This window comes from Streptomyces sp. Edi2 (genome assembly GCF_040253635.1).
Taxonomy (GTDB): Bacteria; Actinomycetota; Actinomycetes; order Streptomycetales; family Streptomycetaceae; genus Streptomyces.
Genome location: NZ_JBEJGX010000003.1, coordinates 115,344 through 172,259 on the forward strand (window position 1 = coordinate 115,344; position 56,916 = coordinate 172,259).

49 protein-coding genes and 1 pseudogene (1 of these 50 cut by a window edge) are annotated in these 56,916 nt (G+C 70.0%); 22 read left to right on the top strand and 28 right to left on the bottom strand.

Annotated elements, in window-relative coordinates:
* The first annotated feature begins 429 nt into the window (after positions 1 to 429).
* Both ABR737_RS03995 and ABR737_RS04000 read left to right on the top strand, forming a co-directional pair.
* Entirely contained in the window at positions 430 to 753 is a 324-nt protein-coding gene (locus ABR737_RS03995) for a hypothetical protein (protein ID WP_350248791.1), read from the top strand.
* A gap of 428 nt (positions 754 to 1,181) precedes the next feature.
* A complete protein-coding gene (locus tag ABR737_RS04000; protein ID WP_350248792.1) occupies positions 1,182 to 2,246 on the top strand; it encodes an NAD(+)/NADH kinase in 1,065 nt (354 codons plus the stop codon).
* A 179-nt stretch (positions 2,247 to 2,425) separates the two neighbouring features.
* Here ABR737_RS04000 and ABR737_RS04005 read toward each other — a convergent pair whose 3' ends face one another.
* Complete coding sequence (locus ABR737_RS04005; protein WP_350248793.1) at positions 2,426 to 2,797, bottom strand: transcriptional regulator; 372 nt, start codon at positions 2,795 to 2,797, stop codon at positions 2,426 to 2,428.
* Positions 2,784 to 3,305: a hypothetical protein gene (locus tag ABR737_RS04010; protein ID WP_350248794.1), complete on the bottom strand. Its 522-nt coding sequence runs from the start codon at positions 3,303 to 3,305 to the stop codon at positions 2,784 to 2,786. Before ABR737_RS04010 ends, ABR737_RS04005 begins: the two co-directional genes overlap by 14 nt.
* A 296-nt stretch (positions 3,306 to 3,601) precedes the next feature.
* Here ABR737_RS04010 and ABR737_RS04015 point away from each other — a divergent pair, with 296 nt between their 5' ends.
* Positions 3,602 to 4,297, top strand: a complete 696-nt coding sequence (locus tag ABR737_RS04015) for a DUF4328 domain-containing protein (RefSeq protein WP_350248795.1) — start codon at positions 3,602 to 3,604, stop codon at positions 4,295 to 4,297.
* A 328-nt stretch (positions 4,298 to 4,625) separates the two neighbouring features.
* On the opposite strand, the gene ABR737_RS04020 is transcribed toward ABR737_RS04015, so the two are convergent.
* Positions 4,626 to 5,759, bottom strand: coding sequence for a PP2C family protein-serine/threonine phosphatase (locus ABR737_RS04020; RefSeq protein ID WP_350248796.1), 1,134 nt, complete (start codon positions 5,757 to 5,759; stop codon positions 4,626 to 4,628).
* A gap of 312 nt (positions 5,760 to 6,071) precedes the next feature.
* On the opposite strand from ABR737_RS04020, the gene ABR737_RS04025 reads away from it, so the two are divergent.
* Positions 6,072 to 6,797: a class I SAM-dependent methyltransferase gene (locus ABR737_RS04025; protein ID WP_350248797.1), complete on the top strand. Its 726-nt coding sequence runs from the start codon at positions 6,072 to 6,074 to the stop codon at positions 6,795 to 6,797.
* 128 nt (positions 6,798 to 6,925) lie between these two features.
* Here the strand turns inward: ABR737_RS04025 and ABR737_RS04030 are convergent, their stop codons facing one another.
* Positions 6,926 to 7,459, bottom strand: coding sequence for a GNAT family N-acetyltransferase (locus ABR737_RS04030; protein WP_350248798.1), 534 nt, complete (start codon positions 7,457 to 7,459; stop codon positions 6,926 to 6,928).
* A gap of 16 nt (positions 7,460 to 7,475) precedes the next feature.
* A complete protein-coding gene (locus tag ABR737_RS04035) occupies positions 7,476 to 8,684 on the bottom strand; it encodes an FAD-dependent oxidoreductase (protein WP_350248799.1) in 1,209 nt (402 codons plus the stop codon).
* A gap of 390 nt (positions 8,685 to 9,074) precedes the next feature.
* On the opposite strand from ABR737_RS04035, the gene ABR737_RS04040 reads away from it, so the two are divergent.
* The gene (locus ABR737_RS04040; RefSeq protein ID WP_350248800.1) at positions 9,075 to 9,680 is read left to right on the top strand and encodes a TetR/AcrR family transcriptional regulator; all 606 of its coding nucleotides are present in this window, start codon (positions 9,075 to 9,077) and stop codon (positions 9,678 to 9,680) included.
* A gap of 102 nt (positions 9,681 to 9,782) precedes the next feature.
* On the opposite strand, the gene ABR737_RS04045 is transcribed toward ABR737_RS04040, so the two are convergent.
* The 3 genes from ABR737_RS04045 to ABR737_RS04055 all read right to left on the bottom strand — a co-directional run bounded on the left by ABR737_RS04045 (position 9,783) and on the right by ABR737_RS04055 (position 12,771).
* Positions 9,783 to 10,544: a MerR family transcriptional regulator gene (locus ABR737_RS04045; RefSeq protein WP_350248801.1), complete on the bottom strand. Its 762-nt coding sequence runs from the start codon at positions 10,542 to 10,544 to the stop codon at positions 9,783 to 9,785.
* 328 nt (positions 10,545 to 10,872) lie between these two features.
* Positions 10,873 to 11,301 carry an STAS domain-containing protein gene (locus ABR737_RS04050; RefSeq protein ID WP_350248802.1) on the bottom strand — a complete coding sequence of 143 codons (429 nt, stop codon included), beginning with the start codon at positions 11,299 to 11,301 and terminating at the stop codon, positions 10,873 to 10,875.
* Positions 11,302 to 11,637: 336 nt separating this feature from the next.
* Positions 11,638 to 12,771: a glutathione-independent formaldehyde dehydrogenase gene (locus tag ABR737_RS04055; RefSeq protein WP_350248803.1), complete on the bottom strand. Its 1,134-nt coding sequence runs from the start codon at positions 12,769 to 12,771 to the stop codon at positions 11,638 to 11,640.
* Between the two features lie 185 nt (positions 12,772 to 12,956).
* Here ABR737_RS04055 and ABR737_RS04060 point away from each other — a divergent pair, with 185 nt between their 5' ends.
* Both ABR737_RS04060 and ABR737_RS04065 read left to right on the top strand, forming a co-directional pair.
* Complete coding sequence (locus tag ABR737_RS04060; RefSeq protein ID WP_350248804.1) at positions 12,957 to 13,148, top strand: hypothetical protein; 192 nt, start codon at positions 12,957 to 12,959, stop codon at positions 13,146 to 13,148.
* A gap of 136 nt (positions 13,149 to 13,284) precedes the next feature.
* The gene (locus ABR737_RS04065; protein ID WP_350248805.1) at positions 13,285 to 13,515 is read left to right on the top strand and encodes a DUF6480 family protein; all 231 of its coding nucleotides are present in this window, start codon (positions 13,285 to 13,287) and stop codon (positions 13,513 to 13,515) included.
* A gap of 78 nt (positions 13,516 to 13,593) precedes the next feature.
* On the opposite strand, the gene ABR737_RS04070 is transcribed toward ABR737_RS04065, so the two are convergent.
* The 5 genes from ABR737_RS04070 to ABR737_RS04090 form a co-directional block, all read right to left on the bottom strand.
* Entirely contained in the window at positions 13,594 to 14,250 is a 657-nt protein-coding gene (locus ABR737_RS04070) for a class I SAM-dependent methyltransferase (protein ID WP_350248806.1), read from the bottom strand.
* A 184-nt stretch (positions 14,251 to 14,434) separates the two neighbouring features.
* The gene (locus tag ABR737_RS04075; protein WP_350248807.1) at positions 14,435 to 16,186 is read right to left on the bottom strand and encodes a beta strand repeat-containing protein; all 1,752 of its coding nucleotides are present in this window, start codon (positions 16,184 to 16,186) and stop codon (positions 14,435 to 14,437) included.
* Positions 16,187 to 16,338: 152 nt separating this feature from the next.
* A complete protein-coding gene (locus ABR737_RS04080) occupies positions 16,339 to 17,130 on the bottom strand; it encodes a choice-of-anchor Z repeating domain-containing protein (protein ID WP_350248808.1) in 792 nt (263 codons plus the stop codon).
* Between the two features lie 942 nt (positions 17,131 to 18,072).
* Positions 18,073 to 19,452, bottom strand: a complete 1,380-nt coding sequence (locus ABR737_RS04085; protein ID WP_350248809.1) for an IPT/TIG domain-containing protein — start codon at positions 19,450 to 19,452, stop codon at positions 18,073 to 18,075.
* Positions 19,453 to 19,744: 292 nt separating this feature from the next.
* Positions 19,745 to 20,260: a hypothetical protein gene (locus ABR737_RS04090; RefSeq protein ID WP_350248810.1), complete on the bottom strand. Its 516-nt coding sequence runs from the start codon at positions 20,258 to 20,260 to the stop codon at positions 19,745 to 19,747.
* Between the two features lie 565 nt (positions 20,261 to 20,825).
* On the opposite strand from ABR737_RS04090, the gene ABR737_RS04095 reads away from it, so the two are divergent.
* From ABR737_RS04095 to ABR737_RS04115, 5 genes and pseudogenes are all read left to right on the top strand, one after another.
* Entirely contained in the window at positions 20,826 to 21,248 is a 423-nt protein-coding gene (locus ABR737_RS04095; protein WP_350248811.1) for a RidA family protein, read from the top strand.
* Positions 21,249 to 21,691: 443 nt separating this feature from the next.
* Complete coding sequence (locus ABR737_RS04100) at positions 21,692 to 23,242, top strand: M4 family metallopeptidase (RefSeq protein WP_502964467.1); 1,551 nt, start codon at positions 21,692 to 21,694, stop codon at positions 23,240 to 23,242.
* Positions 23,243 to 23,440: 198 nt separating this feature from the next.
* Positions 23,441 to 23,797, top strand: coding sequence for a DUF6153 family protein (locus ABR737_RS04105; protein WP_350248813.1), 357 nt, complete (start codon positions 23,441 to 23,443; stop codon positions 23,795 to 23,797).
* 86 nt (positions 23,798 to 23,883) lie between these two features.
* Positions 23,884 to 24,537 carry a DUF305 domain-containing protein gene (locus tag ABR737_RS04110; protein WP_350248814.1) on the top strand — a complete coding sequence of 218 codons (654 nt, stop codon included), beginning with the start codon at positions 23,884 to 23,886 and terminating at the stop codon, positions 24,535 to 24,537.
* A gap of 271 nt (positions 24,538 to 24,808) precedes the next feature.
* Positions 24,809 to 25,147: pseudogene (locus tag ABR737_RS04115) on the top strand (HAD-IA family hydrolase); the annotation flags it as partial.
* 139 nt (positions 25,148 to 25,286) lie between these two features.
* On the opposite strand, the gene ABR737_RS04120 reads toward ABR737_RS04115, so the two are convergent.
* Positions 25,287 to 25,763: a tautomerase family protein gene (locus ABR737_RS04120; protein WP_350248815.1), complete on the bottom strand. Its 477-nt coding sequence runs from the start codon at positions 25,761 to 25,763 to the stop codon at positions 25,287 to 25,289.
* Positions 25,764 to 25,881: 118 nt separating this feature from the next.
* Here ABR737_RS04120 and ABR737_RS04125 point away from each other — a divergent pair, with 118 nt between their 5' ends.
* A complete protein-coding gene (locus tag ABR737_RS04125; RefSeq protein WP_350248816.1) occupies positions 25,882 to 26,889 on the top strand; it encodes a LysR family transcriptional regulator in 1,008 nt (335 codons plus the stop codon).
* A gap of 36 nt (positions 26,890 to 26,925) precedes the next feature.
* On the opposite strand, the gene ABR737_RS04130 is transcribed toward ABR737_RS04125, so the two are convergent.
* Entirely contained in the window at positions 26,926 to 27,897 is a 972-nt protein-coding gene (locus ABR737_RS04130) for an Lrp/AsnC family transcriptional regulator (RefSeq protein WP_350248817.1), read from the bottom strand.
* A gap of 121 nt (positions 27,898 to 28,018) precedes the next feature.
* Here ABR737_RS04130 and ABR737_RS04135 point away from each other — a divergent pair, with 121 nt between their 5' ends.
* The gene (locus tag ABR737_RS04135; RefSeq protein WP_350248818.1) at positions 28,019 to 29,560 is read left to right on the top strand and encodes an MFS transporter; all 1,542 of its coding nucleotides are present in this window, start codon (positions 28,019 to 28,021) and stop codon (positions 29,558 to 29,560) included.
* A 9-nt stretch (positions 29,561 to 29,569) separates the two neighbouring features.
* Here ABR737_RS04135 and ABR737_RS04140 read toward each other — a convergent pair whose 3' ends face one another.
* A complete protein-coding gene (locus ABR737_RS04140) occupies positions 29,570 to 29,863 on the bottom strand; it encodes a hypothetical protein (protein ID WP_350248819.1) in 294 nt (97 codons plus the stop codon).
* 313 nt (positions 29,864 to 30,176) lie between these two features.
* On the opposite strand from ABR737_RS04140, the gene ABR737_RS04145 reads away from it, so the two are divergent.
* The 3 genes from ABR737_RS04145 to ABR737_RS04155 all read left to right on the top strand — a co-directional run bounded on the left by ABR737_RS04145 (position 30,177) and on the right by ABR737_RS04155 (position 35,040).
* Positions 30,177 to 31,403 carry a cytochrome P450 gene (locus ABR737_RS04145; RefSeq protein ID WP_350248820.1) on the top strand — a complete coding sequence of 409 codons (1,227 nt, stop codon included), beginning with the start codon at positions 30,177 to 30,179 and terminating at the stop codon, positions 31,401 to 31,403.
* 154 nt (positions 31,404 to 31,557) lie between these two features.
* Complete coding sequence (locus tag ABR737_RS04150; RefSeq protein ID WP_350248821.1) at positions 31,558 to 34,713, top strand: AfsR/SARP family transcriptional regulator; 3,156 nt, start codon at positions 31,558 to 31,560, stop codon at positions 34,711 to 34,713.
* Between the two features lie 33 nt (positions 34,714 to 34,746).
* Positions 34,747 to 35,040, top strand: coding sequence for an NUDIX hydrolase (locus tag ABR737_RS04155; protein WP_350248822.1), 294 nt, complete (start codon positions 34,747 to 34,749; stop codon positions 35,038 to 35,040).
* Here the strand turns inward: ABR737_RS04155 and ABR737_RS04160 are convergent.
* Positions 35,037 to 36,275 (bottom strand): aromatic acid exporter family protein, encoded by a 1,239-nt coding sequence (locus ABR737_RS04160; protein ID WP_350248823.1) that lies wholly within the window; start codon positions 36,273 to 36,275, stop codon positions 35,037 to 35,039. The genes ABR737_RS04155 and ABR737_RS04160 overlap by 4 nt on opposite strands.
* Before the next feature lie 164 nt (positions 36,276 to 36,439).
* Positions 36,440 to 36,925 (bottom strand): peroxiredoxin, encoded by a 486-nt coding sequence (locus ABR737_RS04165; protein WP_350248824.1) that lies wholly within the window; start codon positions 36,923 to 36,925, stop codon positions 36,440 to 36,442.
* 473 nt (positions 36,926 to 37,398) lie between these two features.
* Here ABR737_RS04165 and ABR737_RS04170 point away from each other — a divergent pair, with 473 nt between their 5' ends.
* The gene (locus ABR737_RS04170; RefSeq protein ID WP_350248825.1) at positions 37,399 to 37,716 is read left to right on the top strand and encodes a UBP-type zinc finger domain-containing protein; all 318 of its coding nucleotides are present in this window, start codon (positions 37,399 to 37,401) and stop codon (positions 37,714 to 37,716) included.
* A 49-nt stretch (positions 37,717 to 37,765) separates the two neighbouring features.
* On the opposite strand, the gene bla is transcribed toward ABR737_RS04170, so the two are convergent.
* Both bla and ABR737_RS04180 read right to left on the bottom strand, forming a co-directional pair.
* Complete coding sequence (gene bla / locus ABR737_RS04175) at positions 37,766 to 38,674, bottom strand: class A beta-lactamase (protein ID WP_350248826.1); 909 nt, start codon at positions 38,672 to 38,674, stop codon at positions 37,766 to 37,768.
* A 297-nt stretch (positions 38,675 to 38,971) separates the two neighbouring features.
* Positions 38,972 to 39,562, bottom strand: a complete 591-nt coding sequence (locus ABR737_RS04180; protein WP_350248827.1) for a helix-turn-helix domain-containing protein — start codon at positions 39,560 to 39,562, stop codon at positions 38,972 to 38,974.
* Between the two features lie 209 nt (positions 39,563 to 39,771).
* Here ABR737_RS04180 and ABR737_RS04185 point away from each other — a divergent pair, with 209 nt between their 5' ends.
* On the top strand, positions 39,772 to 40,932 hold the full coding sequence (locus tag ABR737_RS04185; RefSeq protein WP_350248828.1) for an alanine racemase: 1,161 nt from the start codon (positions 39,772 to 39,774) through the stop codon (positions 40,930 to 40,932).
* A 123-nt stretch (positions 40,933 to 41,055) separates the two neighbouring features.
* Here the strand turns inward: ABR737_RS04185 and ABR737_RS04190 are convergent, their stop codons facing one another.
* The 3 genes from ABR737_RS04190 to ABR737_RS04200 form a co-directional block, all read right to left on the bottom strand.
* A complete protein-coding gene (locus ABR737_RS04190; protein WP_502964275.1) occupies positions 41,056 to 42,087 on the bottom strand; it encodes a chitinase in 1,032 nt (343 codons plus the stop codon).
* 455 nt (positions 42,088 to 42,542) lie between these two features.
* On the bottom strand, positions 42,543 to 43,262 hold the full coding sequence (locus ABR737_RS04195; RefSeq protein WP_350248829.1) for an HAD family hydrolase: 720 nt from the start codon (positions 43,260 to 43,262) through the stop codon (positions 42,543 to 42,545).
* Between the two features lie 229 nt (positions 43,263 to 43,491).
* Entirely contained in the window at positions 43,492 to 44,412 is a 921-nt protein-coding gene (locus ABR737_RS04200; protein ID WP_350248830.1) for a ScbA/BarX family gamma-butyrolactone biosynthesis protein, read from the bottom strand.
* A gap of 99 nt (positions 44,413 to 44,511) precedes the next feature.
* Between ABR737_RS04200 and ABR737_RS04205 the strand changes: the two genes are divergently transcribed.
* Both ABR737_RS04205 and ABR737_RS04210 read left to right on the top strand, forming a co-directional pair.
* Positions 44,512 to 45,183, top strand: coding sequence for a ScbR family autoregulator-binding transcription factor (locus tag ABR737_RS04205; RefSeq protein ID WP_502964276.1), 672 nt, complete (start codon positions 44,512 to 44,514; stop codon positions 45,181 to 45,183).
* A gap of 187 nt (positions 45,184 to 45,370) precedes the next feature.
* On the top strand, positions 45,371 to 45,916 hold the full coding sequence (locus tag ABR737_RS04210; protein WP_350248831.1) for an LppU/SCO3897 family protein: 546 nt from the start codon (positions 45,371 to 45,373) through the stop codon (positions 45,914 to 45,916).
* A 134-nt stretch (positions 45,917 to 46,050) separates the two neighbouring features.
* Here ABR737_RS04210 and ABR737_RS04215 read toward each other — a convergent pair whose 3' ends face one another.
* The gene (locus tag ABR737_RS04215) at positions 46,051 to 52,038 is read right to left on the bottom strand and encodes a WD40 domain-containing protein (protein ID WP_350248832.1); all 5,988 of its coding nucleotides are present in this window, start codon (positions 52,036 to 52,038) and stop codon (positions 46,051 to 46,053) included.
* A gap of 56 nt (positions 52,039 to 52,094) precedes the next feature.
* Here ABR737_RS04215 and ABR737_RS04220 point away from each other — a divergent pair, with 56 nt between their 5' ends.
* Positions 52,095 to 53,285, top strand: coding sequence for an SLC13 family permease (locus ABR737_RS04220; RefSeq protein WP_350248833.1), 1,191 nt, complete (start codon positions 52,095 to 52,097; stop codon positions 53,283 to 53,285).
* A gap of 53 nt (positions 53,286 to 53,338) precedes the next feature.
* Here ABR737_RS04220 and ABR737_RS04225 read toward each other — a convergent pair whose 3' ends face one another.
* From ABR737_RS04225 to ggt, 4 genes are all read right to left on the bottom strand, one after another.
* The gene (locus ABR737_RS04225) at positions 53,339 to 54,283 is read right to left on the bottom strand and encodes an inositol monophosphatase family protein (protein WP_350248834.1); all 945 of its coding nucleotides are present in this window, start codon (positions 54,281 to 54,283) and stop codon (positions 53,339 to 53,341) included.
* Positions 54,264 to 54,917, bottom strand: a complete 654-nt coding sequence (locus ABR737_RS04230; RefSeq protein ID WP_350248835.1) for a hypothetical protein — start codon at positions 54,915 to 54,917, stop codon at positions 54,264 to 54,266. The genes ABR737_RS04225 and ABR737_RS04230 overlap by 20 nt, the downstream gene beginning before the upstream one ends.
* Before the next feature lie 295 nt (positions 54,918 to 55,212).
* Positions 55,213 to 56,133: a hypothetical protein gene (locus tag ABR737_RS04235; RefSeq protein ID WP_350248836.1), complete on the bottom strand. Its 921-nt coding sequence runs from the start codon at positions 56,131 to 56,133 to the stop codon at positions 55,213 to 55,215.
* Positions 56,134 to 56,455: 322 nt separating this feature from the next.
* A protein-coding gene (gene ggt / locus ABR737_RS04240; protein WP_350248837.1) for a gamma-glutamyltransferase crosses the window boundary here: on the bottom strand, positions 56,456 to 56,916 show its final stretch. Its footprint extends 1,384 nt past the window's final position; only the last 461 of its 1,845 coding nucleotides appear in the window; its start codon lies beyond the right edge, outside the window — the gene reads right to left on this strand; it ends in the stop codon at positions 56,456 to 56,458.

Below are 56,916 nucleotides of genomic sequence, written 5' to 3' on the forward strand. Positions count from 1 at the left end.
GCGACCTGACGGAGCGCCGGAACAGCACCCGCACCTGGGCCTTGCTGCCCCGATAGCTCTGGCCGCCAAGGCCGCCACGGGCATCCCGGCCACCCCGGCCACCCCGGCCACCCCGGCCACAGGAGGACTCCTGGGGCCGGACCTTTTCTCCGTGCACCAGCCCCCCGTGGCCGGTCGCCGAGGTGCGGCGAACGAGTAGGACCTCTTCATAATATTTCGGTAGCGACTGAGCGGTACCGACGATGCAGAGGTGCGCGGGTGAGAGCGGTTCGGAAATCCGGAGTCGGCGGCATTATGAGAATCCGTCCGACACCGCGGTGGGTCGTTCCTCTGTTCACGACCCTTGGGGTAGCACTGGTCCCCTGGACCCTGTATCTGGCGTTCACGCTTCCCCGGCGGGCCACGTTGGCTTCCTACGACGCACCGTGGGTGGGATTCGACATCGGCCTGGCCGCCGTCATCCTGCTGACGGCGGTGCTCGCCCACCGACGGCACCGGCACCTGGACCTTGCGGCCGTGGCGGTGACGACCATGCTCGTGGTCGATGCCTGGTTCGACGTGATGACCACGCCCCTTGGGGAGGCGGGTGGCATTCTCGTCGCATTGGCCACCGCCTGTCTGGTCGAACTTCCTCTTGCGGTGCTGTCGTTGTGGATCGCGCTGACCGCCGGCGACCTGACCGGCACCGGGCACCCGCAACCGCCTGGCCCGGAAGGCCGTACCCACCGGGCGCCCCCGAGCACGTCCGCATGACGTTGCCGCCACAGGCCGGGTATCTGATCCTTGGCGAGGCTTCACGCTCTTGGTATGGCTTCGTCCGTTAATATGCCCTGTAAATACGCACCCATTGGCCCATACCGGGTGAAAACTGCCTCTCGGGGCATCGGCCGTCGCATGGCGCAACCGGCCATCGCACGGTGCATCAGCGCGGGGTTCGCTCGCTTCCTGTGGGCGTTCCTGGTGGGCCGGGTGCGATCAACGGTGGGCATAGCCCCCGCGCCGACCGCCTGTCTCTGGTGGCGCGTCGCCGGTCGACGGTGACCGTTGCCGGTTGCCGGTTGCCGGTTGCCGATTGCCGATTGCCGATTGCCGATTGCCGATTGCCGGAACGCCTGCAGCCATCCGAAGCAACGGTGCTCCCACCGGTGTACACACGGGCGTTCAGAGGGAGAGGACACTGCGTGAGCGTGCAACAGGTGGGCGTCGTCGTCCACGAAGGGCGTCCCGCCGCCGTAGCGGCCGCCGACGTCGTCCGACGGTGGTGCGTACGCCAGGGCGTCGGCTGCGTCGCCATTGATGTATGGAATCCGGACGAGCAACGGCGGGACGCGCGTGAGGAGGTCGACGCCGCCGGCGGCCCCGACCTGATCGTCACACTCGGAGGGGACGGCACCTTCCTCCGTGGAGCGCGCCTGGCCGCGCAGAACGACGCTCTGGTCCTCGGCGTCGACCTCGGCACCCTCGGCTTCCTGACCGAAGTCCCCGCCGACGACGTCGAATGCGCGCTGGACACCATCCACGGCGGTCAGGTGGATGTCGAGACCCGTCTGATGCTGACGATGCGGGCGTCCCGGCCGCTGGGACTCCCCGAGGGAATGGAAGCGCTCCTGCGCTACGGCCGGGGTCCCGCGCTCCCTCCGCCGCTGGTACGCACCGACTGCGCCGTCGCCCGCGACTGGGGTGTGGCGCTCAACCTGACGGCCCTCAACGACATCGTCCTGGAAAAACTCGCCCGTGACCGGCAGGTTTCCCTCGGTGTGTACCTCTCGGGCCGACTACTCGCCTCCTACTCCGCCGACGCAGTCCTGGTCGCCACGCCCACCGGATCCACCGCCTACAGCTTCGCCGCCGGCGGCCCGGTCATCTCCCCCGCAGCCGATGCCATCGTCTTCACCCCCGTCGCCCCGCACATGACCTTCAACCGCTCGGTGGTCGCCGCCCCCGACGAGGCCGTTGCCCTGCGCGTCCTGGGACACTCCGGCCGCGCGGCGGTGAGCGTCGACGGCCAGTTGCGCGGCGTCCTCGACCCGGGGGACTGGATCGGCGTCTACGCGGCTCCGCAGCGTCTGCGTGTCGTACGACTCGGACCGACCGATTTCTACGGCCGGCTGCGGGAGCGCATGCGCCTGACCGACGCCCCCGCCGCAGCCGACACCGACGTGACCCCCTTGTGGCCCCACACCACCCCGCCCCCCGCAGATCTCGCGCACCTGCGTCTCCCGCCACTCCCCCTGGACGTGGACTGATCTGAGCCTGGGCGACCCGCCCTTACGTCGCCGCGGTGCAAACCCGGAAAGCAGAGGTGGCGTGAGGTGTGGAGAGGTGGGGCAATCGCCCTGGCCTCGGTCACCAGCGTCAGGTGTGCACAGGTGGATGAGGCCTCTTCACCGCGACACCCACGGGCATAGCTTCCTCGGTCCAGTGGCTACGGCTCCACTGATCCGGCCCCGCCTCCGACCCCTTCCCCGGCTTCCTCACCGTCTCCGTCCCCGCCGGATACGTGTTGCGCCGACCGGGCCGCGATGTCCTGGAGTGCCGCCAGATGGGCCTGCAGCGCGAGGTGTCCGTCGCGGCTCAAGTTCAGCCAGGTACGGGGGGTCTTGCCGACGTAGCCCTTCTTCACCTCGACGAGTCCTCGTTTACCCAGCGTGCCGATCTGTTTGGACAGCGCCGAATCCGACAGGTTCAGGGAGTCGCGGACGAACTTGAACTCGGCCCATCGAGTGGCTGCCAGCAGTGCGGTGATCGACAGGCGGGTGGGGTCCAGCAGCAACGGGTCGATTTCAGGAGCGGTCATGGGCGTATCCGAGGTGGCCGAGGCTCTTGAGTCGCTCGGACTGACGGTTGGACTGGAGCACCGTCGCCAGCCCGAGAGCAATCCCCATCAGCAGGTGCCAGTACGGGATGTAGGTCAGGAGTACCCCACACGTCAGGATCACCACAGCCGCGACCCCGAAGAAGACGACCATCCGCCGGTGAGTTCGGCGCTCCGCCAAGCCCGGCGGGATGATCCCCCGCATCTGCAACCCCGGAGGAAGACCGAGCAGACTCCGCCCCCATCGCGTGTACTGGCCGATGAGAAACGCCGTTGTCAGGGGCGCCAGAACTCCGAAGCACCACGGCCACCACCGTTCCAGATGGAGCAGCGGCAGCAGGTCGGGGGTGGCGAGGACCAGGAACAGATGCGCGCCCCAGGCAATCGAGAACCAACGGGGCTGACGTTGCGCCTCTATCGCCTGGTCACGTCGCCGCTGGACGTCCTCCAGGGCGCGGGCTGCGTGTTCGGCATCGAGCTCAGGGGACACGGGCCACCTCCGAGGGCGGGGTCGTGGGGCAGCAAAGCACTTGCCTGAGTGGAAAGCTACCAACCACTTTCTCCGCAGGCAAGTGCTTGCCCCAACGGGAAGCGCCAGCACTGATGGGGCTCGTGTGGTGATTGGAGCGAAAGAGCGGGACCATACGGTCTGTCCCTTTTCAGTGGACAGAGGGTGTGTGAACCGCGTAAGTTCCGCCTGCCGCTTGGACCGTTTCGGGGAGAGACGTCCCACTGCGTGCACAAACTCACTGCTCCTGAACCCGTGGGGGGTTTCGCATGTCTGACATGCCCGTCGCACCACTGCCGCCGCCATCCGGCTGGTCCGTTCCGCCCGGTCCGCGAGCCGTTCTCCGCTCGCCGCTAGGACTCTCGAAGGCCGTGATGGTCCTGCTCGGCCTCGTCATCGGCGCGGATCTGTTCGCGCTGTGGCAGGGCCGGCATTCGTACGAGCTGGTCCGCAGACTCATCCGCAACTTCGGCTCCGTGTCCTCGCGGGAGATCGGCCAGGCGGACGCGCTGTACGAGGCGTCCGGCACCGTGCAGCTCGCGACCACCGTCGCGACCGCCGTGGTCTTTGTCGTCTGGTTCCACCGCACCCGCGTCAACGCAGAGGTCTTCGCCCCCGAGTACCACCGGAGGAAGCGTGGCTGGGCGATATGGGGCTGGATCGTGCCGGTGGTCAATCTGTGGTTTCCCCGGCAGATAGCCACCGACATCTGGAATGCCAGTGCCGACGACAAGTCCCGGTCCAGGGGGCTGCTCAACTCGTGGTGGGCGCTGTGGATCGTGAACCTGGTCTTCGGACGCCTGGCCGGCCAGCGGTTCGCGAGGGCCGCGGAACCGGAAGAGATCAAGGGGGCGATCGCTGGGCTCATGGCGAGCGACGTCTTCAACATCATGGCCGCCGTCCTTGCCATCTTCTTCGTACGCCGCCTCACCCGCATGCAGCACGAGAAGGCACTGCGAGGGCCTGCGCTCTGACAACACCCGCACTCTGACGGCAGCGGGCCATCGGGTGCTCACGGGCCCGGCTCCGGCCGGGGTCGGGCCATCGACCGCTCGTCTGCCGTCTGCCGTCTGCCGTCTGCCGTCTGCCGGAGGACGAGCCCGCCGCATTCATCGCACTGCTGCTTCCTCGGTCAGCTCCTCCTCCTGACTGCGAGGTGCGGCATCTCCACCGGGCGGCCGACGGCTACGGTCACCGAGGTGCCGGGGCACGGAAACACATGGTCACGGAGACACACGGTCGCAGAGACCGGACAGGGTCATGCACAGCGGCCAGCCGCGGTCATGCGCAGAGACGGCACGGTCATAGCGGCCGGGCGAGGAGGTCCTGTTGCGGCAGGGGCCGGTGCAGTGCGAGGAGGGCCTGGTCGTCCTGGGGTGCGCCGCCGCTGTGGCGGCTGACGTCACGGGCGAGGAAGTCGAGGACCGTCGAAGGTTCCGGGAAATGGCCGGTCTGGCGCCGGTAGGACTGCATCATGTGGGGGACGCGCTCGGCGGGGTCGTAGAAGACGCCGGCCGGGTCGCGGGCCTCGGTGACACCGTCGGTGAAGCACAACAGCATCGCCCCAGGTGGGAAGGGGTGCGTCTCCACGGGTGAGGTCCAGGCCCCGAGGGCGGTGACGCCCAGGGGCGGCGCTTCCTCCTTCGGCTCCAGCAGGAACGCTCGGCCGTCCGCGTGCAGCAGCAGAGGTGCGGGGTGGCCGCGGTTGACGATGTGGACCTGGGCCAGGTCGGTGGCGAACTGAACGATCAGGGCGGTGGTGAACCCCTCCGTTGCATCCAGGCCCTCCCGGCGCTGGCTTTCGCGCAACAGGGCCTCCTCCATGCAGTCCACCAGAGCGGGCAGGTCAGGTTCGTGGTCGGCGGCGTAGCGGAAGACCCCGATGTCGACGCTGACCGCCGTGACGGCGGACAGTCCCTTGCCCCGCACGTCGCCGATCATGGCGCGCACCCCGAACGGCGTCTCCTGCATCACATAGAGATCGCCACCGATCAGTGCCATGTCTTCGGCCGGTACGTAGCGGGCGGCGATCCGCAGGTCCCCCAGCCTGCTCGGGGGTCTGGGCAGCACAGCGCGCTGGGCGACCTCCGCGGCGTAGCGTGCCCGGCTCGCGCTCACATGCTGGGTGCGCAGCGACCGGTTCAGTCCGACCGCCAGCACGGTGACAGCCGCCAGGGTGATCTGGACGGCCGCGTCGCCCTGCCAGTCGTAGCTTCCGTCGGCGAACGCCAGGCCCCCCTGCACCATCATCGCCGTCAGGCCGATGCCGACGATGCCGACCGGGCTGAGCAGCGAGACCGCTGTCACCGGCGCCACGGCCAGCAGGGCAGCGGACGACACCGAAGGAGGCGTCAGCAGATTCACCAACGCCGCGAGAGCGATCACCGCGGCGGGAACCAAGCGGCGTACCTGTGACCACACGGGCAACACCCTCATCAGGTCATTATCAGGTCATTCTGCCCTCCCGGCGGCCTCGTGGCAGCGGGGCCGACCACAGTGACACTCCACTGCGGCCGAACGGCCCAATGCCCCGGGCCGGGGCGGACCGATACGGCGCCCCATACGGCGACCGATACCGCGACCGAACGATCAACGGCCGGTGTACACGACGTCGCGGTCCCGTACACGCAATGTCGCGCTCCGGTGCAGGCGACGTCGCGGTCCGGTGCAGGCGATGCCGCCGTACGGAACCGGGTGCAGGCGAAAACAGATAGCTGCCCGGGGCCGGCGCCGCATACGTTCGGCGGCATGACTGACAAGCGCCCTGGGCATCCACGGCTCGCCGCGCTCTACGATCCGCTCGACCCAGATCGCAGTGATCTCGATGCCTACGTCCGGATGGCGGAGGAGTTCAGGGCACATCGGGTGCTGGACATCGGCTGCGGCACAGGAGTGTTCGCCCTCCTCCTGGCCGATCGCGGGATCGAGGTGGTCGGCATCGATCCCGCCGAGGCGTCCCTCGATGTCGCCCGGGCCAAACCGGGCAGTATGCGAGTGCGCTGGATCTGCGGTGATGCCACAGCCCTCCCGCCACTGCAGGTCGACCTGGCGACGATGACAGCGAACGTGGCCCAGGAAATCGCCGATCCGTCGTTGTGGCGCAAGACTCTGCAGGGTGCCTACGAAGCGCTGCGGCCCGGCGGACATCTGGTGTTCGAGACCCGGGATCCGGCGAGACGCGCCTGGGAGGAATGGCACCGCGAAAGCTCCTACCGCGTGACGCGGATTCCAGGCGTCGGGGCCGTCGAGAGCTGGGTCCAGCTGATCGAGGTGAGCCTGCCGCTGGTGACCTTTCGGGGTACCTGTGTGTTCGCTGCGGACGGGCAGGTGTTGACCTCGGATTCGACGTTGCGCTTCCGTGAGCGGCAGGAGATCGAGCAGGACCTGATCGCGCACGGCTTTGCGGTGGAAGACGTGCGCGATGCCCCTGACCGGCCGGGCCGAGAGTTCGTCTTCGTCGCGCGACGTCCATGACCTGGAGTCACGACGTCCATGACCTGGAGTGGAGGAGGAACGAGAGCGCACGGCGACCTGGAGGACCCAGGGCTTCGGCCGTCTGCGAGATCCTCCAGCAGAGCCGATGAGGCCGTCGCCCCTCCTCGTCAGCTGAGCCCCAGACCCAGACCCAGCCGCATCCGCACGTAATCGGCTCCCCCGGGTCCGGGCCGTCGCTCCCCGTCCACACACCAGCTGTGCCGGTCGTAGAACCTCCGGGCCCGGGCGTTGCCCTCCCATGCCTCCAGAACCCCGCCGCCGAATCCGCCCGCCACAAGCCTTCCGGTGAACGCACGGTGCAGCGCACCGCCTGTCCCGCGTCCCCAAGCGTCCGGATGGACGTGGATCTGGAACAACTGGCGAAAGACCGATATGTCGATGTCGGAGTCCTTCGGCGGTCCCATCGCGAGGGCCCCTACCACCCTGCCCTCAGGGTCCAGCGCGCACAGTGCGGTCATGCCGGGCGACACAATGGCCCTTTCCCACCCGTTCCGTCGTTTTTCCCGTGCCAGCGGGTCGGCCAGTTCCGCTGCGGCCACCCCACCCGCGGCGTAGTAGGCACTGCGGGCCCGGGTGTGGATGTCCGTCATCGCTGCCACGTCCTCGGCCGATGCCTCTCGCACTCGAATGCTGTCGTCCATGAGCCGTCTCCCCTCCTCAGCTGGTGTGAGCGGGGGCCGCGTCAGGGAGGAGGCCGCCGGCCGGCCAGAGGGGGTCGGGGAAAGCGGCGGCGTCGGAGCCGGAATCGGTCTCGGAATCGGCTCCGGTGTCGGTGTCGGTGTCGGGCATGAGGGTGGTGAGCATCTGCTGTGTCGTCCTGGCGTTGTCGATGGCGCGGGGCAGCATGACGCTTTCGTAGGCGTCGAGGGCCTTGTCGATGGTGGGGTGGCCGATGACGGCTTGGGCGAGTTCGGCACCGTCGAGCAGGGCGAGGTTGGCGCCGACGCCGGCGGGTGGCATCAGGTGGGCGGCGTCGCCGAGCAGGGTGATGCCAGGCACGCGCGGCCACACGTGGGGAACGGGAAGGACGAACATGGGCCGGTTGAGGAAACCGCCCTCGTTGTCGCGCAGGATGTCCAGCAGGCTCTCGTCCCAGCCCTGATAGAGGGCGAGGAGGCGGCTTCGTACGGCCTCGGTGTCGTCGAGGTCGAGGCCGGTGTGCCAGTCCAGGGGGCCGCGGAAGGTGATGTAGGCGCGGACATGTCCGTTGCTGTTGCGCTGCAGCACCAGGCTGCGGCGGCCCGCCTTCGCCGTCATGGTGCCGCCACCGACCAGGCCGGCGATGCCGGGGTGACGGTGGTCGACGTCATTGAAATGGGCTTCCACCATCGTGACACCGGCGTAGGAGGGTTGGGCATCGGAGAGCGCGGGGCGTACCCGGGACCAGGCACCGTCGGCGCCGATGACCAGGTCGAAGTCCTCCACGGCACGGTCGTGGTGGTGCAGTCGGGCTTTGCCGTGGGGCAGCTGCGTGACGGCCTGCACGGAGTGGTTCCAGCGGACCGTATTGGGGGCGAGGGAGTCCAGCAGGAGGGTCCGCAGCCGGCCGCGGTCGATCTCTGGCCTGCCGAGATCGTCTTCGTCGGCCTGATCGTGGCGTACCAGGGCTGCATGACGGTCGTAGAGGCGCCACTCCTGGCCGTCGGGCCGGGACAAGGCGAGGAACCGGTCGAAGAGTCCGGCGGCGCGCAGGGCGACCTGGCCGGTGTCTTCGTGGATGTCGAGGGTGCCGCCCTGCGAGCGGGAGTGGGGACCGGCCTCACGCTCGAAGACCGTCACCGGCAGGCCCCGCTGCTGCAGGATTCTCGCGCAGACGAGGCCACCCGGGCCGGCACCGACGATCGCGATGCGAGGGGTGGTGGACATGAGTCACGCTCCGTTCCAGGGATGAAGAGTGTGCAGGTGCAGAGGGTGGACGTGCGGGGAGTGCAGGGGTGGATCGTGCAGGTGCTTTGTGGTGCTGCCCTGATACATGAGGCGGGGCGGCGGGCGTGCGGCACAGCTTCTGCGTCTTCTTCATCGGCGGCTTCCGACGGGCCGATTTCAGGCATGACAGATCAAACGTTCCGGTGACTCCGGGGCTCCCGGGGGCTTCGGTGAGGGAGCGGCCCGGTGCCGGCAGCTGGTTGGGCGCCGGCCGGGGTACCCCGGTCTCCCCCATCAACAGAAGCACAGCAGTTCCAAAAGTACAACTGCTCCGACTTTTTATCTGATCGCCTTGACGATCGAATCCTCTCAAGGGGATAAGGTGGGGGCATGGCCGAGACGACGACAGGGCGCCGCGAGCGCAAAAAGGCCCAGACCAGGCAAGCCCTGGCTGATGCCGCACTGCGGCTGTTCACGGAGCGCGGCTTCGACCAGGTCGGTGTACGCGAAGTGGCGGAGGCGGCCGATGTCTCGCTGAGTACGCTCTTCAAGCACTTCCCCAGCAAGGAAGCCCTCGTCTTCGACCTGGATACGGACATGGAGAGCGCTCTGGTCACCGCCGTCCGGGACCGAGCCCCGGGTCAGCCCGTTCTGCACGCCCTGCGCGACCACATGGTGCGCACCCGGACCGTCGTGCGGACCGACGACCCCACGTTTGCCCTCGTCGAATCCACCCCCGCACTACGGGACTACGCCCGGCGTATGTGGTCGCGCCACGAGAAAGCACTGGCCGCCGCCCTCGCCGATGCCACCGGCCTTGCCCCCCACACTCCCGCCGTCACCGGGCTGGCACGCTTCGCCCTGGAAGCCCCCGGCATCGCCCGCGCAAGCGAAGACCCGGCCCGGACCCTGCGCGACCTGTTCGCCCTGCTGGAGCACGGCTGGGCCACCACGCCCCTGGCCAGGCAGGAAGACCCTCCCGGCCAGGAAGGGTGACCACGGGTCCGGTCCGAGGTCGGCCTGTCGTTGTCGTCGCCTCTGACCTGCCGGGCACGCCGGGAACCGCAGCCGACGGGTTCCTGCGTGTACGGTGCCGGCTCAGCTCAGCCGGGCGGTGGCGTACACCTCCATGGCGTCGCGCTGATACTCGGCCAGGCCCGGCGCGATCGCGTCGTAGGCCGCGCGCCACTGCTCGTTCTCCACACAGGAACGGCCGATCGCACGGAACTCCGTGGCGGAGACCGCCCAGAGCTCCTTCAACATCCGGTACTGCGCATCGACTTCGGCCTGCGCCGGACCCGCGTCGGCGGGTGTACCGGCGGCCATCACCTCGGCCATCCGGATCATCTGCGCCGTGCGCGCCCGGTGCCCGGCCTCGATCTCGGCCTGGCTCATCGTCGAAGTGCGCTGCTCGACCTTCTCGGCAAGCTCCGGGAAGTCACGCAGGTTCTCTCCGTATTGGGTGGGCTGCACACCCTCGAACAGGTTCTCCGGTCGGTTGATGCTGGTCATGGGCCTGCCGTCCTTCCTGGATCGCTCCAGTTCGGTGATGGTGCGGGAGACGGTGCCGGCCAGCGCGTCAAGCCGGTCGCGCTCGGCGAGCAGCCGACGGAGATGGCCGCGCAGCGCCTCCAGCTCGTCGACCTGCGCGGCCAGGACCCGGCCGATCTCGGGCAGCCCCAGGCCCAACGCCCGTAGGACGAGGATCTGTTGCAGCAGCAGTAGCTGGCGCTCCTCGTAATAGCGGTGACCGTTGGTCCCGATCCGGGCCGGCGGCAGCAGACCGATCTCGTCATAGTGCCGCAGCGTCCGGGCCGTCACTCCCGACATCCGGGCGACCTCCGCGATAGGCCAGGCCATCTCCGCCTCCCTCACGAGTGCTTCACCGGGCCGGTCCCTCCGGCCCCTGGCCAAGACGGTAGAAGCTGCCGCAGGGGCAGCTTCAAGCGCCGCGCGCTGGCTTGGGGTATGAGGGGTGTCGCCGGTTGTGCATGGGCCGCTGATGTCGACGGTCGAGTCGAGGTGTACGCCGCGAATGGTCCCGGCAGCCCTTACCGAGCCGGCCGGCGGCTTCACCAGAACACTCAGGGCAGCGGGCGCCTTCCCCGCGGTGCGCTTCGGGAAGGGCTGACCGCTGGGGAAGGGCTGGCCCCTGGGGGCGGGCGGCGGCGAACGACGCTCTTCGCCGTCAGGTGGGAGTCGAGGCGGACGACGCAGGGCAGGCCTCCGCATCCGCCCGCCCCGGCTCGGCCGAGCGCTGTGACGCGATCACGGCGAGGGCGTCCTCAGGGGTCGCGTGGACCGGAGTCGTCACGCTGATTCCGGTCAGGTCGAGCAGGCGCAGCACCACTTCGGACACCGCCGCCAGGTGCAGGCTCCCGTCAAGGCGCTTGGCCTCGTTGGACGCACGAATGAGAATGTTCAACCCCGAGGAATCCATGAACGGCACGGCTCGCAGGTCCAACACCAGATACCGCCTGCCATGCACGATCTGGTTGGCCAGCTGGTGGTGAAGGGAGGTGCCGGTCTCGCCGTCAAGATCCCCCGACACGGTCACCACCGCCACCTCCGGCTCGGTGACCTTCACCTCGACGCTCAACTCGTAGGACTCGGACACGACCTCCACCTTTCCGTCGATCGGTTTCAGTTGATCGGATTCAGTTGATCGGTTGCCGTTGATCAGTGCCGCTGACCGGTGGGGCTCGCGTACCCCGTCATCCTTACTTCAGACAGAGCCGGAACAGCAGTCCGAGATGCTGTCGACGGCGGAGACACCCGGCGCGTGTCGGCGGGATACGTCTGAGGCGCAGGCCGAGTCGGGGAGCGCCCCCCGGCAGGCCACCCGGCAGCGCGGTCGGACTGCCTCAGCCGGCGAAAGACGCCAGGCCAGAGCCACGCCGGTATGGCCCGCCCGTCAGAATCGCAGCGCCGCGCGAGGTCCACGGATGGAGGTCTACGGATGCAGGATGACCTTCGTGTAGCCCTCGATGCGCTTGTCGAACTTGTCGTACGCGGAGGCCGCCTGGTCAAGAGGCAGTTCATGCGAGACGACGAAGCTCGGTGCCGCCCGGCCCTCGATGATCATGTCGCGCAGCTGTCGGTTGTAGCGCTTCACGTTGCACTGCCCGGTACCCATGCGCAGGCCCTTCTCGAAGAGCTTGCCGATCGACACCAGGAGCATGCCCCGCTTGGCCTGCTCGTCAGGGCCTCCCGGATCGGCCGGAACGTACAGGCCCGGCACACCGAGGGCGCCGGTGGCCCGCACCGTGCCGACGAGCGAGTTCAGGACCGTGGCCGGTTCCTCGCGGGCCATGCCGTGCGCCATCGCCTGATAGCCGACGGCGTCCACGCCCTTGTCCGTTCCTGCGCCGCTCGTCTGGTCCTTGATCTGCTGTACCGGGTCGCCCTCGGCGAAGTTGACCGGGACCGCGCCGATCTCCCGGGCTTTCTCCAGTCGCTCAGGGACCCGGTCGACGACGAAAACTTTGCTGGCTCCGCGCAGGAGAGCCGAGTAAGCAGCCATGAGCCCCACCGGCCCGCCGCCGTACACCGCGACGCTCTCCCCCGGGCGCACCTGGGCGAGTTCGCAGCCGTGGTATCCGGTGGGGAAGATGTCAGCGAGCAGCATGAAGTCGGTCTCGTGCTCGTTTCCCGGCGGCAGTTTCAGGCAGTTGAAGTCGGCGTAAGGAACGCGAAGATATTCCGCCTGGCCGCCTACCCAGGGCCCCATGGCGACATAGCCGTAAGCGCCGCCCGCAAATCCTGGGTTGACGGTCTGACAGAAAGCGGTATATCCCTCGACGCAATTGACGCAGAACCCGCAGGCGACATTGAAGGGCATGACCACACGGTCGCCCTCCTTGAGCGAGGTGACGCCGTCACCGAGTTCTTCGATGATCCCCATGTTCTCGTGGCCGAAGACGATGCCCGGCTCGGCCGCCGTGCGGCCTTCGTACATATGCAGGTCAGAGCCGCAGATCGCAGTGGAGGTGATCTTTACGATCACCTCGTTGGGGTGCTGGATGCCGGGCTTCTCGACATCCTCGACCTCCACGGAGTACGGCCCTTTGTAGACGACGGCTTTCATTTGCTGCCACCTTCCGATCGGCGGATAGCATGCAGAATTCCCCCCACCACTCCCCCGCCTTTTGACGTGACCTATCCCTCATGATTCTCCGCTCTACTGCATGCAGCAAGCCGGTAACGTGAGAGGTGATATCCACGCTGGGTATCGCAATGTCGCACCGAGAAACGAAAGAGGGAGGGCGACACGTGGCAGCACAGCGACTGGGGACCTTGCTGGTACCGGTGCTCGGCCTGTCCGGCACCTCGTACCCGACCGGGACCACGGTTACCGTCCGCGGTCGCGGTGCGACTGTCGATGCGTTTGTGAACGGCGACTGGCTCCCGCTGTCGTGGTGGGAATTCTCCGACGGCCTCCGTGAGGACATCGCCGACCGTTGACCCGCCGGTTACGGATTCGCCGCGTACGCCTCTGAACTGCATGGATGATCCGGGTGGGCTGCCCCGGCGCTCCGGCCATGAGCAGGACTGCAGCCACTCCCCACTTATTTCCGGCAAAACGGGGCAAACTGCAGGCATGGGCTCTCAATATTCCGAACCGGATCCACGCCACAGCCCCGGCGTCGCGCCAGGAGTCGGGGTACCCCCAGGGGAAACCCCGCCGGGCGAGGGAAGCACCGGGGCGGAGACCGGCCCCCGCGACAAGCAGACCCGCGGCTGGGCGACAGGACCCGTCATCATCCTTGCCATCATCGTCGTGCTCTGCGCAGCGTTCTTCATTGCCTACGCGGTGACCGTGGCACTGTGACCGCGCCCGACCCGCTCCATTAGGCAGAGCCGGGCGTCCGGGCAGGTAAGCAGGCAGCCAGGCGATCTTGAGGTCCGCTCACGGGCGGTGCCATACGAGCGTGTAGCGCCAGAACAGTCGGCGGCGCAGCCGGGCGCCGGGCAGGGCGTGCTGGGCCTCACCGACGATGTCGGAAAAGCTCATGTCCGCCGGCCGGGCCAGGGCGGTCATCGCGACCGGGCGGGGTGCCCTGCGGCCCTTGTTCTTGAGCCACCCGGTGGCGGCATTCAGTGGGCTTGCGAGGGCGCCGAGCAGATAGTCCCCGGCCGTCTGCGCCCGGGAGAGGCCGACGATCACCAGGGTTCCGCCGGGGGCCAGGTGCCGGCGGAGGACGGTGAGAGCTTCGGTGAAGGGCAGATGGTGGATGGTGGCGACGCAGGTGATGACGTCGTAGGAACCGGCAGGGATCCCGGTCAGCGCGTCTGCGACCGTGAAGGTCACCGGGGTTGCCGGAGAAGTCAGCCGCTGCGCCCGGGAGATGATCACCGGGTCGGAGTCGATTCCCTGGACCTCGTTGGCGCCTGTGGCCAGGAGCCGGGCCAGGTCACCGCTGCCGGAGCCGATGTCCAGGGCCCTGGCGAAGTGTTCGGGAAGTTGCCGCAGAATCCACCGGTGGTAGTGGGCGTTGTGGTCCCAGGGGTGGGCCGCATTGAACCGTTCGAGGGCTCGGAGGACTCGCGGCGGCAGTGGCGTCATGGCATCAGTCCACCAAATCCCCGGTTCCTGCGTCCGCTCGATTGAGGAAGCGTCAGCGGAGTCGGCATGGGCAGGCTCGGGTGCGGTCGGGTGCGGTCGCTTTTGTCGGGATGACCCTCCCCTCGACACTCGCGCAGGGCGTCCCCGTACGACAACTCGGCGCGAGGTCCAGGAAGATCGCTCCCTAGGAGGGGTCGTAGACGTACGGCAGGGCGTTGCTATTTCCGGCCGGGGTGTGCACCACGACATTCACCGTGCCGGGCGCTCCGCCCGGGGAGGTCGCGACGACCTGGGTGTCGGAGATCGCCGAGAACGAGGCCGGGACTCCGCCGAAGGACACCGCGTCGGTGTAGGTGAGGTTGCTGCCGCCCAGCAGGATCGCGTCGCCCCCGAGATCAGCGCCATGGGAGGGGGTGAGGCTGGTCAGGACGGGCGCTCCGAGGTAGGTGTAGTACGGATTCCCGGTGGCCGCCGTGCTGGTGCCGCCCGGTGTGGTGACGGTGACGACGACCGTGCCGGACCCGGCCGGAGCGGTCACGGTCAGTTGGTTGTCGGAGACCACGGTGATGGCAATGGCCGGATTCCCCCCGAAGTTCACGGCGTTGGTGAGTGTCAGGTTGGTGCCGAAGACGGTGACGGTGTTGCCTCCGGTGGCCGGGCCGAGGTGCGGGGACAAATCGCTGAGGGTGGGTGCGGCGAGATAGAAGTACGGCAGGGGATTACTGGTGCCGCCTGCCGTGGTGACCGTGACATTGAGCGAGGACGGCGGGCCCGCGGGCGCGATGACGGTGATCTGGCCGGCGGTATTGGTGAGGATGGTCGCCGCGTTGCTCCCGAACTTCACCGAACTCGCACCGGAGAGATTGGTGCCGTTGATCGTCACCACATTGCCACCCGCCGTCGGCCCCGACGTCGGACTCAGACTACTGAGCACCGGGACGGCAACAGCGACGTACGTATAAGCCAGGCCATTGCTCGTGCCGCCCGCCGTGCTGACCGTCACGTTGACCGTACCGGTTCCTGCCGGGGCGCTGACCGTGATCTGGGTGGCGGTATTGGTGAGGATGGAGGCGGGACTGCCCCCGAAGAGCACCGAAGTCGCACCAGAGAGATTGGTGCCGTTGACCGTGACCACATTGCCACCCGCCGTCGGCCCAGAGGTCGGGCTCAGACTACTGATAGCCGGAACGGGAACGGCGACATAGGTATAGGCAAGGCCGTTGCTCGTACCACCCGCCGTAGTCACCGTGACATTGACCGTGCCCCCACCCGCAGGCGCAATGACCGTGATCTGAGTAGCAGTATTGGTCAGAACGACCCCCGAATTACCCCCGAACTTCACCGAACTCGCACCGGACAGGTTCGTGCCGTTGACCGTCACCACATTGCCACCCGCCGTCGGCCCCGACGTCGGACTCAGACTACTGAGCACTGGCACGGGAACGGCGACATAGGTATAGGCAAGGCCATTGCTCGTACCACCCGCCGTAGTCACCGTGACATTGACCGTGCCCCCACCCGCAGGCGCAATGACCGTGATCTGAGTAGCAGTATTGGTCAGAACGACCCCCGAATTACCCCCGAACTTCACCGAACTCGCACCGGACAGGTTCGTGCCGTTGACCGTCACCACATTGCCACCCGCCGTCGGCCCCGACGTCGGAATGAGTGTGGTGATTACGGGAGCCGGGGTGTAGCTGAAGAAGACGTTCTGGCTGCTGGTCCCGGTCGGCGCCGTGACCGTGACCTGAACCGTACCGGTCCCCGGGGGCGTCTTGGCCGTGATCTGCGTATCGCTGACGATGACAAAGGTGGTTCCGTTGGGGCCGAACCTGACCATGGTGGCGCCGGTGAACCCGGAGCCGGTGATGGTGACGTTGGTACCCCCCGCTGGAAGACCTTGAGTGGGGCTGACACTGGTCACTACGGGGGCCATGATGCTTGTCTCCTTCTTGTACCGCCTGGGCATCGCGCCCTGGCCGGCGGTGGTCGGCCAGGGCGCGGGGGCGTCACCGCCCGCCCGCGCCATACGTTGCGGACGGGCGGCGACGTGATGGTCGTGCCGTTATCCCCGGTCGTCCCCGACGATCAGGTGACGGTGAAGGCCTGGGCGTTGGAGTTGCCGCCGCAGGTGTGGACCGTGATCGTTCCCGCGCCGAGGGCGAGTCCAGCGGGCACCGTGGCGACGAGTTGGGTGTCACTCACGGGGGTGAAGACCGCGGTGGCGGTGGCGGCGCCGCTGTCGGTGAAGGTGACGGTGTCGACGCCGATGAAACCGGTTCCGTTGACGGTGATCTGGTCCCCCGTCGTACCCGAGGTGGGGACCAACGAGGTGATGGCCGGCGCGAGGTAGTAGTCGATCAGGGTGGTGCCCGCGGGGCTGGTCCCACCCGCGGTGGTGATGTTCACCGACTGGGTGGACACCGTGCCGACCTGCCCCGGGTTGGCCGGCGCGGTGAAGGTGACCTGGCTCGGCTGGGTGGGGGTGACCGCCACGTTGCCTACGGTGCCCACCCCTACCTGCGTTCCGGAGAGGAAGTTGGTGCCGAACAGCGTCACCGCACCACCCGTGGCGGCCGATACGCAGGTGACGCTCAGCCCTGTGGTGGTCGGGGCGGCGATGACGAAGAACGGCAGCGCGTTGCTGGTGGCGCCGGCACTGCTGGTGACGCTGACGGAGACCTGGCCGGAGCACGGCGCCGTGCTGGGCACCACGAAGGTGACCTGGGTGGCGGTGACGCCTGTCGGAGTGACCGTCGCCGAGCCGAAGTTCACCCTCGTGGTGGCGGAAAGGGCGGTTCCATTGATCTGGACGGTATCGCCTGGTTTGCCCTGGTTCGTGGTGGTTGTTGTGTCCACCAACGACGTGATGGTTGCCATGATGCTTCTCCTTCGGATGTGCCGCTCTGCCGGGGACGCGCAGGAGCCGGCGGTTAGCTGTCGCGGCCCGCAACCTCATGGGATGTCCCCCGTGGGGCGGGAAGGGGATGGTGGGACCGATGCCTCAGGGCGCCTGGGCGGGTCGTCCTCTGTGAAGCGACGCGGCGCCGCGTCAGGGGGCGCCGTCAACCTCGCTTGAATCAATTAAAGCCAAGGGGTGAAGGGGACGACAGGTGGAACTGGGGCATCGAGGGGCCTGTAGGAAAATAGGTTAAGAGTTCGCTGTTCGACCCCGGCCGCCGTTGCGCGCCCCTGCGCGTGCGTTTCAGCGGATGGCGCCAACAAGCAGGAAAGAGCAGGAAGTTGGCTTCAGCCGACCACCGGTCAGCGGTATGCGCGCCGGCCGGAAGGGGGTACTCGCCCCGGCTCGCCTCTCACGTTGCGCGGCCGAGACAAGCAGTGCCACGGAAGCTCGCGAGACCCGTCACACGCCGCGACGGCCAAGTGCTGGTGGTGCGCTCTGCGCGAAGGCGTGAGAAAGAGCGCCGGTCCGCCCGGCATCGCACACCGTCCTCACCATCGAGGATGCTGCAAGCAGCCCTGGACCGCGGTTCCGGGTGAGGCGGTGGATCATGACGGCGATGGCGGGCCCGGGGCGGGGGCGGGCCGGACCGGGCCAGGGCAGGTTGGTTCAGCCCCGCAGGGCAGAAACAGGCGCCGGAGCGAGCGGATCGGTCCGCCCCATGGTCCTCATGGTCCTCGGGAGCGCGTCCTGGAAGCCGGCGCGGCGGTCGAGACCGACCGCCTGATCACGTTCAGCGGGACAGGCAGGGCGGGCGCTCCTGAGGCCGGCGTGCACCCGCCCGCAAAGCGGCAGCGCCGCGCACTCTTGTCATCGGCACCCGGCCGCCGCAACCGACACCCGGCGGCCGGACCCGGCGATCAGATGTAGACGAAGGCCCCGGGCGCGGTGGCGGTGCCGCCCGTCGTCGTGACGACGACATTCGCCGGCCCCTGGGCGTCCGCGGGAGGAGTGACGACGGCGATCCGGGTAGGGGAGATGATCCCGAAGGCGGCCACGGCCCCGCCGATCGTCACCGACTGGGTGAAGGCGAGCTCGACGCCCTCGATCAGGACCGGGTCCCCGCCCGCCGTCGAGCCGGTGGAGGGAGTCACGGAGGTGATGTGGGGCGGGCCCACGTAGGTGTAGGTGGCCTTCCCGTACGAGTTGCTCCGCGTGACCACGGTGACCGGCACGGGGCCGGCGGTCTGCGCGGGCGGCACCGTCACGGTGACCTGGTCGTCCAGAATGGAGGACGGGGTGACGGCCACGTCACCGAAGTGCACCGAGATGGTGGTGATCAGGCCCCGGCCGGTCACGATCAGTGTGCCGCCCCCGCCCAACGGGCCCGACACCGGGCTGATCTGGGTCAGCAGCGACTCAGGGAGGTAGTAGAACCGGCCGACGGTCCGGGTCGTGCGCTGCCCGAGGGTGACATCGATGCTGACGTCGCGGACGAGGAGTGGCGAAACGGCCCTGATCTCACGGTCATTGACGATCGTGAACGAGGCGGCCGGGCGGCCTCCGAAGCGGACGGCGGTGGTGTTGCCCAGTCCCTCCCCGATGATGGTCACCGGCGTTCCGCCCGACATGGGCCCCACGTTGGGGTACCCCCCGGACGGCGCGGTCAGCACGCTCACCGTCTCATTGCCGTTGTTGACCACGTAGACCTCGACGTCGTCCGGCGTGATCACCAGCCAGGACGGCGCGTGGAATCCCGGGACCTTGTCGATGATCTTGCCTCTGATGAGGTCGATGACGGCGACGCTGTCATCGCCGTCGCAGGTGACGTACGCCAGAAGCCCGTCGTGGCTGACTGCCACACCGAAAGGGATGGGCAGCCCGGTGAGGGTGGCCGCCACGGCATGCGTGACCGTGTCGACGACGCCCAGCCTGTTGCCGCCGTACTCCGACACATAGGCGCGCTGTCCGTCGGGCGAGACCGCCACTCCCCTCGGGAGGAGGAACCCGGTGATGGTGGCGGTGACGGTGTGGGTGGCGGTGTCGATGACCGCCACACTGTCGGTGCCGAAGCAGGCCGCGTAGGCACGCAGTCCGTCCGGGGCGATCGCGATCTCCCACGGTCCGCTGGTCACGCCGATCGTGGTGATGACGCTACGGGTGCGGGTGTCGATGACGCTGATGCTGCTGGCCCCGAAATTGGTCACATAGACGCGTCGGCCGTCCGGGGTGATCGCCGCCCAGATGGGGGCGTGCCCCACCAGGATCTCGTCCACTGTCCGGGGATCATTCGTGTCCATCAAATCCACCCGATCCGGAGTGGCGCCGGCACGGACGGGCGACGGAAGTGCCCCCGCCGGCGCGCCGTGGATGGGGTCGGCGCTGGTCCCTGCCCGAGCCATGATGCTCTCCTTCTTCTGCCGTGGATCGGGACTGTCCGCATGGCCGCCTGGCCGCCCTGCCACCCGGCCGCCCGGCCAGTTGACGGGGGGGGGCGGTCAGCGCACGTATGGACTGCCGCGCGATCCGCGGTGAGGGCGGAGCGGCGGGCTGCCGGTCCCTCGTGACGTCGGTGCCGGGGTATGACCGCCTTCAGCAGGCCGGGGCAACGGGAGGCAGGGCACCGCAATTGCTCGGGGTGTTGCCGACCACCCCACTGCCGATCAAGGTCACCCCGCCGGCGTTGGTGAAGATGCCCCCACCGTTGACACTGGCGGTGTTCGCGGTGACGGTGCTGCCGGTGAGTGTCAGCGTCCCGTCGGTGTAGATGCCGCCGCCGTATGACGCCTTGCTGTCGCGGACCGTGCTGCCGGTGAGGGCTACCGAGCCGCCGAGATTGGCGATACCCCCTCCCACACCGAGGCCGGCGTCGCCACCGCTGACAGTCACGGCTGCCATGGCCAACTGGCCGTTGGCACCCGGCACTTGTGACGTCCCGTCGACCTCGAAAATCCGGAAGGCGGGCGCGCCCGGCGCCCGGGTGATCTGGGTGGCCAGGCCCGCCATGGAGATCGGGGTGGTGATGTTCGGCAACCCCGGTGACTGCCCGGCTCCCCCCGAACTGTGGGCGCTGGTGAGGGTGTACGTACACAGGGGGGCAAGGATCAAGCTGCCGCCTCCGGCAGCGTTTGCCGCGTTGACCGCATCGACCAAGGCTGATTCACCGCAGGCCACCACAATCGGCGACGCCGCGCGGGCGTCGGGAGCGGAGACCAATGCCAGCGGAACGACAGCCGCCGCCACCAGCGTTCGCAGAACATGAAGGGCTCGCAAGACGCCTCCTCGGACGTGGTTGAGCCGGCCCACCGGCCAACACCCCGAAGGGCACCGGCTGGTAGAACCCTCCGTGAGGCGACGCCATGCCCAGGGAAGCCGAGTCAACACGCCTATGAGCCAATCATCGCGTCTCCCAGCGGAGGGATGGACGGCCCACCTGGTAGGTAGAGCCAGTAACCCACCCGAGTGAGTGCCGCACAAGGAATGCTGACAGCTATTCACCCGTTCAGCCGGGCGGTTGTCACATGACCGGTGACTCTTCGTCGTCCTTCCCGACCCTGGTGTAGGGGAACGCCGGCCCTGAGGTCCGTACGGCTCGACGAGCCGGGACAGGGGCAACTGCCGCATAGAGTGGATCACGTGTGAAATCCGCTCTATACGATCAAGGAAGTGTGACGTGCCGCGTACGACGTTCCAGCCGCAGGAACTGTTCTCCAGCAGGCCGTGGGGCTTCTCCCAGGTCGCGGTCTCCCCACCGGGAAAGATCGTCAACATCGCTGGACAGGTGGCTTGGGACAGCAACCACGAGGTGACGGCGGTGGGGCGGGAGGCGCAGCTTCGCCAGGCACTGAAGCATGTGTTCATCGCTCTCGAAGCCGTCGGCGGCACCCCGGACGACATCCAGATCCTTCGGCTCTACCTTCCGGACTTCGAGTCCGGTCCCGAGGCGGATCTGATCGGCCGCGTCCTCGTCGATACCTTCGGGACGGAGAACCCGCCGCCGTCCTCATGGATCGGGGTGCAGGCTCTGGCGCAGCCGGAATACCTCGTCGAGGTCGAGGCCATGGCCGTCGTACCGGAGGGGAACGGCGCGGGGTGAGGTGTGGTGACTGGTGCCGTCCGGCTGTGAGGCAGCCGGACGGGCGGGGCCACGACGACGTGTGACGCGGCGACGTCGTGGGGTGCGCGACGCCAGGGGCCACGGCGACGTGACGTCCTCGCCGCCGGGCGGCACCAGCGGTCAGCGACAGCAGACAGCGAGCACCGGAGCTAAGTGGCAAAAGGCCGCGAAATGCACCACAAAGCAGCCCCATTGGTGAAATTGTTGTTTCTTCTGTGTTGAACATCTGTCAAAAAGCGTCAATTCCTGGCACGCTCCCCTCGATTCACTCCTTCAGATCCACCGGGCATCCCCCTCGGCTGCCCGGCCGCTTCTTGGGCCGCGACCACGCGGCCCTCACAAGGGAGACCGAGTTGAGACGGATCTCGTCCACCCCCCGCAAGAACACCCTGCGCGCCGCCGCCCTGGTCGCCTCCGCCGCCATGGTCGCCGTCGGCGTCCAGGCAGGCTCGGCCAGCGCGCAGCCGGACCGCGCGAACGGCGCGTCGGCGGTCCAACTCTCCACCGCACAGCGGGCATCGGCGCTGGTGGATGCTCAGAACCATGCCTCCGCCGTCGCAGCGAAGATCGGCCTCGGCGCGCAGGAGAAGCTTGTCGTGCGGGACGTCTTCAAGGACGCGGACGGCACGGTGCACACCCGGTACGAGCGCACCTACGGCGGGCTGCCGGTACTCGGCGGCGACCTGGTGGTACACGAGGCGAAGAACGGCACCCACAGCGTCACCAAGGCGACCGACGCGGCGATATCGGTGGCGGGCACCTCCGCGGCGCTCGCCCCCTCCGCCGCGCGGAAGAGCGCACTCGGCGCGGCCGCCGCGCAGAAGGACACCAAGACCAGCGCCTCGTCCGCGCCGCGCAAGGTGATCTGGGCCGCTACCGGCAAGCCCGTTCTCGCATACGAGACGGGCGTCAAGGGCGTTCAGAAGGACGGCACGCCCAGCGAGCTGCACGTCGTCACCGACGCGCGCACCGGGAAGAAGCTGTTCCAGAACGAGGCCATCGAGACCGGCACCGGCACCAGCACCTACAGCGGCAAGGTCGCGCTCACCACTACCAAGAGCGGATCGACGTACCGGCTCACCGACGGTGCCCGCGGCGGCCACAAGACGTACGACCTCAAGCAGAACACCTCGGGCACCGGCACGCTCTTCACCGACGCGAACGACGTATGGGGCGGCGGCCGCCAGACCGCCGGCGTCGACGCACACTACGGGGCAGCCGTCACCTGGGACTTCTACAAGAACACCTTCGGCCGCAACGGCATCCGTGGCGACGGCAAGGGTGCCTACTCCCGCGTCCACTACGGCAGCAACTACGTCAACGCGTTCTGGGACGACGACTGCTTCTGCATGACCTACGGTGACGGCGACGGGAACGCGCACCCGCTGACTTCCCTCGACGTGGCCGCCCATGAGATGAGCCACGGCGTCACCGCCGCCACCGCGGGACTCAACTACAGCGGTGAGTCGGGCGGTCTCAACGAGGCCACGTCCGACATCTTCGGCACGTCGGCCGAGTTCTACGCCAAGAACGCCTCGGACCCGGGCGACTACCTCATCGGCGAGAAGATCGACATCAACGGCGACGGCACCCCGCTGCGTTACATGGACAAGCCCAGCAAGGACGGCGCCTCGGCCGACTACTGGTCCAGCGGCGTCGGCAACAAGGACGTGCACTACTCGTCCGGTGTCGCCAACCACTTCTTCTACCTGCTGTCCGAGGGCAGCGGCGCCAAGACCATCAACGGCGTCAAGTACAACAGCCCCACCTCTGACGGCTCCAAGGTCACCGGAATCGGCCGGGCCAAGGCCGAGAAGATCTGGTACAAGGCCCTCACCACGTACATGACCTCCACCACCAACTACAAGGCCGCACGTGCCGCGACCCTGAAGGCGGCAGGCGCTCTGTACGGCACGACAAGCGCCGAGTACAAGGCCGTTGGCGCCGCATGGACGGGCGTCAATGTGAAGTAGGCACCCCTCGGGTAGTGCGTCCCGGCGTCGGCATCGGTGCCGGTGCCGGGACGCGCGCCGCTCGCCGCTCAGCCGCACGACGGGGGCCGGGGGCCGGATGCCCCGGGCGGATCTCTCGCCGTCCGCACCGTTGCCTACTATGGGGGCGTGATGTCCCGCCGCCCGTACGAATCGACACCGCCCGCCCGGCGGTGTCGCGTGCTTCTCGTACTGGCGCTGCTGGCGGGCCTGCTGGGCATGCACGCCCTCAGCCCTGTCATTACCTCAGCTCCTCCCCCGCACGAGCACCGCCACGAGCACCGTATGGCCATGACGGAGGGTGCCCACGCGCACTGTGGCGGCGAGGGAGGCTGCGGCAGCGGCGGTCACGTCCATCACGCCGACACGACCTGTGCGTCCGGGGCTCTCGACGGGCCACCCACACCCCCTGCCCTGGTGCCGTCTCCCGTCCGGCCCGCAGAGCCCGACGAGGCGGCGGGCGCCGGCAAAGCGAAGGGGCAGGACGGCGGGCGTGCGCCCCCCTCTCTGGCCGAACTCCAACTCCTGCGGATCTAGAACGCCCTGACGGCGCTCACGCCCCACGCCGGGGCGGCGTCGTCGTCCGGCATGTTCTGACACCGCACTTCTTCAGGAGTTCACCCATGAAGCCCACCCGTCCTCTCATGCGCCGCATCACACTCGCTGCGGCAACTGCCGCCTCCGCACTGGTACTGGCCGCATGCGGCAGCAACAACAGCGGCGGCCGCGCCGGCCATGGTTCCGCCGCGAGGCCCGCCTCCTCGCCGAGCGCACAGGCTCCGGCAGGTACGCACAATGCCGCGGATGTGGCCTTCGCAAAGGGCATGATCCCGCACCACCGGCAGGCCGTGCAGATGGCCGACCTCGCCGTCACTCGCGCCGCATCGCACCAGGTCAAGGAGTTGGCCGAGAAGATCAAGAAGGCCCAGGGCCCGGAGATCAAGACCATGTCCGGGTGGCTGACCGCCTGGGACGAGCAGGTACCCGAGGAGATGCCCGGCATGGACCACTCCGCCCACTCGGAGATGCCGGGCATGAAGGGCATGCAGGGCATGCAGGGCATGAAGGAGATGGACGCGCTCAGGAAGAAGTCGGGCAAGGAGTTCGACAGCTCCTTCCTGGCGATGATGGTCGGGCACCACCAGGGCGCGGTGCAGATGGCCGCCACCGAGAACGGCAAGGGCGCCAACGGCCAGGCGAAAGCGCTGGCCGCGGGAATCATCAAGGCCCAGAACGCGGAAATCACGCAGATGAACAAGCTGCTCGGAAAGAGCTGACAGCCGGCAGGGCTCGTGCACGGCACCTGCCCTGCCTTCCCGCCGGTAACCGGCAGCCGACACGCTGTCGGCTGCCGGCACGCTGTCGGGCGCCGGCATCACCGTTTCACCGGAACGCCCCTCACCGTGCGCAAGAGGAAGCGATGTGCGGCATGATCGAGAACGCACCAAGTCACTTGCCCGGATAGCGAGTTGAGGGTTGGGAGTCGTATGGACGTGGATGCCGTCGTGTTCGATGTGTTCGGGACGCTGACCGCTCTCCAACGGAGGAGTCGGCCTGCTGTCGCGCCTCACCCAACAGGCGGGGCTCCGGTTCGACTGCATCCTCTCGGCCGAGCTGGCCAGGTCCTACAAACCCGATGCCCAGGTCTACCGCATGGCCGCCGACCTGCTCGAGGTGGAGCCGCAACGGCTCCTCATGGTCGCCTGCCACCCCGACGACCTCGAAGCTGCGGCCAAGGCGGGGCTCCGCACCGCCTATATCCCCCGCCCGCTGGAGTGGGGGCCGGCCGCCGGCCGGGTCGCCCCGCCCGCTGGGGTCGACCTCGTCGCCGACAACGTGATCGACCTGGCGCATGCGCTGGGAGCGCCGGGGCGCACCAGGCCATAGGGCTCGGGCAGCAAGTCAAGGCAAGGGCTCGGGCGCACAAGGCAAACGCTGTGGCCAGCGCTTCGACGCTCTGGGCGGGGTGTCACATGGGGCCCGCCGGCACCCCGCACAGCGCAGCCGAGCCGCGGCTGCGGGACCTTCAGCGGTCAGCGGCGACAACCGGCACGTCCCCGTCCCCCGCACCGCCTTCGGCTTCGGCACAGCCGCCGGACCCAGCCCCGACCCCGACCCCGACCCCACGGTAGTAGTCGAATTGGGTCACGCCCTTGTAGCCGTAGCTCTCGGGGTGGAGTTCGTGGAGTGCTACGCCGGACCGGGGAAGGGGGCCGAGGATGTCCGACAGCAGTTCACCGGCCTTGGCAATGAAGGCGGCCTTCTCCGCGGCGCTGTTCGTGCCCATGGTGATGCTGGCCTCCACGTGCGCATCGCGGGCGCCGGTCAGGGGCCGGCCGTCGACGAAGTAGCTGCCGGCGGGGACCAGGTTGAGGTGGACGATGGTGCGCGCACTGGACTTGTGCAGGACCGAGACCGCCAGCCGGGTCAGCCCCTCGGCAAGGGCGCACTGGACGTCGGCTGGGAGGTCGGGGTCGGGGACGGTGACGCGGAAGTACGGCATGGCTCTCCTCGGCAGGTGTGCGGTAGGCGTCCGCCGGAGTCGGCGGCACGGATCAAGCGTCACCGGCCTGGCACCATGAATCCAACGCATACCTGTCATAGACCCATGAGGCCGTCGCATGACCGTGAACATTCCCCAGTTGAGGGCCTTCCTCGCAGTCGTCGACGCGGGCGGTTTCAGCGCGGCCGCGGCGGAACTGGGCATCAGCCAATCAGCGGTGTCGCACGCCGTCGCCTCCCTCGAACGCGAGCTGGCCGCCCCGCTGTTGGTCCGTGCCACCCCGGCCAGGACCACGGCACTCGGGGAGCGGATCCTGCCGCACGCCCGCATCGCCCTGTCGGCAGCACGGTCCGTGGAACAGATCGCGGCCGAGGCCACCGACACCTTGACGGGCACTGTCCGGCTGGCCGCCACGCCGACGGTCTGCCAGGGGCTGATACCCGGCCTGCTGCGGCACTGGCGTACGGACCAGCCGCGGATCACGGTGCGGGTCTTCGAGGGTGACAGTGCCGAGGTCTCGGGCTGGCTGGAGGACGGGACGACCGATGCGGCCATCCTGATCGACCCTCCCCCGGCTGCCGCCGGGAGGTGCCACCGGCCCGGCCCCGGCATTCTGCTCGCCGTGGACGGCTACCGGGCCTTGCTGCCCCGCGACCATCCCTTGGCGGACGAACCATTCGTCGACCTCCGCGATCTGGAGGACGACCCGTTCCTGATCTCACCCAACGGCTGCGAAGCCCGCATCCGTACGATCCACGGCCTGGCCGGACTGCGCTTGTCCCCCACCCACCGGGTACGGGACCTAACGACTCTGATCAGCATGGTGCAGGCCGGTATTGGCGTGACCGTCCTGTCCGAGGTCTCCCGCTCGCTGATCCCCCCTGATCTGGTTCTGCTGCCGCTGGAACCCCAGACCTCACGCCGCCTGGTACTGACCGGGCCGCATGCCCGCCCCTGGCACCCGGCGATCCGCGCCTTGGCGGAGTCGGCCGTCGGTCATCTGGCCCGAAACGCCTGCCGGCCACCCCTGTCGGAGGAAGAGGCGGCGCCGCTGTCCCCGCAGTCCTCGCCGTCCCCGCCATCCCCGCCATCCCCATCCTCCGCATCGGCCCCGGCGTCCGCGTAGCCCCCGTCGTCCCCGGCAGAGGAGCGCGGCGCCGGCTCAAGGAAGGGCAGGGGCGAGACGTTTGACCTCTCGGAGGGTGGGAGCGGTTTCGATGCTCTGGATGCCTGGCAGCGGGCCGACGTGCTGGTCGATGTAGTCGTACAGGTCGCCCGGGGTGCGGAAGACGCCGCTGGCGACGAGGTTGGAGGTGCCGGTGATGGCGGCGGCGAAGGCGATGGCGGGGTGGGTGGCCAGGGTCTCGCCGACGGTGCGCAGGTGGGCGGGGGTCACATGGAGCCAGAGCTGGGTGGTCAGGTGATAGCCGAGAAGCTGGGGGTCGAAGTCCACGGAGAAGCCGAGCGCGCCCTCGGTGCGCAGCCGCTCCAGGTGGCGCTGGATGCTGGAGGCCGAGCGGCCTGCGGCTCGGGCGAGTTCGGGCAGGGTGGCGCGGCCGTCGCGGGCGAGTTCGGTGAACAGTATGCGGTCGGTGGCGTCCAGGGTCAGTGGGGCGCCGGAGGTGCCGGAATCCACCGTGCCGGAATCCACCGCGGGCGCGGGACCTGGGGTGTGGAAGCGGGTGGCGTGCCAGGTGCTGGTGGCGCCGATGAAGATCCGCATCATGCAGTGCGCGCTGACGGACAGGACGTGTGGGGTGCGGGGGAGCTTCTGCAGGAGCAGGGCGTTGCGCTCGTCGGCGGTGCGGGTGTTGACGGCGCAGGAGAGCTCGGTGCCGCCGGAGGCAAGGGTGACCCAACTGGTGTCGGGACGGCGGGCCAGCGCCTCGGCGATGGTGCCGGCCGCGTCCGGTGTGCAGCGCAGGCGCAGTAACCAGCGGACCAGGCCCAGGCGGTCGGGGACAGGCTGGCCGATGATGCGCAGGCCCAGGGTGCGCAGCTGCTGGTAGCGGCGCGCGATGGTGCGTTCGGAGACGTCCAGCCGGCGGGCGAGGTGGCTGAAGGGGGCCCGGCCGTCGAGCTGCAGGGCCTCCAGCAGTTGGGTGTCGAGCGCCTTCAGAGGGCTGGAATCCACCGCTGTACCTCACTTCCGTGCCGGAATCTTGCACGGGCAAGGCTACGGCTAGGGGCGGTCCTGGGGGTGCCCGGACAGTGGGCGGGTCCTGTTCCGCCTCGCCCTCACGGGAGTTTGTGTCATGCGTATCTGGGGGCCGCTGGCCGCCGTCTGTCTGGGCACGTTCATGCTGCTCATCGACATCACCATCGTCCTGGTCGCCCTGCCGTCGATGGCGGAGTCCCTGGGCTCCTCGCTCTCCCAACTGCAGTGGGTGGCCGACGGGTACGCCCTCGCGGTGGCCGTCGCCCTGCTCGGAGCGGGGATGCTCGCCGATCTGCAGGGCCGGCGCCGCGTGTACGTCGGGGGGCTGGTCGTCTTCGCGGCGGCCTCGGTCGCCTGTGCGCTCTCGCCCGGGATGGGGTGGCTGATCGCGGCCCGGCTGGTGCAGGGCGTGGGCGCCGCGGCGATGTTCACCACCACCCTCTCCCTGATCAGCACCCTGTACTCCGGCCGCCGTCTCGGGCAGGCCTTCGGCGTCTGGGCGGCGGTCGCCGCAAGCGCCTCCGCGCTCGGCCCGATCATGGGCGGGCTGCTGACCGAGGCGCTGGACTGGCGGTGGATCTTCTATGTCAACGTCCCCGTCACCGCGCTCGCGCTGGCCATGACCTTCCGCTACATCCCCCGGTCCGCCCCGCACCGGAGCGCCACGCGGCGTTTGGACGTCCCCGGCATCGTGCTGTTCGCGCTCGCCGCGGGCGGATTCGTCTACGCCCTCACCGCCTCGCACGCCCACGGCTGGATCTCAGCGGGAACCCTGGTGCCACTGGCCGTAGCCGTGGCGGCCTTCGTGGTCTTCCTCCCGGTGCAGCGCCGCAGCATGCACCCTTTGCTGGACCTCGCCCTGTTCCGCCGTCCGGCCTTCACCGCCGCGATGCTCACCATCGCCGTCGGCGAAGGAGCGGTCTACGGAATCCTTCCGTACACCTCGATCTGGCTGCAGTCCGTCCAGCACCTCACCCCGATCGACGCGGGCCTCGTCGTACTCCCCCACGCCGCGGCCGCGGCCCTGGTGGCGGTACTGAGCGGACGCTGGATGCCCAAGCCCTCACCCCGCCTGGGCGCCGTTCTCGGTCTGCTCCTGGCCGGTATCGGTGTCGGGGCCGAAGGGTTTCTGGGTCCTGATTCCGGCTGGCCCGCTCTCGTCGGGGGCCTCGCGCTGAGCGGCGTCGGCATGGGGCTGGTCTTCCAGGTCGCCGCCGCCCTCGCCCTCGGCTCCGTCCCCGCGGAGCGCGCCGGTATGGCGTCCGGCATCTACAGCACGGTCGAACAACTCGGCTACGCCGTCGGCGTCGCCGTCTTCGGCACCCTCGCCGTCAGCGCCATGACCGGCTCCCTGGACGGTAAGGTCGCCGACCCGGCCGGTGCCGCACAGACCCTGTCGGGCGGCGGAGCCGGCACTCTCCTCACGGCCGCCCCGGCCGGGCAGCGGACCGCCTTCGACCACACTCTGCACGCGGTGTTCGCAGGCGGGCACAACACCCTCGCCCTGACGGCCGGTGCTCTGGCGGTGGCCGGTGCCGCCTGCGTGTTCCGGCTGACCCGCCACCGTCGGGAGTCCCCGGGGAAGGTGGTGGCCGGGCTCCCGGCCGAGACTGCCGGGGCTGTCCCGACGGCCGAGTAGGCCGAGGCGTCAGGCGCGGCGGAGCCGGCCGGCAAGGACATGCCCGATGAGGACGTAGAGCACGGCGGGCAGCCCGTAGTTCAGCACGGTCCGCACCCAGTCCGTATCCATGGTGAAGAGGTCGTGCGACCAGCCGGCCAGCCAGCCGGCCGCGGCTTGCACCCAACTGACCAGGTCATTGGCACGGTTCGCGTCGAGGAGGACGAACAGGATCCATAGGCCGAGGATCACCGCGGTGAGGTCCGCGATGACGACGATCACTTTTGCTGCTTCGCTTCTGCCGTTGTGAACGCGTCTGGACATGACAAACGGATTGCCGCTTTCGACCCGTCGAAACCAGCCACGGGCCGGGGGGAGGCTCCAGTGGCCGCCTCCGCACGCGGACGATACGACGGGACGCGCTCCCCGAACCCGCCCGCGACCCGTAGAGCCGGATCGCTGACCGCTCCCGGACGGACCTTGGGGACACGGCTCTGACACGACTCCGACACCACCATGTCTCGGGCATACCTCCGGAACGACCGGTGTCAGAGCCGTGTCTGCCGTATGTCAGGACCCACGGCCATCGTGGTCGGCACGTATCCGCCTCACCACATCCGCCACGAAAGGGCCTCCGATGAGTCAAACGGTTTCCGTCCCGCAGGGCCTCCCCATGGAGCGCGATGCGGGCCCCTTCGCCCCGCCCCGCCGCATCACCCGGCTGCGCGAGGCTCGCCCCGTCAGCCCCATGATTTTCCCCGACGGTCACGAGGGCTGGCTCGTCACCGGCTACGACGCAGTGCGCCAGCTCATGGCCGACACCCGGTTCAGCTCCCGCCAGGACATCGGCATTCTCCACATGCCGTACGAGGCCCCCGGCATGCCGGCCGCCACCGAACCGTCCCCGCAGGTGCCGGGCTTGTTCGTCGCCATGGACCCGCCGGACCACACCCGCCTGCGGCGCAAACTCACCGGCGCCTTCACCGTCAAGCGCATGAAGCAGCTCGAGGAAAGCATCATCGACATCGCCGAGCGGCAACTGGACGAACTGGCGCGCCTCACCCCGCCGGTCGACCTGGTCAAGGAGTTCGCACTGCCGGTGCCCTCGCTGGTGATCTGCCAGCTGCTCGGCGTCCCCTACGCCGACCGGGAGACCTTCCAGGCCAACTCCGCCAAGTTCCTGGTCAAGGACCAGTCGCTCGAAGAGAAGATGGCCGCGTACCAGGCATTGAACACGTACCTCTCCGAACTGGTCACCCGCAAACGCGCCGCCCCCGGCGACGACATCCTGTCCGACCTGTCCCGTCATGACGACCTCACCATCGAGGAGCTGACCGGCGTCGCGTTCCTGCTGCTGCTCGCGGGCCACGAGACCACCGCCAACATGCTCGCCCTGGGCACCTTCGCGCTCCTGGAGAACCCCGGGCAGATGGCCGAACTGCGCGCCGATACGGGCCTGTTGCCCGGTGCCGTCGAGGAACTGCTGCGCTACCTGTCCATAGCCGACATCTTCTACCGCTACGCCACGGAGGACATCGAACTCGGGGGCGAGACGATCGGCAAGGGATCGACCGTCGTGGTCTCCCTGCTGGCCGCCAACCGCGACCCCCGGCGCTTCGACCACCCCGACACCCTGGACATCCACCGCAACGCCCGCGGTCACCTGTCCTTCGGCCACGGCATCCATCAGTGCCTCGGCCAGCAACTGGCCCGTATCGAGATGCGCGCCGGTTTCGAGGGACTGCTGCGCCGCTTCCCCACCCTCGCACTCGCCGTCCCCGCCGACGAGGTGAAACTCAAGACCGACATGAACATCTACGGCGTCCACGCACTGCCGGTCACCTGGACGGAGACGGCCAGGTAAGGCCGCCGGCCGGGCGCGTCGCCCGCGCAAGGACGCGAGGGTAGGGCCCCGCATCTGCACCGGGGCCATCGCCCCGGGAGAGCGTCCCGCAGCGCATCCACGGCCGGCGCCTACCGCATGGCTGCCTGCCGAACGCCCATGGCAAAATCAGCGGGTGCAGATCGGGATGCTGGGTCCGTTCGAAGTGCGCACGGACGACGGCGACTTGGCCGACGTACCGGGCGCGCGGCTGCGCGGGCTGCTGATCGCCCTCGCGCTCAAGCCGGGCCAGGTGGTCCCGAAGGCGTCGCTCGTCGACTGGATCTGGGGGGAGCACCTGCCCGCCGATGCGACGAACGCCCTGCAGCGCTTGGTTTCCCGGCTGCGCAAGGCACTGCCGCACGGGGTGATCGAGAGCCGGACGGACGGCTACCGGTTGGCGGTGGAGCCCGACGCCGTCGACGCCGTGCGGTTCGAGCGCCTGGTCACCGCGGGGCAGTCCTGCACCGGGGACGGTTCCCGGCGGGTGCGGCTGTTGCGCGAGGCCCTCGATCTTTGGCGCGGTGCGGCCCTGCAGGACGTCGGACTGCAGGACAGCGCCGCATTCGACACCGCGGTCGTCCGGCTCGAGGGGTTGCGCCTGACCGCCACGGAGGAACGCGCCGGCGCGGAGGTTGCCCTCGGGCGTGGTGCGGAGCTGGTCACGGAGCTCACCGACCTGGTGGCCGCGCATCCGGTGCGGGAACGGCTCGTCGCCGCGCTGATGCGTGCGCTCGTCGCGGCCGGCCGCGGCAGCGAGGCGCTGCTGGTGTACCAGCGTGCGAGGGAGGCTCTGGCCGACGCGCTGGGCGTCGACCCCTCGCCGGAACTGGCCGCGTTGCACCTCGCGCTGCTCCGGGGCGAGCCGGGACACGGCCTGCGGCAAAAGGAAGCGAGCCGCAAGACCAACCTGCGCGCCGAGCTGACCAGCTTCGTCGGCAGGAGCGCCGATGTCGCCGCGGTCCGCGAGCTCATCGCCGGGCACCGGCTCACCACCGTGATCGGGCCGGGCGGCTCGGGGAAGACCCGGCTTGCCACGGAGGCCGCGCGCACGCTGCTCGGCGACCTGCCGGACGGGGCCTGGCTGGTGGAGCTCGCCGGCATCGGCGCGGACGGCGACCTGGCACAGTCGACGCTCGCCGGGCTCGGCCTGCGGGACGCCCTGCTCGGCGGGGCCCCGACCGCGGAGCCGGCGGACCGGCTCATCGCCGCGGTCCGCGAGCGGGAGGCGCTGCTGATCCTGGACAACTGCGAGCATGTGATCGAGTCCGCGGCGGTGTTCGCCCACCGGGTGCTCGGGGAGTGCCGGCGGCTGCGGATCCTGGCGACGAGCCGGGAACCGCTCGGCATCACCGGGGAGGCACTGTGGCCGGTCGAGCCGCTGGCCCTGCCGGAGGAGGACGCGTGCCCCGGCGAGATCGAGTCCGCACCCGCCGTTCAGCTGCTGCGGGACCGCGCCGGGGCGGTGCGCCGGGATCTCGCGGCCGACGCCCGCACGCTCGCGACGATGGTGCGCGTCTGCCGGGCGCTGGACGGGATGCCGCTGGCGATCGAACTGGCCGCGGCCCGGTTGCGCACCATGTCCGTCGACCAGCTCGCCCACCGGCTCGACGACCGGTTCCGCCTGCTGACCAGCGGCAGCCGGACCGCGCTGCCCCGGCACCAGACGCTGCGCGCGGCAGTCGACTGGAGCTGGGAACTGCTCACCGACGCCGAGCGGATGGTCCTGCGCAGGCTCTCGGTGTTCTCCGGCGGGGCGAGCCCGGAAGCCGCCGAACGGGTCTGCGCGGGCGAGGGGGTCGAGCAGGAGCAGGTGCTCGAGCTGCTGACCGCGCTGACCGAGAAGTCGCTGCTGGTCGCCGAGGTCGACAGCGCCCCCCGCTATCGCATGATCGGCACCATCAAGGAGTACGCCGGCCAACGGCTCGCGGAGGCCGGGGAATCAGAGCAGGCGCGCCATGCGCACCTGGCCTACGTCACCGAGTTCGCCGAGACGGCGGAGCCGCACCTGCGCCGCGCCGAGCAGCTGGACTGGCTGGCCCTGCTCGAGGCCGAGCACGACAACATCGGTGCGGCGATGCGGGGCGCGCTCGCGGCGGGCGAGGCGCAGGCGGCGATGCGGCTGGCGGCGGGCGCGGGCTGGTACTGGTGGCTCGGCGGGCACCGGACCGAGGGCATGGAGCTGATCACCGCGGCCGCCAGGACGCCCGGCGAAGTGACCGACGAGGTCCGGGCGATGGCGTATGCGCTGGTCGTGTTGTTCGTGAGCTCCGGGCGGAGCGACGAGCGCCAGGCGGAGCACTGGATCCGCGAGGCGCACCGGCTCAGCCGGGGCAGCCGCTGTAGCTCCCCGCTGCTGGGGCTCGTCGCCGCGCTGGAACGCCTGCTGCAGACGCCCGAGGCGTTCCGGCCCGCGTTCGAGCCGCTGCTCGGCAACGAGGACCCCTGGGTGCGCGCGCTGGCCCGGCTGCAGCTGGGCAAGATGCGGATCGTGCTCGGCCAGGAGGGGCCGGAGGCGGAAGCGCATCTGGAGAGGGCGCTCGCCGAGTTCCGGGCGCTCGGCGAGCGGTTCGGGATCTCGTTCGCCCTGTCGGAGCTGGCGGACCGGATCGCCGTGCGCGGCGAGTTCGCCGGTGCGTGCGAGCACTACGAGCAGGCGATCGCGGTCGTCACCGAGGTCGGGGCCACCGAGGATGTCATCCGGATGCGGTCGCGGCAGGCGCAGCTGTACCGGCTGCTGGGCGACGAGGACGCGAGCGCGGCCGCCCTCGCCGAGGCGCAGCGGTGTGCGGAGCGGGTCACCTGGCCGGGCGCGCTGGCCGAGCTGGCCCTCGCGAAGGCGGAGCTCGCCCGGTGGGGCGGCGACGCCGAGGAGGCGTACCGGCAACTCGGCGTCGTGACGGCCGTACTGGGCGACGACGCGAAGCAGGCGCACATCCGCGCGCTGACACACGACCTGCTCGGCTACCTCGCCGACGACCTCGGTGAGGCCCGGGCGCACCGCGCGGCGGCCTGCGAGGCGGCGTCCGAGGCGGGCCACGCGCTGGCGATCGGGCAGGTGCTCGTCGGGGTCGCGGACCTGGCTCTGCGCCGCGACGAGCACGAGCAGGCCGCACGGCTGCTCGCGGCGAGCGCGGGGGTGCGCGGGCTGCAGGACCGCTCCCACCCGGACGTGGCCCGGATCGAGCAGACCGCACGGCGCCGGCTCGGCGACGCGCGGTTCGAGGAGGCGGCCCGGGAGGGGACGCGGACCAACTGGCCCCAGCTGGTCGAGGCCACGCTCACTTCGTGAACGTGGAGGCCGTCCACACGCACCCGAGGAGGGTTGCAGGCCGAGGCGGCCGACGCGCGGCTGCCGGCGCTCTTGATGGACAGCGTCCACGGCATCCCGCGGGTGACCGCTGCCGTGCGCGTGGCCGCCTTCCGCGGCGAGCAGGCCGTCAGAGAGCCGGAGCTCATCCGGCGCTGGGAGTGGCACGATGTCGCCGACCTGCCGACACTGCCGTGCGGGCTGTTCACGCCCAGTGCCCATGTGCTGGACGTCGTAGGGCCCGGCCGGCTGTCCGGCCTGCCGCCCGTCCACCGCCACCTGATCGCGGAGGACGACGACACCTCCTAATCCGCGACGTCCGTGACCCGGCGCTCCGGCCGCCCCAGGCGCAACCGGCCTCGCAGCTTGTCCACCAACGGGTACTTCTCCCGCCGTTCACGGGCCTGGCGGTTCAGCTCCTCCACCAGCCGCTCGGAGCGTTTCGTCACCTCCAGCTCGTCCAGGATCCGGTCGATCTCGGCCAGCAGCGCGCCGTGCAGCTGCCATTGCCGGGGGTGCTCCTGCACACCCTCGAGCAGCAGGTGCGCGACGGTCTCGCGGCTCTCGCGGCTGGCGGTGAGCTCCTGGCCGAGGCGTTCCTCGGCTTCCTCCGCATTGGCGCTGACCTGGGTGGTGATGAGGACCGCGAAGCTCTCGACCGCGCGGGCCATATGGCCGAACAGCTCCTGCAGGGCGGTGCCGAGGGCCGCCGGGAACAGCGACTCGTCGGTGCGCGCCTTGGCGAGGTCGGTCAGGGTGCGGCACACCGTACGGAGCACCACCGCGGAGATCTCCAGCGTGTCCAGCCCGGTGCGCAGAACGACACGGGAGAGCAGGCCTTCCTTGACCCGGGGATTGAGCCGGAGGCTGTCCTCCGCCTGCCGGAGCGCCGCGTCCACCTGCACGATGTCGTGATCCAAGCGACGCGCCTCGTGCAGCCGGGCTGCCGCCTCCGCCACGGGAGTGTGGCCCGTCATCTCGTCGCCGAGACTCAGCAGCAACCGGCTCATCCGGCCGGCAAGGCCCTCAATGGCCTCACTGGCGGGCTGCACCCACAGGGGTGGCACGAACAGCATGTTGAAGAGCAGCCCGACGACCGCCCCGATCAGCGTCTCCAGCACCCGGTCCCAGGCCGTCGCGGCCACCCGTGTCGTCGTCACGCCGAGCACCAGCATCGCACTGATCGCGACCTCGGGCACGAACTCACCGGCCCGGACGAAACGCCCGATCACCAGCGACGCGAGGATGATCAGCCCCAGGCTCCACCAGGTCAGCCCCACCAGGGAGCTGAAGCCGATGGCGATGACCACCCCCACCACGACGGCGTTCACCCTGCGCACGCTGGTGGTGAGGGTGGTGTACAGGGTGACCTGGACGACGAGCAGGGCGGTCAGGGGTGCGGTCAGCGGCGCCGGCTCGCTGCTCAGCAGCAGGGCGACGACGTAGGAAATCACCGCGGCCACGGTCGAGCGGAGCGTCTGGGCGACGACGGGCTCGCTGTGCCATCGGACGAGGTCCAGCAGGGGATCGGTAACTTCGCGCACCCTTCGACCCTTCCCCCTGCTCCCGCCGGAGGCACCCTCGACGGCCTGGAATGACCCGCTTACCTCATCCGGCGGTCGCCCGTCGTTCCCGTGCGGCTCAGCGGACGACGGCGAACGACGGCGGCCGCCGGCACAGGTGCTCATCCGGGCCCGGCCCCCACCGGTCAGGCGGTCGGCATGTCGGCGAGATGCCGGGCGAGCGTGTCGAGAGGCTGGAAGGTCGCGCCGAGCAGCGCCACGTGTTTCCAGTGCAAGGTGCCGTCGGATCCGATGAGGAACACGGCCCGGCGCACTCCGATGCCGGGGGCGGCGACGCCGAAGGTGCGGGCGACGCCACGATCGGTGTCGGCGAGCAAGGGCATCCGCAGGTCGTACTTGCGCGCAAACCGGTCGTGGCTGTCCACGTCCTGCGGACTGATCCCCCAGACTTCCGCGTTCTGGCCCTGGAACTGCTCAAGGCCGCTGGAGTAGGAACACAATTGCTCGGTGCACACGCTGGTGTCGTCACCCGGATAGAACGCCAGGACGAGCGGGCGGCCGCGCTGCAGGGAGAGGGCGTAATCGCGACGCTCGAAGCGGTCTCCGGTCAGCACGCCGCCGGGCAGGGTGAAGTCGGGTACCGGCATGCCGATTTGGGGTGCGGGGGCCATGGGGGGTGTCCCTTCACTGGGAAAGCGGGCGGTCTGCGAGCAGTGTCTACGTGCACTGTCCCGGACGGTCCGGCGCCTTGAACGGGGGACCGGGAACCGGTGCAGTGAGGCAGGCACTGCGGCATCGCCATCGCCCTCGCTCCCCTCTCCCGGTCCGGTCGCTCGCAGGGCAGCCGCACGGCACAGCGCAGCACGGCTTTCCGGACGTCCTCATCTGGTCTATTCGTCACCGGCCGGGATCCGGATTGGTCAGGTAGGGGGTCGGATGCCGATCAGTGGGCCGGATGCCGAAGGGCGCTGGTGGGTGCTGGTGGGCGCCGACGCTGGTGGACGCAGGTGGGCGCGGCGGCCGCCGGCCGACACAGGCCCGGTCCACCGTTTGACAGGAGGCCGCCGAGTGGCACCGTGGAAGTACGAATCCCGGCCTCGCGGCCGGGGCGAGGAGGCAGCTGGGCGAGGGGTGAGTAGGCACCATGGCTTTCAGTGACGGAACGGCGGGGAGCCTGATCTGCCAGCACCTCGACGAGGTGACGGCGGTCAGCCCCGACAGCCCCGACAGCTGCCCGGAGTGCGTCGCGCTGGGTGACGGGTGGGTGCATCTGCGCGAGTGCCAGAGCTGCGGACACATCGGCTGCTGCGACTCCTCCAAGAACAAGCACGCCACGGCCCACCACCACGCCACCGGCCACCCACTCATCCGGTCCTACGAGCCCGGCGAGGCCTGGTGGTGGTGTTACGAGGACCAGGTGACCTTCGAGGTGGAGGGCGTGGGCCCCGCACGACCGGGATGAGCCCCGTGCCGCCCCGGGGACCGTCCCGGGGCGAGCAGGACCGGCCAGGTCAGGTGAGTGCCGCTGCCACCAGCGCGGCGGCCTTGGCCACCAGCGGGTTGTCCGTCGGGCCCTCGGGGTCGAATTTGGTGGAGAGGACAGCGAGTACGAGCGGCGGCCGTCCGGGCGGCCAGACGATGCCCACATCGTTGGCGACACCGTACTGCGTCCCGCCACCGGTCTTGTCCGCCAGCGTCCAGTCGGCGGGAAGGCCGGCACGGAACCGCTCACCGTTGGTCGTGTTGGCGACCAGCCACCTCTTCAGTCGTGTCCGGTCCGCCGTGGTGAGTGTGCTTCCCAGGACGAGCCGCGCATAGGTCTGACCGATGGCGCGGGGGCTGGTGATGTCGGTCTTCCGCCAGGGTTCGGCCGAGTTCAGCTCGGGCTCCCACCGGTCGAGACGCGTGATCCCGTCCCCGGTCGAGCGGCAGAACCTGGTGACCGCGGCCGGTCCACCCAGCTCACCGAGGAGAAGATTGCCGGCCCCGTTGTCGCTGTAGGACACGGCGGCGGCACACAGCTCGCCGACGGTCATACCGTTGGCGAGATTTTCTGGCTTGCCCGTGATCGGGGCATAGCCAGAATCCGTGACGTACTTTTCGGTGTACCGGATCCGGTGGCCGAGGAAATCATCGTCGCGGTCACGCAAGACTGCGGCAGCGGCCAGCGTCTTGAACACCGAACACATGGGAAAGCGCTCGTCCGCGCGATACTTCACGGCCCGGCCCGTGGCCGTGTCGTGCGCGAACACCCCCAGGCGGGCTGCGTACTGCTGCTCAAGGCCTCGCAACTGGCCGGCGAGCCCGTCCCGGCCGGGAGTTGCGGCGGATGCCGCGGTCGGTACCGCTGCCGCGAGCGCGGTCCCTGCGCCGAGCGCCAGTACCGCGCGGCGGGAACGGTGGGATCCGGTGGTCTCCAAGGTCGGGCCTCCCCATTTCTACGATCACGTTCTCTACGATCACGTTCTCTACGATCACGTTGTCTGCGGTCACGTTCCCTGCAGTCGCGTTGTCTGCGGTCACGTCTTCAGCAGTCGCGCCTTCTGCGGTCACGTTCTCTGTGCGCGGTCATGACGCGCAGTCCGATGATCAAGAGGCCGAAAAGGGAGGATTGGTTCCCTTTCGCGGCTCCTCTCGCCTCACCTGCGGTCAATACACCGCCCAGGCCGGGCGAGGTCGCGTAAGACCGTCGCGCGGCGCCGTAGCCGTAGCAGCCCTCAGAAGCTCGGCGGGGTCTCGGCCCAGACGCAGACCGCCGGCACCTCGCCAGGGTTGCTGTAGCGGTGCGGGGTGGAGGACGGGAAGCTCACACAGTCGCCGGGCTGCAGGCGGTGGTGGACGCCGTCGACCCAGTAGTCCAGTTCCCCGCTCAACAGGACACCGACTTCCTCCCCGGCATGGGTGTGCGGCCGGTCACCGGAGCCGGCCCCCGGGGCCACCTCCAGAAGCATCATCTCCAGCCGGCCGCCGTGCTCGGGGTTCAGGAGGGTGTAGGTGACCCCCTCCACCCCTGCCCGGGTGAGTTCGATGCGCTGGTCGGGACGGGTCAGGACGCGCTGTTCACTCTCGACGGCGTGGAACAGCCGGCTGAGGGTCGTACCGAGGGCATCGACGATCGTACGCAGGGTGTTGATCGTCGGGCTGTTCACATCGCGCTCGACGTTGCTGAGGTAGCTGCGGGAGAGTCCGGTCCGGTCCGCGAGCTGTTCCAGGGTGAGTCCCCGCTCCAGGCGTTCCCGGCGAAGATGGCGGCCGATCCCGTCGCTCGCCACGCCCCCCGCTACGACCGGGTCGCTCTCAGCCGCCACGGCACCCACCCCATTCCAGTAAAGAGCACACTGCGTCTACTATAGCCGTTGCCCGGGCGTCGTATATATCGTGCACTCCGTCGCTGATAGACGACGTCCGTGTGTGTGCTTGCGCCACGCGCTTGCCATCCGACGCCCACCGCCCGCTACCCGCTACCCGCTGGCCGCCGTCCACTGCCCCCACCCCGTGCACCCGGAGGTTCCGTCCCATGCACCCTGACACCTCGTCCTCCCCCGAGCGCGAGATCCGTGCGCTGCCCGAACTCCGTCTTGAGCGTGGTGCGTTGGAGCACAATGTGCGGCTCATGGCGGAGTGGTGCCGCAAGCACCGCGTCGAGCTCTCCCCCCACATCAAGACCACCATGGTCCGCCCCATCGTCGAACAGCAGCTGGCAGCCGGCGCCTGGGGCGTCACGGTGGCCACCGCCCGGCAGGCCGACGTGGCGTGCAGGTGGGGCGTGCGCCGGATCCTGATCGCCAACGAAGTGATCCACTCCGCCGATCTCACCCTCCTGCGCCGCCTGCTCGACGAAACGCCGGACCTGGAGCTCTTCTGCCTCATCGACTCTTCGACGGGCGTGGACCTCGGCGCGGCGGCCCTGCGCGACGCGCGGAACCCGCTGCGGGTGCTCCTCGACGTCGGCGTGCCGGGCGGCCGGACCGGGGTGCGTCACGCCGCGGAGGCGTACGAGCTCGCCGCGGCAGCCGTCAAGGCGTCGCCCGGGCTGCTCCTGGCCGGCGTCGCCGGGTACGAGGGAGTGCGCCCCAACACCCGGGACGCCGCGACGCTCACCGCCGTCGACGATCACTGCCGTATGACAGCCGAGGTCTTCGAGTCGTTGGCTCCGCTGTACGAGACCGCACGCCCGGTCTTCAGCATGGGCGGCTCCGCGTTTCCCGACCGCGTCGTCCACGCCGTGGCGGAGCTGCAGGACCGGTGCGGCGACCTGCCGCTGGTGCCCGTGCTCCGGTCAGGTTGCTACGTCACCCACGACCACGGCACCTACGCCCAGGTCACTCCGCTCCCCGGACTGCGTCCGGCACTGACCGTCCGCGCGACGGTGCTCTCCATGCCCGAGACCGGCACCGCGGTGGTGGGGGCGGGCAAGCGCGAGCTTCCCTATGACGCCGGCCTGCCCGTCGTCATAGGGGCGCGCTCGGCCGCCGGAGCGCACCACGAGGTACAGGCCACAGCGGCACGGATCTACGACCACCATCTGGTACTCACCCCCGCCCAAGGCCTTCAGGTGGGCGACGAGGTCGACCTCGGTATCTCCCACCCGTGCTCCGCCTTCGACCGGTGGCCCGACATCACCGTCGTCGACGCGGAGGGGGAAACCTGCGACGTGTGGCATCCGCAGTTCCGCTGATGCCGACGCGCGGTGGCCGTGCCCCGGGTCCCGGGGCACGGCTCCCGGCACACGAAACGCGAACGGCAGCCGCCCAGGGCCCGTGGACCGAGCAGCCCCTCAGCCACTCAGCCCCTCAGCCCCTCAGCCGGTGAATGCTCTCGTGAATTCGTTCGCCGACTTGCCGATGCTGGAACAGGTCGCCGCCGCCTGCAAGTTCGGGCCTCCCGGGCAGGCCTTGTCCCGGGTCAGCGACCACATCGACAGCCGGCCGAGCCCCTTCTCCTTGGCGAACTTCTTGAGTTCGGCCGCGTCCTCGGGCGTGAAGACCTCGCCCTTGACGTCGTTGACACCGATCATCGGCGTGACCGCGACGGCCTTCCATGCCGCGGCCTCGTCCCGGATACCCAGCGCCGACTTGACCTGTTTGTGGGTGGCGGTGGCGGCGGACATGGCGTAGGTGCCCATGTCGCCGTCGTAGTAGGTGCCGTAGTCCATGGCCATGATGTTCACCGTGGAGATCCGGGTACCGTTCTGCCTGGCGTTCTCCAACACCGCGACGGCGTGCCGGTTCAAGCCCGTGGGGAGCACCGGGAGCGTGAAGGAGACATCCAGCTTCTTGCGCTGCTGGAGTCGGGCGATCGCCTGGGCGCGGAGGGTGTTGGCCTTGGTGTCGGTCAGGGCGGGGCCCTCGATGTCGAAGTCGGCCTTGGTCAGGCCGTAGGCATCGATGACCTCGCTGTATGCCTGCACCAGCTTGTCCACCGAACCGCAGACCCTGGCCAGTTCGTTGCCGCTCTGTCCACCGAAGGAGACCCGCACATCGCCGCCCTTGGCGCGCAGCTCGTGCGCCTGCCGCGCTACCGGGTTGTCGCGCAGGGCCTGCCTGCCGCCCCACTTGGGTACGCAGCCGCCTCCCGGGGAGACAAAGGCCAGGGTGTACTCCTTCACGCCGGTCTTCTCGGCGCCCTGGAGAAGGTTGTAGGCGGGCTTGAGCGAGGTGTCCACGTACGGCGCGAAAGTGCTGGATTCCTTGGCGGGGGCGGGGCTGCTCTCCCGCGGCGAGGAGGGCACCGGGCCGGGGCGCTTGGGCTTCTCCTGCTCCCCGGCCCCACAGCCCGCGAGCAGCAGGGCCGCAACCACCGCTGCCCCCACCGCAGTTGCGGCCGGCCTCACCGCGCGACTCCTCCGAGGAGCGGGCGCTTCTGCGTCGTTCGTCATCGTCGGGCTGCCTCCATCGGTGGGGGGTGGGCAGTGGTGTGCGGACCTGCCGCCGGGAAGCGACACCAGTGGGGGTACGCCAGGGGCCGGGTGCAGCGGGCTTCGGACAGCAGGTGGACGAGGCGTTCGGGACGGGCACCGGGTGGGTGGGCAGCCCGTCCGTCGGCTTCGGATACGTCACATCATCATCCGTCGAGGGTACTGGATCCGGCGGACCGGCCGCGGTGGCGCCCCCACCGCGGAAGGGCAACGGTTCGCTGTCCCACCGGGCAGGTGCGCCACCGGTGCCCGGCAGGCTCCCACCGGGCCGGGCCGCCGTCATGCTCATGGCGTCACGGCATCACTGCGTCACGGCGTCACGGCGTCACGGCGTCACGGCGTCACAGTGTCTGACGTCACGGCGTCTGACGTCATGGTGTCCTGGCCTCGGGGCCGGCGGGACCGGTGCCCTGGGCAGGGATGCGGGCGCCGGCCCACCCCTGTACCGCAGGCTCTTCCAGCGAGTGGACCCACCAGTCGGCCAGTGCCGTCTCCTCGTCGCTGGGCCGGGGGCCGACTCCCAGCACCCGCATGCCCGCACCTGCGGCGGCCTGGATACCGCAGTGGGAGTCCTCGACGGCCAGCGCGTCACCGGGTTCGACTCCGCAGAGCTCGGCGGCGGTGAGATACACGTCGGGATGAGGCTTGGGCCTCGTCGAGGCATCGGGCACCACGATATGGCGGAAGCAGTCGCGAAGTCCGGCCATATCGAGGCAGGACTCGACGACTTCCAGTGGGCAGTTGCTGGCCACTGCCAGCGGAGCGAACTGCACGGTCGAATGCACCAGTTCCGGCGCCCCGGGCATGGTGGTGGGCTCCGCGGAGACGAGGTCGCGGAAATGCTCGAGCAGTGATTCCGTCATTTCCCCGGTCAGCTCCGGGTGGCCCGCGACATCGGCCATCAGGCGCCCGCATTCGGTGTAGTGCAGCCCCCGGGCCTTTTCCGCGAATGCGGCCGAGGGAGTGAACCCATAGCTGTGCAGCACTCTGTCACGGGCGTCCTGCCAGTGACGTTCGGTGTCCATCAGCGTGCCGTCACAGTCGAAGACGACGGCAGCGGGGGTCCAGGAAAAGATGCTGTCTGCGCTCATCCGCGTTTCCGTTCCGAGGGGCCCGGAGGCGCCGCTGTGACCGGTCGCGAGGGAGGCAGGGCAGCATCGGTTTCACGGACGCCCGGCACCGGGCCGAGGGGATTTCCGGCGGAGGGCAGTCCTCATGGACAGGAGTTCTTCCCGCTCCATGCCGGAACATTACGATCGTTACGTTACGGACGGCAACACAGAGTGGTCAACCGATTCATAAATGTCCATATTTTAGGCTCTACTGATAACCGACAGTTCCGTAGGCCGTCGCGGCGCCGCCCTGGAGGATGCGGAATGCGCACGCCGAGCGGTGCCGGGTGCACACCACACGTGCGGGTGGGGCCAGTTCGGTGAAGCGTGCGGCCTTCAGCCACCCGAAGCGGGGCCGGCTCAGCCTGCCCCGGCTGTGGTACGAGGCGGCCTGACGGGCGGCCTCCAGCAGCACCATGCCGGGCACGTGATCGGTGGCGTGGTCGAAGAAGAACGGGTGCAGCGGGTCGGCCGGCGACACCAACAGCCCCTCCTCGTCGAGTGCGAGGACCGCGTCGTGCGGATGGTTCACCGTCAGCCGGGCGGCCGACGGGCGGATGTGCCGATCCGCAGGGCGGGCCGGGACGGAATGAGCCGCCCTTCCGGCGCGCAGCGCGGTGAAGCGCGCGCCGTCCAGGAATCGCACGCCCCCGCCACCGCAGCCGAACGTCACCCCGCGGGCGGCGAAGGTGACGTTCAGTCGCAGGCCCACGACGGTCTTGTCCGGCGTGTGTCGTACGGCGCTCACCCGGGCGCAGCAGGTGATCTCGGTCGCGCCGGCGCGGGCCGGTGGCTCGTCGGCGGGCCTGACGTGGAAGTACAGGTCGGTGATGACCGCGTGACACGCCGGAGGGACGGCGTAGAACCGCAGGGGAATGCACAGGCCGAGCTGGCGCAGCGTTTCCACCAGAATCAGCGGGCTGTGCCGCTGCGATCCGTCACGGGGGAAGGTCGCATGCGCGCGCGGCCATGACGCCGCGGCACGGAAGACGTGCGCGGTATCGGCCGGCTGCACATCGGTAAGAAGAACCTCCGCCACCGAAGTCCGGTGCACCAGCTCCCGCTCAACCGTACGGGACCGGCTGAGCGGCTCACTCTTTCCGGCGATGCTGCCCGTTGGCGTGCTCATACGACCAGGGAATACCGAAATTCGAACGTGCGCACCCTTGAATTCCGAGTCGCATGGAACGGTAGGTTGCCAGCCGGCCGAACCAGAACGATGTCTGAGGTGTGTGTGCAGATCCGGGCGAAGACGACGCGCAGGTCCCTTCTTGAGGCGGCAGCAACCCTGTTCGACGAGCGAGGGTATGCCGGTACCAGCATCAGTGACATCAGTGCGCATTCCGGTCGCACCAGCGGTGCCATTTATTTCCACTACGCCAGCAAGGAGAAGCTCGCCCTTGCCATCGTCGAGGAGCATTTCGCCACCTGGCCGCATTTGATCAGCCGGCACCGGCAGCCCGGCCTGCCTGCCCTGGAAAATCTCGTCGGACTGAGCTTCGAGGTGGCCCGGGCCTTCCGTGACGACATCGTCGTCCGGGCCGGTGCCCGCCTGTGGGCCGAACGCAAAGCCATCGACACGCAGCTTCCCGCACCGTTCCTCGGCTGGATCGGCGCGGTCACCCAGCTCCTCGAAGGGGCCGCCCGCAACGGGGAACTCGCTGCCGACGTACCACCTGCCGCCACCGCCCACGGCATCGTCTGCGCCTTCTTCGGTCTGCACACCGTCTCCGACGCCCTGGACGGCCGCCGGCACATCGAGGAGCACCTGGACGACCTGTGGCATCTGCTGCTTCGCGGCCTGCAGGCCGATCCGGATCCAGCCGCTCTGCTCGCTCGTGTGCGACGGCGGATGCGCGACCACGGGACGGCGTCCGGGACGGAATCCGGGACGGCGTAGCCGGAGGGAAGACCTCAACTGCGGGTGCCACATGCCGCGTTGGGCGCCTGAGGACGTCCCGGGGTCCGGTAGGAGGCCGCCCGGTGCACGGGGGCTGCTGGTCAGTGCGCAGGGGCCGGACGGTAGCCTGCTGCGGTTCATATCGAGCTTCCTACGTTTCTGTAGTCAACCACGGGGGATTTCAGGCATGTCCGCACCGCCGCCCTATCAGAACCAGCCACCGCAGCAGCCGTACGGGTATCCGCAACAGCAGCCATACGGGCAACAACAGCCTCACGGGCAGCAGCAGCCATACGGGTATCAGCAGCAACCGCAGGCGCCACAAGGGCCTCAAGGGCCGCAGGGCCCTCGGCGGCCGCAGCAGCAGAGCAGCCCGCTGCGGGGGCTGATCACCGCCGTCATCGTCCTGGCAGTCTTCGGCGGCGGTGCCTGGTACGTGTGGGACTACAACACCGATCCCCATGGCGGCAAGGCCAAGGCGGAGGCCTCGGCGGCCGCGCGGGCCGAGGAGAACAAGAAGTACAACCCGCAGGTCGGGGACTGCGTCAAGATCCACGACCCCAAGGGGGAACCGCTGGCGGAGATCGTCGACTGCGGCTCGGCGGAGGCCGAGTACAAGACCGGCGACCGGTTGACCGGCGCCGGCGCGCGGTGCGGATCGCAATTCGACTACGGCATGCACGTTTCGATCCGTCACAGCTCTTCCTACACGCTGTGCTTCACCAAGGTCTGACTACCTGATGCGCCCTCCGGCCGTCACCCGAAAGGAACGGGTGGCGGCCGGAGTCGTGCCGCCCCAGGGGAGCCGTGTGCCGTCCCGGGCCGCTGCCGTGCGGCCCTCCCCGGCCCTCCCGGCCCTCCCCCGGCTCAGCTCCCGTCCGGGGCGGCGCCGCCGAGGGGCGCGGTGAGCGACAGCCGGCGCACCCCGCGAAGGTGGCCGTCGAGTTCGCCCGGCTCGAAGCGGCACATGCCCACCGCATGCCAGAACTCGCCCGCAATATCCCCCTCGTACTTGTAGCCGCCTGAGGGTGAGAGCGCGGCCCAGCCTCCCGGCACCCCGATCAATGTGGCCTGCAGGGACGGATCGCCCTGGTCGGGCACGGTCCACAGCCGGACCGTGCCGTCCTCGCCGCCACTGGCGAGCAGCGAGCCGTCCGGGCTGAAGGCGGTCGAGAGGATCCGCCCCGTGTGCGCGGTCAGTTGGCCGGTCTCCTGTCCGTCGCGCGGATCCCACAGCCGGACGATCCGGTCGTCGCCTGCCGTGGCCAGCAGGGGGCGGGTGGGGTGCACGGCGGCGGCCCACAGCCGGCCGGCGTGCCCGCGGAGCCGGTGCTGCGGCCTCCCGTCGGCCCAGATGATGGCGTCACCGTCCCAGGACGCGCTGACCAGCCAGGAGTCTCCGGGGCCAAATGCCACCGTGTACACCCGGTCCCGGTGCGCCTGGAGTTCGGCGGTGAGGCGGCTGTCCTGGATGTCCCAGATGCGTACGGAGCGGTCGTCGCAGCCGGTCGCCAGCAGCGTGCCGCCGGCGCTGAATGCGATCGACCGCACCCGGCCGCGGTGCTGGGCGAGTGTCGTCACATGGGTGCCCGTACTGCGGTACCACAGGCGCACCGTGTCGTCGTCGTTCGCCGTGGCCAGCAGTTCGCCGTCTCTGCTGAACGCCTCGGCCCACACATGGTCGGTCTCGGCATCGATCTCGCGCTGATACTCGCCCGTGGCGGCGTTCCACAGGTATACGTCGCCGTCGTTGCTGGAGGTGCCGAGGAGGGCTCCGCCGGCCCCGGTGGGGCTGAAGACGGCCGATACCAGGCGGCCGCTGTGGCCGCTGAGTTCCCTGAGGCGCCGGCCGGTCGCCGGTTCCCACAGCCGGACGACGCCGTCGTTGCTGCTGGCCGCCAGGTAGGAGCCGTCGGAGCTGAAGGCCAGGGTGCCGATCCGGCGTCCGTGGCCGCGCAGGATGCGCCGGCCCTGGCCACTGGCGGTGTCCCACAGCCGGACCACGCCGTCGTTGCCGGCCGTCACCAGCAGCGGTCCTGACTCGCCGCCGCCGATACCGCCGCGCGGCCGGAACCGGCAGGTCCAGACGGATCCGCGGTGGTCGGGGGGCTGCTGGCGCAGGGGGGACACGGACCAGCCGGGGGCGTCGCCGGGGTGGCCCCGGCCGTCGGCCGCGGCTCCCGCCGTGACCCGCCACAGCCGGACGGCGCCGTCGCTGTCGCCCGCCGCCAGCAGCGTGCCGTCGGTGTCGAACACCACCTGGTAGACGGCGCCGGTGCCCCGGCCGGGCTGTGCGGCCGGTTGCCCGGTCACCGGGTCCCACAGCCGTACCTGTCCGTCGGTGTCGCCGCTGGCCAGCAGCGTGCCGCTCGGGTGGAAGTCCAGGGTGTAGACGCGACCGGTGTGGCCGGTGAAGGTGTGGCGCAGCCGTCCCGAGGCCACGTCCCACACCCGTACGGTGCCGCCCTGGTCGCCGCCCCTGTCCCCCGTCGCCAGCAGGGACCCGTCCGGGCTGAACTGCGTCCGGTTGCAGACGCCTTCGTGGCCGGGCAGCTCGGCGCACAGGCGGCCGGTGCGGGTGTCCCACAGCCGTACGCCCGCGGCCGCGTCGCCGGTGGCCAGGGTCCGGCCGTCGGGGCTGAAGACCGCGGTGAAGACGGGGGCCGCATGACCGAGCAGTTCGTGCCGCCGGGTGCCGGTGGCCACGTCCCACAGGGTGACGGTGCCTTCCGCGTCTCCGGTGGCGAGGAGTGTGCCGTCCGGGTCGAGGGAGACCGGCCACACCCCGCTCGGGTGGATGTCCAACCGGTGCAGGCAGGCGCCGGAGACGGCGTCCCACAGCCGCACGGTGCCGTCCGCACCGCCCGTGGCGAGGAGGTCCTGGCGGAACTTCACCGCGTAGACGCGGCCGACGTGGCCCTGCAGGGTGCGCAGCGCCGTGCCGGTGGCGGCGTCGCACACCAGGACGCCGCCGTCCTCGCTGCCCACGGCGAGCAGTTCGCCGTCGGTGCTGTACGAGACCGGTTCGGGCAGCCGGACGGACTGCATGCCGAAGCCGTAAGGAACGCCGACCGCGGAGGGCCGGAAGCCCGCGTCGACGGGCATGCCAGGGGCCAGGGAGGCGGTGCGCAGCTCGGGGCGGCGCAGGGTTTCGTCGTCGGTGGTCGCGTCGATCAGCGCGGCCCGGTTCCAGTGGCTGCCCGCGGTCCGCACGCCGCTCAGGTCGGCGCGGATCAGCCGGGCCCGACGCAGGTCGGCGCCGCGCAGGTCGGCACCGGAGAGGTCGGCGTCGTCCAGCCGGGCGCCGACCAGGCGGGCGTCGCGCAGCACCGCTCCGGCGAGGTTGGCGCCGACCAGCTGAGTGTCGGTGAGGTCGGCGCGGGTCAGGTCGACGCCGGAGAAGTCCCGGTGGGAAAGGTCTTCGCCGGCGAGGGCGGCGCCGCGCAGGTCGGTGTGGGCGGGCACCCGGAGCCGGGCGAGGACCTTGACCGCGTTGGCGCGGGCGACCTCGTCGGCCTGCCCGCGGCGCCGCCCCTCCCCTTCGCCGTCCTCGTCCGGGCCGTCCAGGACCCGCTCGGCCCACTCCTGGCAGGTGCGGTGGTCGGCGAGGTCGCAGAGGAATTCGACGGTGAGCTGGCTGAGCGGGCGGCGCGCCAGCAGCTCGTACTCGCCGCGGACGAGCCGGGTCGCGGCCTCGCGGGCCACCAGCCACTCCACGATGGAGCTGTGGATGAACTGGAACAGCCCCTCGTCGCTGCGCACCAGCAGGCTGCCGGAGCCGATCGCGTGGGCGGCCTCCCGCGCGGAGAGCCTGATGTCCGCCAGGCCCGTCAACGTACCTGCGACATCGGTGAGTTCGTCGAGACTCAGGGTGCTCTGGCCGCTGGACCACAGCCGCAGCGCGAGGGTGGTCACCGCGTCCCACCGCTGGTCGAGGTTCATCCCCGGGGCCGCCCCGACGCCGCCCTGGCCGCGCCGCTCCTCGAACTGCAGCCAGGAGGTGAGCACTTCTTCGTAGAGTCCGGCGGCGCTGAGGGCGCGCCCGGCCCCGGCGACGGCGCGCAGCCGGTCGTGGTCGAGGTCGGCGACAAAGCTGAGCAGCCGCGGGTTGCGGCACAGCGCCAGCAGGTCGGGGATGCCTTCGAGGAGCCGCACCCGGCGGTCGGCGGCCTGTTCGTCGCCGTAGCGGTTGGCCAGGTAGGTGCGGATCTGCTGGGGCGTGAACTCCTGGAGGGCGAGGACGCGGCGCTGCGGGAGCAGTCCGACGCGCTCGCCGAGGGCGGTGAGCACCTGCGACTGGGACTTGAAGTGCTGGTTGCGGCTGCTGACAACGACCTTGGCGTGGTCCACGACGGCGTCGAGCAGGACTTGCAGCCGGTCGGTGGCCCGCTCGTAGCTGACCCTGTTCGCCAGTTCGTCGAAGCCGTCGAAGAGCAGGACGATCCGGCCCTGCTGGAACATGTAGCGGAAGGCGCGGAGGTTGACGGAGTCGACGCCGTGGTTCGCCAGGTGGGCGGCGACCAGGCCGTCCAGCGAATACGCCCGGTCGAGGGTGTTGAGCTCGATGAACAGCGGGACGAGGTGGGGCATCTCCTCGGGGATGCGGCGGGCGAGCTCGCGCAGCGCGAAGGTCTTGCCGTGTCCGAAGTCCCCCAGGAGCAGCAGGAACCGGCCGTGGTCGGCCTCCAGCAGCCGGAGCATGTCGTCGACGAGTCCGTCGCGCTCCTCGCCGCCGGGGCGTTCGACCTCCCGGTAGCGCTGCGGGAGGTAGAGGTCGGGCCGGTAGCGGTGGTCGGTGCGCAGCCGTTCGGTCTGGGCGGTGACGTAGTCGCGCAGGTCCAGCAGGCCCTGGAACTCGGTGAAGCTGCGGATGCGGACGCCCCGGCGGCGGGCCCGCTCCCGTAGTTCGCGGGCCGGCGCGGGCCCGTCGTGGACGAGTTCGGCGTCGGGTTCGGTGTCGGAGGCGTGGACGTGGTCGAGGAAGGCGTCGGTGTCCTCGGGGGAGGGGGTGCCGTGGCAGACCCCCACCCGCTGCTGCCGGACGAAGCCGGACTCGTTCCAGGTGACCAGGAGTTGCGGCGGGCTGCCGGCGATGCGGCGCAGCTGGGCACCGTCGTGGCGGGTGCGGCAGACCTCGGCGACCCGGGCGACGAGTTCGTCGAGCGGGTCGTCGAGGGTGCGGGCTTCCAGCCCGGGTTCGTGTTCCGGCACGCCGGGCCCGGCGGTCTCCGGTGTGCCGTCTCCGGGCGGGCCGCTCCCGTCGTCGGGCTGCGGGCGCGGCGGTCCGAAGACGCGCTGGGCCCGCCGCCAGCCGGTCGCGAAGTGTTCGGGCTCCGCGTCGGGGCGCTCCCGCCAGCGGGTGAGGCCGTCGCGGGTGATCCGCAGCAGTTGGTGCCGGGCGGGAGCGGTGGCACCGTAGACGGGCAGTTCGCCCGTGGTGAGGGGCAGGGACGGTGTGGCGGTGGGCGCCGCGGAAGCGGAGCGGCGGTCTCCGGTGGGGCCGTGCAGCAGGAGGTGCAGCCGGGGTGCGGTGAGGCGGGCGAGGTCGGCGGTGTCCCGGAGCGGGCCGGGGCCGTGCGCGGAGCCGGCGCGCCCGGGAGCCTCGGTGACCGGGTGCCGCAGGGCGCCGAGGCGCAGCCACCCCTCCTGCTCGTACGGGCGCAGGGCCTGGGCGAACCAGGCGGCCTGCTCGGGGCCGAGCCAGCCGTACTGGTCGTCGGGACGGTGGCTGTACGCCATCGAGGAGTTGAGGCCCGCGATGACCGTGCGCAGTTCCGGGACGGGGAAGAGGCTCCAGGGCTGGTCGCTGTCGAAGACGACGTCGAGGCCCTGGTAGAGCTCGTGGAAGAGCCGGGCGTAATGCCGCCACTTGGGCCAGTAGGGCGGCCTGGGCTGCATCTCGTCGGCTTCGCAGGTGTGGAAGTAGGCCCGGCAGGCGGCCTGGCTGACGTCCTGGCCGCCGGGCACCACGGCGAGGCGGTGGGGTTCGAGGCCGAGCAGGGAACGCAGCCCGGTGAGGAAGCTGAGGGCCTGGTCGGTCTCGCGGGGGCTGCCCGAGGCGGTGAGGTCGCCGGTGACCACGAGGAGGTCGGGGGCGGGGGCGCCGGCGTCGGTGAGCTCGACGAGGTCGCCCCAGATGGCGGCCTGGAGTTCGGCCGGGTCCTGGCCGCGGCCGAAGGCGGGCCCTGCCAGGTGCAGCACGGTGACGGCCTCCCGGGCGTGCTGCGCCCCGGGCTCCTGGGGGTACTGCGGCGGGACGGCCGGGCGGCGGCGCCCGGCCCAGCCTGGGCGGCCGAGCGGCCTGCCGTCCCCGGACTGCGGTCGCGGGATCGCGGCCGGGGTGGCGGGTCCGGTGGCCGGCCCGCCGGGGTAGCCGGGCCGGCTGGTGGGCCGGGCCCGCCCGTCGAGGGCCTGGCCCACGCGGGTGAGCAGCATCTCGCGGGCCGCGGCGGTGTCGGTGACGCCGACCAGGTCGACGTAGGTGATGGTGGCGAGCAGGCCTTCGACGGGGATGTCCTCGACCCGGACGGTCAGCAGCCGCCGTTCCGGCGCGTCGGGGTCGGCGCGCAGCGCGGCCTGCCACTCCATGCGCCCGTAGCGGGAGCGTTCGTAATTGCTGGAGAGCACCGCGATGACGGCGGCGGATTCGCTGACGCCGCGGTCCATGAAGTCCACGAAGTTGGTGCCGGGGACGAAGTCCCACGCTTGGACGACCGTCCGGTAGCCCGCCTCCTCCAGCGTCCAGGCGATCCACGAGGCCCATCGCTCGTCTGCCGGTGAGTAGCTGATGAAGAAGTCCAACGGGCCGGTTTCCGGGCGGGTTTCGGGTTCACCGAATTCCTGACGAGCCACCATGCCCGCCATCCTATGATCCATCGTCAACCGGCTGTACAGCGTTTACTCTTTTCCGTGTGCGCGCCATACAACGCCTGCATCCACTGGACTGGCTGGCCGGAGGGCTGCTCGCCTGCGGTCTGCTGTTCACGGCGACGGGCCTGCTTCCCACCGAGTCGGCCGGCCACGCGATGATCCGGATCGGCCCCCTCCTCGCGTTCCTCGGCACGGTCATCGTGCTCGCCGAACTCACCAGCGAGGCGGAGGTCTTCGACGTCGTCGCCTCGGGCGTGGCCCGCGCCGGACGGGGCGGCTACGGACGACTGTTCGTGCTGTGTGTGGCCTTCGCCTCGGTCACCACGATGACCCTCAACCTCGACACCACCGCGGTGCTGCTGACCCCGGTGATGCTGGCACTCGCCTCCCGCGTGGGAATTGCCACGGTGCCGCTGGCGATGACGACGGTGTGGCTGGCCAACACCGCCAGCCTGCTGCTGCCGGTGTCCAACCTGACGAACCTGCTGGCCGCGAACCGGGTGGCGCTGCGCCCCACGGAGATGGCCGCCACGATGTGGGCGCCCCAACTGGCCGCCATTGCCGTGACGATGGGCTGTCTGTGGCTGTTCTTCTGGCGCCGCGGGCGCCGCGGGGCGGAGGTCTACACTCCCCCGGCCCCGCACCGCCCCGGGGATCCGGTGCTGTTCCGGGTGTGCGCGGTGGCCTGTGCGGGGTTCCTGCTGGCCATGCTGGTCGCGGATGTACCGCTGTGGGTGGCGTCCGCGGTGGCGGCGGTGGTCGTGGTGGTGGCGTTCGCCGTCCGCCGTCCGGCCCGCCTGCGGCTGTCGCTGGTGCCGTGGCGGCTGCTCGTCATGGTGCCGGGGCTGTTCCTGGTGGTGGAGACGGTCAACGTCAACGGGCTGCACGACTTCCTGACATCGGCGGTGGGAGCGGACGGGGGCGCCCTCGGTATGTTCCGTGCCTCGGCGGTCGGCGCCGGCCTCTCGAACGTCCTCAACAACCTGCCCGTCTACCTGGCGGGCGAGTCGGCCGTGCCCCTCGCCAACCACCAGCAGCTGCTGGCGCTGCTCATCGGCACCAACGTGGGCCCGGTGGTGACTCCGTGGGCGTCGCTGGCCACCCTGCTGTGGTTCGAACGCTGCCAGGCACAGGGCGTACGGGTGCCGCTGCGGAGCTTCATGGCAACGGGCGCGGCCCTCGCGGCGGGTGCGGTGGTGGCGTCCACGGCGGCCCTGGTGGCCATGCGGTGAGCGGACGCGAAGGACCGGGCTGAACCGGGCCGGTCCGGGCCGGTCCGGGGGTGTTACGCCCCTTGGCGCACGCGGTCGACGGCCTCGCTGCGGTTGACGAGATCGAGCAGGTAGGGGATGTCCTCCGGCCGGCCGGCGACAAAGCTGCGGTCGGTGTCGGGACCGGCGATGGTGCCCCGGAACGCGCCGCCGTCCAGGGAGCGGATCTCCAGCCCCGCCTCGGCCGCGAGCAGCGCACCGGCGGGGAAGTCGATGGCCTCGGCCCGGTAGCCGATGAATCCGTCGATGGCGCCACGGGCCAGCATCGACCAGGTCAGCAGCGGCGCCCACAGCTGCAGCAGGCGCCGGGAGCGCACCTCCAGCGCCGACTTGAGGGAGCGCGCGGCCGGATCGTCGCGGGCGACGGCGTGCCCCTGGGTCCAGGCGAGCAGCGGCCCGGAGGCTGCGAGCGGGCCGGCGGGGCCGGTCATCCGCCCGTGCGGGCCGTACGCCCCGCAGCCGGTCAGGGCCGACCAGGTCCGGTCGGTGACCGGGTCGTGGATGGCGCCGACCACCGGCTGGTCGTCCACGCACAGCGCGATGCCGACGACGTAGGCGGGCAGGCCGATGACGACGTTGTTGCTCCCGTCGAGCGGGTCGACCAGCCACATCCGGCGCGGACCCGGCGCGGGCTCCCCGCCGTCTCCGTCCAGGATTCCCGACTCCTCGGCAAGGATCCGGTCGTGCGGGAAGCCCTCGCGGATGCGCTGTACGACGAGCCGTTCGGCCAGCAGATCCAGGTCGGTGACCACATCGCCCCGCTCGCCCTTCGGCTGGATTCCGTAGTCGTCCTGGAAGTGCGAGCGCACCAGCGCACCGGCCTCCCGCGCGGTCGCCACCGCCAGCTGCTGCTCGGCCGCGAACGGCGCCGTCACGAAGGCTTCCGGTGCCCGGGGCGCTGCGCCGGGCGGTTCCGGAGCGCCCTGCGGGCCGTCGGGGTCATTGCGGGTGATGCCCATGGATCCTCCTGAGGGCGGACCGCGCCGTCCGGGCGGTCTGCGCGGCGTCGCATGTCTGTCGTACCACCCGGTGTGCCGTGCCCTCCACCGGTCCCAGGGACAGGTCACTCTGCCGGGGAAGCCAGCGGCCGAGAACCAGGGTGGCCGCGGAGCTCCCGCTCGGGACGACGGTGCGGTGGAACGCCCCGGCCGGCAGCCGGTAGACCTGCCCGCGGGCGCTGGTCTGCTCGGGGCCGGGCTCGCAGCGGACCAGCCGCGAAGTCGGCCGGATCTCGTCCACCCCGGACGGGCTGCTGTGCACCTGGAAGACGCGGTGGGTGGGCCGCAGGGGGTCCTGGCGCACCCGGGTCTGCAGGTTCCCGACCTCGCCGTAGAGCACGAAGCTGGTCAACTCCCAGCTGTGGCAGTGCACGGGAGAGGTGGTGAGCTGGGCGGATTCGCTCGCGCCGGGCTCGAAGACGTGCACACAGATGCCCTGGTCCCCGTCGCGCAGCACCGGCAGGCAGAAGAAGCCGAGCGGGTGGTGTACGGCGCGCAGTTCACGCCGCCCGGAGGTGACCTCCTCCAGCGCGGCGGCGGCCGCGCCGAACAGCGTGCCGGTCTCTCCGCTCCGCCTCATGGTCCGTTCGAGCATGCGGTAGTCCATGGGACCTCGGCTTCGGCGGCTCACCTGGCCTCCCGGGAAATGCTGCGGTCTGCGGACCATCGGGGAGTGCGCCCCCCGGTACGGCCGGCCCGGCGATGCGCATCGCGGACCGCCGCCCCTCGACGTTCCGCCTGGTCTGCGGGCACCTCCCCGACCGGTAAGTGCGGGGACGGCCCCAGGGGCGTTCCTGTGGAGCTGGTGTCGGCCGGCAAGAGCCCTCCCTTCCGCGGTCGGTCATGAGGCAGGAGATCCTGAAACCTGAGGCAGGAGACCCTCAACGAGGTCAACTCCGGTACGGGTTCTCCGCGTGCAGCGCCTTCTCGATGATCTCGCCGACCTCCATATCGGTGACGGTGGAGGGGAGCGCGAGGTCCAGCCGCTCGAAGAGCTGGCGCGCCTCGTCCACCGTGGGTTCGTCGCTGAGCGGCGCCGCACGGTGCAGGTCGAGGGCGACCGCCTGTTCCCGGGCCTGGTGCAGCTCGGTGAGGTAGTAGTCGTACAGCGGACGCCCCCGGTCCACCAGGAGGTTGACCCGGCGCAGGTCGTCCTGCGTGATGATCAGGCACGAGTCGGTCAGGTCGAAGCGGAGGGTCGGCACCACGGAGGACAGGTGGACGTCGATCTCCAGGACGTCCAGCCGCTGCTTGTGCCAGCAGGCGGCCAGAACGGTGGCGTAGGACTCCTGGCGGGTGCGCTCGGCGCTCCAGGTCCTCCGCTGCCCCGTGTCCGCCTGCCCGCCGTCGAACGTGCGCCGGAAGCGGGCGTACGCCTCACAGGCCCGGGTGTCCGACGGGTTGACGATGTCGATCTTCATCGTGAGGGAGCGGCGCTGCTCCTGCGCCTTCCGTACACACTCGGGGAGCGTGACGGCACGCAGATATGTGCCGGTGCCGCCCTTGAACACCCAGCGGTCGGTGTTCTGACGGGCCTCGTCCAGAGCGCGCCGGACCTCGGTTCCGGACAACGACCGCACCATCGCGAGGTCTTCCAGCGCCTTCTGCGTCCCGGTCGTCGCCTCCCGGATGTCGGCGACCCGGCGCCGTCGCTCGGTGAGCGACCCGAAGACCAGCGCGGCCAGCACCAGCAGGGTCGCGCCGGAGGTGACGTTGTCGGAGACCGCGTCGCTGAAGATGTCCATCAGGCCGACGACCATGGCGCCGGAAATGGCCACGACCCCGTCGAAGTGCCTGATGACCCAGGCCACAGCGGCCTCGATCCGATTGGCTGAAGACCGTCCTGGCACCTGTCCTGAAGGTGTGGTTCTGCGCGCCACGTGGTCCAACTCCTCCCCCGGGTAAGGCAATCGTAGGAGGTGAACCGTACGGCCCGCCAGCGATTGTGATCACTGAGGGGGGCTTCTGCGCCACGGGCGGAGGAGACAAGGGCCGGAGGCGGGGCCCGCCCGCAGCATCTCCGGGAACGTGGTATGCCTGCCGCCCGCACCGCATACGTCGCGGTCCCCTCCGGGGCATACCCCGGAGGGGACGGGCTTCAGCGGGACTTCAGCGGGACTCGCCGATCACCCTTCAGCGGGACTCGTTGAGCACCATGGCCGAACCGCCGCCACGGCGCTTGGGTTCGGCCACCGCCGTGACCTTGCCCTGCGGCAGGAATTCCAGGGCGGCCACCGCCCCGATCTCCGGTGACGGAGTGAAGGCCTTCGGAGCAAGGACGAAATGGTGGCCCATGGCTTCCAGCTTCTTGCGTTCAGGCGAGTCGAGGAAGGCCGGTTCGGCTTCCGTCGCCGTCTGGTTCCGCTGCGACATCCGCGGTGCGGCGACCGCAGCCGGCAGCGACATCCCGAGGTCCAGACGGTTGACCAGCGTCTGCAGCACCGTGGTGATGATCGTGGCGCCGCCCGGGGAACCGACAGCGATCATCGGCTTGCCGTCCCGCAGGACGATCGTCGGCGACATGCTGCTGCGCGGCCGCTTGCCGGGGCCCGGCAGGTTCGGGTCCGGCGTCCCCTTGGTGAGGGGAGCGAAGT

Excerpts from the sequence above, each read along its gene's own strand:
- ABR737_RS04005 (WP_350248793.1), bottom strand. The coding sequence starts at position 2,797 with ATGACCGCTCCTGAAATCGACCCGTTGCTGCTGGACCCCACCCGCCTG.
- ABR737_RS04015 (WP_350248795.1), top strand. The coding sequence starts at position 3,602 with ATGCCCGTCGCACCACTGCCGCCGCCATCCGGCTGGTCCGTTCCGCCC.
- ABR737_RS04020 (WP_350248796.1), bottom strand. The coding sequence starts at position 5,759 with ATGAGGGTGTTGCCCGTGTGGTCACAGGTACGCCGCTTGGTTCCCGCC.
- ABR737_RS04025 (WP_350248797.1), top strand. The coding sequence starts at position 6,072 with ATGACTGACAAGCGCCCTGGGCATCCACGGCTCGCCGCGCTCTACGAT.
- ABR737_RS04030 (WP_350248798.1), bottom strand. The coding sequence starts at position 7,459 with ATGGACGACAGCATTCGAGTGCGAGAGGCATCGGCCGAGGACGTGGCA.
- ABR737_RS04035 (WP_350248799.1), bottom strand. The coding sequence starts at position 8,684 with ATGTCCACCACCCCTCGCATCGCGATCGTCGGTGCCGGCCCGGGTGGC.
- ABR737_RS04040 (WP_350248800.1), top strand. The coding sequence starts at position 9,075 with ATGGCCGAGACGACGACAGGGCGCCGCGAGCGCAAAAAGGCCCAGACC.
- ABR737_RS04045 (WP_350248801.1), bottom strand. The coding sequence starts at position 10,544 with ATGGCCTGGCCTATCGCGGAGGTCGCCCGGATGTCGGGAGTGACGGCC.
- ABR737_RS04055 (WP_350248803.1), bottom strand. The coding sequence starts at position 12,771 with ATGAAAGCCGTCGTCTACAAAGGGCCGTACTCCGTGGAGGTCGAGGAT.
- ABR737_RS04065 (WP_350248805.1), top strand. The coding sequence starts at position 13,285 with ATGGGCTCTCAATATTCCGAACCGGATCCACGCCACAGCCCCGGCGTC.
- ABR737_RS04070 (WP_350248806.1), bottom strand. The coding sequence starts at position 14,250 with ATGACGCCACTGCCGCCGCGAGTCCTCCGAGCCCTCGAACGGTTCAAT.
- ABR737_RS04075 (WP_350248807.1), bottom strand. The coding sequence starts at position 16,186 with ATGGCCCCCGTAGTGACCAGTGTCAGCCCCACTCAAGGTCTTCCAGCG.
- ABR737_RS04080 (WP_350248808.1), bottom strand. The coding sequence starts at position 17,130 with ATGGCAACCATCACGTCGTTGGTGGACACAACAACCACCACGAACCAG.
- ABR737_RS04085 (WP_350248809.1), bottom strand. The coding sequence starts at position 19,452 with ATGGACACGAATGATCCCCGGACAGTGGACGAGATCCTGGTGGGGCAC.
- ABR737_RS04100 (WP_502964467.1), top strand. The coding sequence starts at position 21,692 with ATGGTCGCCGTCGGCGTCCAGGCAGGCTCGGCCAGCGCGCAGCCGGAC.
- ABR737_RS04110 (WP_350248814.1), top strand. The coding sequence starts at position 23,884 with ATGAAGCCCACCCGTCCTCTCATGCGCCGCATCACACTCGCTGCGGCA.
- ABR737_RS04120 (WP_350248815.1), bottom strand. The coding sequence starts at position 25,763 with ATGCCGTACTTCCGCGTCACCGTCCCCGACCCCGACCTCCCAGCCGAC.
- ABR737_RS04125 (WP_350248816.1), top strand. The coding sequence starts at position 25,882 with ATGACCGTGAACATTCCCCAGTTGAGGGCCTTCCTCGCAGTCGTCGAC.
- ABR737_RS04135 (WP_350248818.1), top strand. The coding sequence starts at position 28,019 with ATGCGTATCTGGGGGCCGCTGGCCGCCGTCTGTCTGGGCACGTTCATG.
- ABR737_RS04140 (WP_350248819.1), bottom strand. The coding sequence starts at position 29,863 with ATGTCCAGACGCGTTCACAACGGCAGAAGCGAAGCAGCAAAAGTGATC.
- ABR737_RS04145 (WP_350248820.1), top strand. The coding sequence starts at position 30,177 with ATGAGTCAAACGGTTTCCGTCCCGCAGGGCCTCCCCATGGAGCGCGAT.
- ABR737_RS04165 (WP_350248824.1), bottom strand. The coding sequence starts at position 36,925 with ATGGCCCCCGCACCCCAAATCGGCATGCCGGTACCCGACTTCACCCTG.
- ABR737_RS04170 (WP_350248825.1), top strand. The coding sequence starts at position 37,399 with ATGGCTTTCAGTGACGGAACGGCGGGGAGCCTGATCTGCCAGCACCTC.
- ABR737_RS04185 (WP_350248828.1), top strand. The coding sequence starts at position 39,772 with ATGCACCCTGACACCTCGTCCTCCCCCGAGCGCGAGATCCGTGCGCTG.
- ABR737_RS04195 (WP_350248829.1), bottom strand. The coding sequence starts at position 43,262 with ATGAGCGCAGACAGCATCTTTTCCTGGACCCCCGCTGCCGTCGTCTTC.
- ABR737_RS04200 (WP_350248830.1), bottom strand. The coding sequence starts at position 44,412 with ATGAGCACGCCAACGGGCAGCATCGCCGGAAAGAGTGAGCCGCTCAGC.
- ABR737_RS04210 (WP_350248831.1), top strand. The coding sequence starts at position 45,371 with ATGTCCGCACCGCCGCCCTATCAGAACCAGCCACCGCAGCAGCCGTAC.
- ABR737_RS04215 (WP_350248832.1), bottom strand. The coding sequence starts at position 52,038 with ATGGTGGCTCGTCAGGAATTCGGTGAACCCGAAACCCGCCCGGAAACC.
- ABR737_RS04225 (WP_350248834.1), bottom strand. The coding sequence starts at position 54,283 with ATGGGCATCACCCGCAATGACCCCGACGGCCCGCAGGGCGCTCCGGAA.
- ABR737_RS04230 (WP_350248835.1), bottom strand. The coding sequence starts at position 54,917 with ATGCTCGAACGGACCATGAGGCGGAGCGGAGAGACCGGCACGCTGTTC.